Annotated in this window: 52 protein-coding genes and 1 rRNA gene (1 of these 53 running past the window's edge); 25 read left to right on the top strand and 28 right to left on the bottom strand. The window is 28.6% G+C overall.

Annotated elements, in window-relative coordinates; genetic code table 11:
• The 12 genes from GOY08_RS11820 to GOY08_RS11765 form a co-directional block, all read left to right on the top strand.
• Positions 1-470 carry the final stretch of a class I SAM-dependent methyltransferase gene (locus GOY08_RS11820; protein ID WP_158999126.1) on the top strand. Its footprint begins 511 nt before the window's first position, so the window shows 470 of its 981 coding nt (coding positions 512-981); its start codon lies beyond the left edge, outside the window; its stop codon occupies positions 468-470.
• Positions 471-652: 182 nt separating this feature from the next.
• Entirely contained in the window at positions 653-1417 is a 765-nt protein-coding gene (gene kdsB / locus GOY08_RS11815) for a 3-deoxy-manno-octulosonate cytidylyltransferase (protein WP_158999125.1), read from the top strand.
• Positions 1414-2370: an NAD(P)-dependent oxidoreductase gene (locus tag GOY08_RS11810; protein WP_158999124.1), complete on the top strand. Its 957-nt coding sequence runs from the start codon at positions 1414-1416 to the stop codon at positions 2368-2370. Before kdsB ends, GOY08_RS11810 begins: the two co-directional genes overlap by 4 nt.
• Entirely contained in the window at positions 2360-3277 is a 918-nt protein-coding gene (locus tag GOY08_RS11805) for an NAD-dependent epimerase/dehydratase family protein (protein ID WP_158999123.1), read from the top strand. Before GOY08_RS11810 ends, GOY08_RS11805 begins: the two co-directional genes overlap by 11 nt.
• Positions 3264-3965, top strand: a complete 702-nt coding sequence (locus GOY08_RS11800) for a cyclase family protein (RefSeq protein WP_158999122.1) — start codon at positions 3264-3266, stop codon at positions 3963-3965. The genes GOY08_RS11805 and GOY08_RS11800 overlap by 14 nt, the downstream gene beginning before the upstream one ends.
• Positions 3966-4607, top strand: coding sequence for an HAD family hydrolase (locus GOY08_RS11795; protein WP_158999121.1), 642 nt, complete (start codon positions 3966-3968; stop codon positions 4605-4607).
• Positions 4608-4625: 18 nt separating this feature from the next.
• Entirely contained in the window at positions 4626-5453 is an 828-nt protein-coding gene (locus GOY08_RS11790; protein ID WP_158999120.1) for an FkbM family methyltransferase, read from the top strand.
• Positions 5454-5491: 38 nt separating this feature from the next.
• On the top strand, positions 5492-6436 hold the full coding sequence (locus GOY08_RS11785; RefSeq protein ID WP_158999119.1) for an NAD-dependent epimerase/dehydratase family protein: 945 nt from the start codon (positions 5492-5494) through the stop codon (positions 6434-6436).
• The gene (locus GOY08_RS15685) at positions 6436-7017 is read left to right on the top strand and encodes an acyltransferase (RefSeq protein WP_158999118.1); all 582 of its coding nucleotides are present in this window, start codon (positions 6436-6438) and stop codon (positions 7015-7017) included. Before GOY08_RS11785 ends, GOY08_RS15685 begins: the two co-directional genes overlap by 1 nt.
• Positions 7010-8389, top strand: a complete 1380-nt coding sequence (locus GOY08_RS11775) for a hypothetical protein (protein WP_158999117.1) — start codon at positions 7010-7012, stop codon at positions 8387-8389. Before GOY08_RS15685 ends, GOY08_RS11775 begins: the two co-directional genes overlap by 8 nt.
• The gene (locus tag GOY08_RS11770) at positions 8382-9776 is read left to right on the top strand and encodes a hypothetical protein (RefSeq protein ID WP_158999116.1); all 1395 of its coding nucleotides are present in this window, start codon (positions 8382-8384) and stop codon (positions 9774-9776) included. The genes GOY08_RS11775 and GOY08_RS11770 overlap by 8 nt, the downstream gene beginning before the upstream one ends.
• A gap of 12 nt (positions 9777-9788) precedes the next feature.
• The gene (locus GOY08_RS11765; protein ID WP_158999115.1) at positions 9789-10961 is read left to right on the top strand and encodes a hypothetical protein; all 1173 of its coding nucleotides are present in this window, start codon (positions 9789-9791) and stop codon (positions 10959-10961) included.
• Positions 10962-10965: 4 nt separating this feature from the next.
• Here GOY08_RS11765 and rfbF read toward each other — a convergent pair whose 3' ends face one another.
• Together rfbF and GOY08_RS11755 are read right to left on the bottom strand one after the other, a co-directional pair.
• Positions 10966-11757, bottom strand: coding sequence for a glucose-1-phosphate cytidylyltransferase (rfbF, locus tag GOY08_RS11760; protein ID WP_158999114.1), 792 nt, complete (start codon positions 11755-11757; stop codon positions 10966-10968).
• A gap of 23 nt (positions 11758-11780) precedes the next feature.
• Positions 11781-12536 carry a polysaccharide deacetylase family protein gene (locus GOY08_RS11755; RefSeq protein WP_158999113.1) on the bottom strand — a complete coding sequence of 252 codons (756 nt, stop codon included), beginning with the start codon at positions 12534-12536 and terminating at the stop codon, positions 11781-11783.
• A 267-nt stretch (positions 12537-12803) separates the two neighbouring features.
• On the opposite strand from GOY08_RS11755, the gene GOY08_RS11750 reads away from it, so the two are divergent.
• From GOY08_RS11750 to GOY08_RS11730, 5 genes are read left to right on the top strand one after another with little or no spacing between them, the layout of a single operon-like run.
• Positions 12804-14285 (top strand): MBOAT family O-acyltransferase, encoded by a 1482-nt coding sequence (locus GOY08_RS11750; RefSeq protein WP_158999112.1) that lies wholly within the window; start codon positions 12804-12806, stop codon positions 14283-14285.
• The gene (locus GOY08_RS11745) at positions 14254-15414 is read left to right on the top strand and encodes a hypothetical protein (RefSeq protein WP_158999111.1); all 1161 of its coding nucleotides are present in this window, start codon (positions 14254-14256) and stop codon (positions 15412-15414) included. The genes GOY08_RS11750 and GOY08_RS11745 overlap by 32 nt, the downstream gene beginning before the upstream one ends.
• A 36-nt stretch (positions 15415-15450) precedes the next feature.
• On the top strand, positions 15451-15897 hold the full coding sequence (locus GOY08_RS11740; protein WP_158999110.1) for a dTDP-4-dehydrorhamnose 3,5-epimerase family protein: 447 nt from the start codon (positions 15451-15453) through the stop codon (positions 15895-15897).
• 15 nt (positions 15898-15912) lie between these two features.
• A complete protein-coding gene (locus GOY08_RS11735; RefSeq protein ID WP_158999109.1) occupies positions 15913-16917 on the top strand; it encodes an NAD-dependent epimerase/dehydratase family protein in 1005 nt (334 codons plus the stop codon).
• Positions 16914-17864, top strand: a complete 951-nt coding sequence (locus GOY08_RS11730) for a glycosyltransferase family 2 protein (protein ID WP_158999108.1) — start codon at positions 16914-16916, stop codon at positions 17862-17864. The genes GOY08_RS11735 and GOY08_RS11730 overlap by 4 nt, the downstream gene beginning before the upstream one ends.
• A 7-nt stretch (positions 17865-17871) precedes the next feature.
• Here GOY08_RS11730 and GOY08_RS11725 read toward each other — a convergent pair whose 3' ends face one another.
• The 10 genes from GOY08_RS11725 to GOY08_RS11680 all read right to left on the bottom strand — a co-directional run bounded on the left by GOY08_RS11725 (position 17872) and on the right by GOY08_RS11680 (position 30252).
• Entirely contained in the window at positions 17872-19014 is a 1143-nt protein-coding gene (locus GOY08_RS11725; protein WP_158999107.1) for a glycosyltransferase, read from the bottom strand.
• A 15-nt stretch (positions 19015-19029) separates the two neighbouring features.
• Positions 19030-19911 (bottom strand): glycosyltransferase family 2 protein, encoded by an 882-nt coding sequence (locus GOY08_RS11720; protein ID WP_158999106.1) that lies wholly within the window; start codon positions 19909-19911, stop codon positions 19030-19032.
• On the bottom strand, positions 19904-20935 hold the full coding sequence (locus GOY08_RS11715) for a peptidoglycan bridge formation glycyltransferase FemA/FemB family protein (RefSeq protein ID WP_158999105.1): 1032 nt from the start codon (positions 20933-20935) through the stop codon (positions 19904-19906). Before GOY08_RS11715 ends, GOY08_RS11720 begins: the two co-directional genes overlap by 8 nt.
• Positions 20929-22005: a DegT/DnrJ/EryC1/StrS family aminotransferase gene (locus tag GOY08_RS11710; RefSeq protein ID WP_158999104.1), complete on the bottom strand. Its 1077-nt coding sequence runs from the start codon at positions 22003-22005 to the stop codon at positions 20929-20931. The genes GOY08_RS11715 and GOY08_RS11710 overlap by 7 nt, the downstream gene beginning before the upstream one ends.
• Positions 21993-23099 (bottom strand): CDP-glucose 4,6-dehydratase, encoded by a 1107-nt coding sequence (gene rfbG, locus GOY08_RS11705; RefSeq protein ID WP_158999103.1) that lies wholly within the window; start codon positions 23097-23099, stop codon positions 21993-21995. Before rfbG ends, GOY08_RS11710 begins: the two co-directional genes overlap by 13 nt.
• Before the next feature lies 1 nt (position 23100).
• Positions 23101-24042 carry an NAD-dependent epimerase/dehydratase family protein gene (locus GOY08_RS11700; protein WP_158999102.1) on the bottom strand — a complete coding sequence of 314 codons (942 nt, stop codon included), beginning with the start codon at positions 24040-24042 and terminating at the stop codon, positions 23101-23103.
• 14 nt (positions 24043-24056) lie between these two features.
• Positions 24057-25163 (bottom strand): MraY family glycosyltransferase, encoded by a 1107-nt coding sequence (locus GOY08_RS11695; RefSeq protein ID WP_158999101.1) that lies wholly within the window; start codon positions 25161-25163, stop codon positions 24057-24059.
• A 4-nt stretch (positions 25164-25167) separates the two neighbouring features.
• The gene (locus GOY08_RS11690; protein ID WP_158999100.1) at positions 25168-27132 is read right to left on the bottom strand and encodes a nucleoside-diphosphate sugar epimerase/dehydratase; all 1965 of its coding nucleotides are present in this window, start codon (positions 27130-27132) and stop codon (positions 25168-25170) included.
• Positions 27133-27673: 541 nt separating this feature from the next.
• Positions 27674-28963, bottom strand: a complete 1290-nt coding sequence (locus GOY08_RS11685) for a hypothetical protein (protein WP_158999099.1) — start codon at positions 28961-28963, stop codon at positions 27674-27676.
• Positions 28964-28965: 2 nt separating this feature from the next.
• On the bottom strand, positions 28966-30252 hold the full coding sequence (locus GOY08_RS11680; RefSeq protein WP_158999098.1) for a 50S ribosomal protein L11 methyltransferase: 1287 nt from the start codon (positions 30250-30252) through the stop codon (positions 28966-28968).
• Between the two features lie 72 nt (positions 30253-30324).
• Here GOY08_RS11680 and GOY08_RS11675 point away from each other — a divergent pair, with 72 nt between their 5' ends.
• From GOY08_RS11675 to GOY08_RS11665, 3 genes are all read left to right on the top strand, one after another.
• On the top strand, positions 30325-31308 hold the full coding sequence (locus tag GOY08_RS11675) for a PLP-dependent cysteine synthase family protein (RefSeq protein WP_158999097.1): 984 nt from the start codon (positions 30325-30327) through the stop codon (positions 31306-31308).
• A 14-nt stretch (positions 31309-31322) separates the two neighbouring features.
• Complete coding sequence (locus GOY08_RS11670; RefSeq protein ID WP_158999096.1) at positions 31323-31775, top strand: hypothetical protein; 453 nt, start codon at positions 31323-31325, stop codon at positions 31773-31775.
• 84 nt (positions 31776-31859) lie between these two features.
• The gene (locus GOY08_RS11665) at positions 31860-32312 is read left to right on the top strand and encodes a hypothetical protein (protein WP_158999095.1); all 453 of its coding nucleotides are present in this window, start codon (positions 31860-31862) and stop codon (positions 32310-32312) included.
• 40 nt (positions 32313-32352) lie between these two features.
• On the opposite strand, the gene GOY08_RS11660 is transcribed toward GOY08_RS11665, so the two are convergent.
• From GOY08_RS11660 to GOY08_RS11645, 4 genes are all read right to left on the bottom strand, one after another.
• Positions 32353-33618, bottom strand: a complete 1266-nt coding sequence (locus tag GOY08_RS11660; protein ID WP_158999094.1) for an MFS transporter — start codon at positions 33616-33618, stop codon at positions 32353-32355.
• Between the two features lie 28 nt (positions 33619-33646).
• Entirely contained in the window at positions 33647-34081 is a 435-nt protein-coding gene (locus GOY08_RS11655; RefSeq protein ID WP_158999093.1) for a GatB/YqeY domain-containing protein, read from the bottom strand.
• Positions 34082-34091: 10 nt separating this feature from the next.
• Complete coding sequence (locus GOY08_RS11650; RefSeq protein WP_158999092.1) at positions 34092-36467, bottom strand: adenylate/guanylate cyclase domain-containing protein; 2376 nt, start codon at positions 36465-36467, stop codon at positions 34092-34094.
• A gap of 71 nt (positions 36468-36538) precedes the next feature.
• Positions 36539-37744 (bottom strand): hypothetical protein, encoded by a 1206-nt coding sequence (locus GOY08_RS11645; RefSeq protein ID WP_158999091.1) that lies wholly within the window; start codon positions 37742-37744, stop codon positions 36539-36541.
• A gap of 343 nt (positions 37745-38087) precedes the next feature.
• Between GOY08_RS11645 and GOY08_RS11640 the strand changes: the two genes are divergently transcribed.
• Entirely contained in the window at positions 38088-41633 is a 3546-nt protein-coding gene (locus tag GOY08_RS11640; RefSeq protein ID WP_158999090.1) for a hypothetical protein, read from the top strand.
• Between the two features lie 6 nt (positions 41634-41639).
• Here the strand turns inward: GOY08_RS11640 and GOY08_RS11635 are convergent, their stop codons facing one another.
• Genes GOY08_RS11635 through flgG form a run of 5 tightly spaced genes read right to left on the bottom strand, consistent with a single transcriptional unit; the run spans position 41640 to position 46070 of the window.
• Positions 41640-42122, bottom strand: a complete 483-nt coding sequence (locus GOY08_RS11635) for a rod-binding protein (RefSeq protein WP_158999089.1) — start codon at positions 42120-42122, stop codon at positions 41640-41642.
• A gap of 11 nt (positions 42123-42133) precedes the next feature.
• Entirely contained in the window at positions 42134-43210 is a 1077-nt protein-coding gene (locus GOY08_RS11630; RefSeq protein WP_158999088.1) for a flagellar basal body P-ring protein FlgI, read from the bottom strand.
• A gap of 21 nt (positions 43211-43231) precedes the next feature.
• Entirely contained in the window at positions 43232-44494 is a 1263-nt protein-coding gene (locus GOY08_RS11625) for a hypothetical protein (RefSeq protein ID WP_158999087.1), read from the bottom strand.
• Positions 44478-45272 carry a flagella basal body P-ring formation protein FlgA gene (locus tag GOY08_RS11620; protein ID WP_158999086.1) on the bottom strand — a complete coding sequence of 265 codons (795 nt, stop codon included), beginning with the start codon at positions 45270-45272 and terminating at the stop codon, positions 44478-44480. The genes GOY08_RS11625 and GOY08_RS11620 overlap by 17 nt, the downstream gene beginning before the upstream one ends.
• Before the next feature lie 12 nt (positions 45273-45284).
• Complete coding sequence (flgG, locus tag GOY08_RS11615) at positions 45285-46070, bottom strand: flagellar basal-body rod protein FlgG (protein ID WP_158999085.1); 786 nt, start codon at positions 46068-46070, stop codon at positions 45285-45287.
• A 135-nt stretch (positions 46071-46205) separates the two neighbouring features.
• On the opposite strand from flgG, the gene GOY08_RS11610 reads away from it, so the two are divergent.
• Together GOY08_RS11610 and GOY08_RS11605 are read left to right on the top strand one after the other, a co-directional pair.
• The gene (locus GOY08_RS11610; RefSeq protein ID WP_158999084.1) at positions 46206-47102 is read left to right on the top strand and encodes an alpha/beta fold hydrolase; all 897 of its coding nucleotides are present in this window, start codon (positions 46206-46208) and stop codon (positions 47100-47102) included.
• A 4-nt stretch (positions 47103-47106) separates the two neighbouring features.
• The gene (locus GOY08_RS11605) at positions 47107-49047 is read left to right on the top strand and encodes an ABC-F family ATP-binding cassette domain-containing protein (protein WP_158999083.1); all 1941 of its coding nucleotides are present in this window, start codon (positions 47107-47109) and stop codon (positions 49045-49047) included.
• Between the two features lie 2 nt (positions 49048-49049).
• Here GOY08_RS11605 and GOY08_RS11600 read toward each other — a convergent pair whose 3' ends face one another.
• The 5 genes from GOY08_RS11600 to GOY08_RS11580 form a co-directional block, all read right to left on the bottom strand.
• Positions 49050-51047, bottom strand: a complete 1998-nt coding sequence (locus tag GOY08_RS11600) for a PP2C family protein-serine/threonine phosphatase (RefSeq protein WP_158999082.1) — start codon at positions 51045-51047, stop codon at positions 49050-49052.
• 34 nt (positions 51048-51081) lie between these two features.
• On the bottom strand, positions 51082-51417 hold the full coding sequence (locus GOY08_RS11595; protein WP_158999081.1) for a hypothetical protein: 336 nt from the start codon (positions 51415-51417) through the stop codon (positions 51082-51084).
• A gap of 194 nt (positions 51418-51611) precedes the next feature.
• Positions 51612-52385 (bottom strand): DUF6588 family protein, encoded by a 774-nt coding sequence (locus tag GOY08_RS11590; protein WP_158999080.1) that lies wholly within the window; start codon positions 52383-52385, stop codon positions 51612-51614.
• A gap of 32 nt (positions 52386-52417) precedes the next feature.
• Positions 52418-53965: a response regulator gene (locus GOY08_RS11585; protein WP_158999079.1), complete on the bottom strand. Its 1548-nt coding sequence runs from the start codon at positions 53963-53965 to the stop codon at positions 52418-52420.
• A gap of 54 nt (positions 53966-54019) precedes the next feature.
• The gene (locus GOY08_RS11580) at positions 54020-54811 is read right to left on the bottom strand and encodes a hypothetical protein (RefSeq protein WP_158999078.1); all 792 of its coding nucleotides are present in this window, start codon (positions 54809-54811) and stop codon (positions 54020-54022) included.
• A 153-nt stretch (positions 54812-54964) separates the two neighbouring features.
• Between GOY08_RS11580 and GOY08_RS11575 the strand changes: the two genes are divergently transcribed.
• A complete protein-coding gene (locus GOY08_RS11575) occupies positions 54965-55609 on the top strand; it encodes a hypothetical protein (RefSeq protein ID WP_158999077.1) in 645 nt (214 codons plus the stop codon).
• Here GOY08_RS11575 and GOY08_RS11570 read toward each other — a convergent pair.
• Both GOY08_RS11570 and GOY08_RS11565 read right to left on the bottom strand, forming a co-directional pair.
• Positions 55606-56211 (bottom strand): hypothetical protein, encoded by a 606-nt coding sequence (locus GOY08_RS11570; RefSeq protein WP_158999076.1) that lies wholly within the window; start codon positions 56209-56211, stop codon positions 55606-55608. The two genes, GOY08_RS11575 and GOY08_RS11570, sit on opposite strands and share 4 nt — an antisense overlap.
• 150 nt (positions 56212-56361) lie before the next feature.
• Positions 56362-57090, bottom strand: a complete 729-nt coding sequence (locus tag GOY08_RS11565) for a 4-hydroxy-tetrahydrodipicolinate reductase (RefSeq protein WP_158999075.1) — start codon at positions 57088-57090, stop codon at positions 56362-56364.
• Between the two features lie 384 nt (positions 57091-57474).
• Here GOY08_RS11565 and GOY08_RS15510 point away from each other — a divergent pair.
• A 16S ribosomal RNA gene (locus GOY08_RS15510) occupies positions 57475-57671 on the top strand; the annotation flags it as partial.

Raw genomic sequence — 57671 nt, 5'->3', positions numbered from 1 at the left:
ATTTAAATAAATTGAATATTTTATGTTATCCAAGTATTGACAAAATACCAATTAGTGAAAATAACTTTGATATTATTCGCATGAATTGGTCCTTAGAACATGTAGATAAACCAAGTCAATATTTTAAATTTATTAAGGAACATTTGGCAAAGGATGGGATGGCAGTTATCTGTATACCAAATAATGAAGGACATGTTTATCAAAACTATCCAGATTGTTTAGAACTTCCTATTCATTTCTATCATTTTAGTATAAGAGATATCTTTAAATATGCAGAGAAATATGGACTAAAAATTAAGAAAGTAAAAACTTTTTCTTATCCTGGATTATATTACTTTTCAAGCAAATTTTATCCAAGTTTAAGTCATTATAAAAATATGTCAATTTTTGATGCATGGAAAATGAACAGAACATTGAATAAGTCAAATAGTGAAAATGGTAATGACCTTCTAATTATCTTAGGTCTTTAAATTAAAAATGTTTTTAATATAGATTTACAATCTCTAATGATTGATATTTAGCTTGAATATCTTGAAGTAAGATCCAAAGTAAGCTATTATTAAATTCACAATAAAGTGGTTTTTAGTTTGAATTCTCTTTTGCTAAAAATACTTATTTATTAAAAATGATAAAAGTTAGGATTTTATTCAATATGCACATTTGTATTATACCTGCTAGGATGGGCAGTTCAAGATTTCCAAACAAACCATTAGCACCCATTTTAGGCATGCCTATGATTGGGCATGTTGCGATGAGATGCAAATTAGAACCAATCTTTGATCTTGTTGTTGTAGCTACTTGTGATCAAGAAATTTTTGAATATTGTTCAAGTATTGGTATCAAAGCTGTTATGACTTCTAGTAAGCACGAAAGAGCTTCTGATCGTATACAGGAAGCGCTTATTTTTTTAGAAAATGAAATAAATAAAAAAGTAATTTCTGTAACAATGGTTCAAGGTGACGAGCCTATGGTTACTCCAAATATGTTAAGAACAGCCCTCTTTGCATTACATTCTAGTAATGCAAAAGTCGTGAATTTATGTTCTGAAATTGAAAATTTAGAGGAGTTTAATTCGCCAAACTGTGTTAAAGTAGTTTTAGGAAAAAATAAAAACGCTCTTTATTTTAGCAGAGAGGCTATCCCTAGTTTATCTAAATTTAAAGGAAAAATAAAGCCTTTAAAGCAGGTGTGTATTATACCTTTTCAAAGAGATTTTTTAATTGAATATAGCAATCTCCCGCCAACGCCATTAGAAGAAATAGAATCTATTGATATGTTAAGAGTACTAGAACATGAAATACAGGTTTATTGTGAAATGATAAATGAAAAATCATGGCCTGTAGATGTCCCTGAGGATATAGCTCGAGTTGAAAATGCATTAACAACTTGTCCATTACTCTCTAGGTATATGAAATGAATAATAATATAGTTGCTGTAGCATCACCTTCTTTTTCACAATCGTCAATTCTTGTTAATGAATTATCATCATATGGATTTAAAGTAGTATTAAATTCTAAAAATATTCGTTTTAATGAAAAAAGTTTAATTGAATTTATAAATGAATGTGAGGCGAATGCTATAGTCATTGGTTTAGAAAAAGTAAGTGAAAAAGTTTTGACTTCTTGTAAAAGTTTGAACTTTATCAGTAAATTTGGCGTAGGGCTTGATAATTTGGATTTAAATGCCTGTGAAAAAAATGGAATAAAAATAGGTTGGACTCCAGGGTTAAATAATCGTTCTGTGACTGAACTAGTTCTTTCCTTTACTTTGGGACATTTAAGAAATTCTACTAAAGCAATTTATGAAATGTCTAAAGGAATTTGGAATAAAAATGGAGGCAAAGAACTATCAAAATGTATATTTGGAATAGTTGGACTTGGTAATATTGGAATGGATTTGGCTAGAGTTTTAAAAGGATTTGGTTGTAATATTTTGTATTATGATATTATAGATAAATCTATGAGTGAAGAAGTTATGAAATTGGGATTTCAGCAAGTGACTTATCAAGCTTTATTAAAGGAATCTGACGTTATTTCTTTTCATGTTCCTTTAACAGAACAAACTCAATATATGTTTTCTTCAGAGCAACTAAGCATTGTTAAACCTGATTGCTTTATAATAAATACTTCTAGAGGGGCAGTAGTAGATTTTGATAAAGTTTGTTCAGCTGTTTTAGAGAAAAGATTAGGAGGTTTTGCTTCAGATGTATTTCTTGAAGAACCATATGATGCTAGTCGTTGGTCTGAAGTTTCTAATTTGTATTTTACACCGCATATAGGTGGGAATTCTAAAGAAGCTGTTTTAAATATGGGGCGTTCTGCTATTAATCATATTGCAAATTATTTTGGTAAAATAAACAATGAAAAATGAAAATTCTGAAACTAAAGTTGTTGTATTTGGTGGATCTGGATTTTTGGGCAGTCATGTAACTGAAGAATTGATTTCTCAAGGTTATAAAGTGAAAATATTTGACTTAAATTGCTCAAAAATTTTCAATAAAGGTCAAGTCGAGTTTATTAAAGCAGATATACTTGATAAACAAGCGGTAATTGATGCTTGTGAGCAGCAAGATATTGTATACAATTTTGCAGGTCTTGCGGATATTAATGTTGCAAAAGATAATCCTGAACTTACTGCTCAATTAAATATTATGGGAAATTTAAATATATTGGAAGCATGTAGAGTTCATCAAGTAAAAAGATTTATTTTAGCAAGTAGTGTTTATGTCTATAGTGAGTCAGGATCTTTTTATAGAATAAGTAAACAAACAAGTGAAAAATTTACTGAATTATATTCTGAGAAATATGGAATTCCTTTTACTATTCTAAGATATGGTTCACTTTATGGTAGAAGAGCCGATTTTAGAAATGGTTTGTATCGTCTTATTTATCAGGCTATAACAACAGGAAAAATAACTTATTCAGGAACTGGTGAGGAATTAAGAGAGTATATACATGTGTCAGATGCATCCGTTGCTAGCGTTAATATCTTGACACAAGATTTTAAAAATCAACACGTTGTTATTACAGGACATCAATCTTATAAAGTTTCAGATATCATGAAAATGATTGCAGAGATTTTAAGGTATAAACTAAATATAACTCTAGATTTTGCGAATGAAGATATAGATTCTCACTATAATATAACGCCCTATGCATATAAACCTCGTATTGGAAAAAAATTAGTAGTAAATCCTTTTGTTGATATTGGGCAAGGAATTCTTGATTGTATAGATGAAATATCGACTGAAAAGGGTTTTTTAAATGAATCAAGTTAATGAAGAAAAATTTTTTTTTCCAACTTTAAATTGGAAATATCTTTCTTATACTTGGGGTACATCTTCTCCTGTATATGGAAATGGAAAAAAAATTGAAATAAAAAAAGAAAGAGATTTGTGTTGTGGAGATACTTGCAATACGTTGCTTTTTTCTGCTAGCAATCATGTAGGCACTCATTTTGATTTTCCATTGCATTTTGATAAAAATGGGAAAAATGTCCTTGACTATGAAGCTTCATATTTTATTCATGTAAAAATCTCCATAATTAAAATGAATTTAGATACAGGTCATTTAATTAGTATTTCAGATCTTAAAGAAAAAGAAAAAGAGATAGCAAATGATACAACTTTATTATTAATCGATACAGGTAGTTCAATATATAGAAACCAAGAAAAATATTGGAAAAATGGGATTGGTGTGAATACTGGAGTTGCTGATTACTTAAGAGAAAAATATCCTGAATTGACTACAATTGGATTAGATACTATATCTATTTCCTCTTTCCAAAATAGAGAAATAGGTCGATTAGTTCATAAAGAATTTTTATGTTCTCCAAAACCAATTTTAATAATAGAAGATCTTAATTTAAATGGTATAAATAATATAAAACCTAAAATAATTGTTTCTTTGCCTTTGCGAATAGAAAATGCAGATGGAGCTCCTGCAACTGTAATTGTGGGGTACTAAATGTATAAACATATTTTTTTAGATTTTGATGGTGTAATAGTTGATTCAACAGAATTAAAACATAATGCATTTACTTTTTTAGCAGAAGAAGAAAAAAAAGGAATGGGAATAGTTCTTGATGGTTTATTAAGAACAAAACTGATTGGCGCTGAAAGAAATGTGGTTTGTAAGTGGATTGCAGAAAATTGCAACTCAAATAAAACAATAGATGAATTAAGTTTTAAATTTGCAAATATGATAGATGGTAAAATTTTAAATTTAACCTTAGTAGAAGGTTTTAAAGAGTTTATTAACAATATAAAATATAAAAATGAGATCAATTTATCGATTGTATCTAATGCGCCGAAAAATGATATAGTATCATATTTGAATTTATATTCTATTTTGAATGAGTTCAGTGATATTATTGGATTTGAGGAAGGTGTTACAAAAGCAGATAGAATTTTTAGACTCATGCAAAAAATGAATTTATCTTCTTCCCAGTGTCTATTTATTGGAGATACTCCTTCTGATTATTTAGCTTCTAAAAAATGTAATATTTCCTTTATTAAAATAAAAAGTTTTTTAGGAAATATATGCTTATGGGAAGATAATATTGAAACTTTTAAAAATTTTTTAGAAATTAACAAACATTTCTTATAGAAAGAAGATTAATAGAATATGATGAAACAAATTTTAAAAAAATGTATTCAAGAAACTTCGAAGTCTTTTTTTGGAAAAGCTTCAACTGTAACAACAACTTTTTTAGAGTCTGCTTTATCGCGTTATGAAATTTCTTTAGAAGAAAAAAAATTAAGTTTTTACTGCCCTAATAGATTAACTCTTTGGAGGGCACAAACTCTTTTTTCAAAAGAACCGGATACTATAGAATGGATCAATTCCTTTGAACCAAATTCTGTATTTTATGACATTGGTGCAAATATGGGAGTTTTTTCATTGTACGCAGCGGCGAAAGGACATAGAGTATATTCCTTTGAACCAGAGTCGACGAATTACGCTTTATTAAATACCAATATTTATATCAATAATTATTCCGAAGTAATGAGAGCTTATAATATTGCTTTGTCTTCTAGCCAAGGATTTGGCGAATTTTTTCTTAGTAATTTTGAACAGGGAGCTGCTCTACATAACTTAGGGGAATCAGTTGATTTTGAAAAAAAGAAATTTATTCCTAAGCATACTCAGGGTATTTATTTTGATAGACTTGATAATTTTATAGAACATACACCAAATGAATGGTTGCCTGATTATTTAAAAATTGATGTTGATGGGAATGAATCTTTAGTTATTGAAGGGGCTGAAATTATATTAAGAAATAGTAAGCTTAAATCAATTCTGATAGAACTAAATATGAATTTAAACGAAGACAAATTAATTAAACAAAAACTTGAAAGTATAGGCTTTGCAGCTCAACCTTTACCAAGAAGAACCTCTTCAGTAGAAGATATGAGTTCAGTATATAATTTTATTTTCAAGAGAGTAAATTAAAATATATACTTAAAATGTTTTAAAAAGGAATAATCTACATGGAGATATTGTTAACAGGTGGTGCTGGTTTTATCGGATCAAAAGTTTGTGAAAAATTACTTACTATTGGGCATAGTGTAACTATTATTGATAATATGTCTACAGGATTAAAAAACAATATAAGTAATAAAGTTAACTTAATTGAGTGTGGAGCCGAATCTAGCTTAATTCATGAAAAATTAAGAAAATTTAAGTTTGACGCTATTTTGCACATAGGTGGCCAAAGTAGTGGAGAAATTGGGGAAAGAAATCCTTTAAATGATGTTCATTGGAATGTTGTTTCAACCCTCAATTTATTGGATTATGCTAGCAAAAATAATATTAAGAAATTTATTTATGCAAGTAGCGTTGGTGTCTATGGATCAGCGTTGAAATCACGCAATGAATTGTTAGTTGAAGATGATGCAGGTAATCCCATTTCAGTTTATGGTACAGGTAAAATTGTCGCAGAAAAGTATATTGATACTTATGTTAAAAGAGGACTCGTTGCATTTAGCTTACGTATGTTCAATGTTTACGGTCCAGGACAAAATATGCAAAATCCAGACCAAGGGATGATTAGTATTTATTTAGCGCAATTAATTAAAAACAAAAAACTGCAAGTAAAGGGATCTTTACAAAGAATTCGTGATTTTGTTTATATTGATGATGTTGTTAATGCTTGGATACATGCCTTAAATTTTTCAGATCAAACTCCTGAGCATTATAAATTAAATATTGGATCTGGTAAGGGGTATTCAGTAGAGCATGTTATAGAACTACTAAAACATTATTTTGGTGAATATCCTCTCGAAGTCTTGTCTTCTACTCCAGGGGATCAAACTTACACAATTGCAAATATCAGTAAGGCAAAAGAGATTCTTTCGTGGACTCCTGAAGTGGATCTTGAACAAGGTCTTGCACATTTTTATAATTGGGCAATCAATAATATGGAAAATAAGTAATGTATTTTTTATATTTGTTGAAAAGAGTAATAACAAAATTAATTTATATTTTAAGTCAAAAACACTATAAATCAATGTTGTTTTCTTTTGGGAATTCATCGCATATTGTATTTCCTGCTGAAATAACAGAAAATAAAGGACTAAGTATTGGTAATCATGTAATTATAAAAAGTAATTCATGGTTAAATTGTAGATATTTACCATTAACTAATACACCATCATTAGTTATTCAAGATGGATGTTATTTAGGTAGATTTATTCATATTAATGCATTTCAAGATGTTCTTATTGAAAAAAATGTATTGATTGCTGACAGGGTACATATAAGTGATGCAACTCATTACTATGATAAATTAGATATTCCAATTATCAAACAAGGTGCAGGTTTTGTGGCTCCTGTAAAATTATTAGAAGGCTGTTGGATTGGTGTGGGTGCTGTAATATTGCCGGGTGTTACCATTGGTAAACATGCTATAATTGGTGCTAATGCTGTTGTCACAAAAAGTATTCCCGATTATGCGGTAGCTGGTGGGGTACCTGCAAAGATAATTAAATTCCGTGAAAGTAAAAGTAATGATTGATACTGAAATTATAAATTCTATTGAAAAACTTTCTAGTTTTAGAAACAAATGTATCGATTTTATAAATGAAGAACTCATATTTTCTGATTCCCTCTGGTTTGCAACCTGGAGTAAAAATAGTTCTGGAGATATGGTTGCTCGGTATTTATTAAAAGAAATTTCTTTTCGTACATTTTTTTTATTTTTTCTTAAAAAAATAATCTTTAATTATTTACGTTGTTTCTTTTTTAGACGAGAACTTAGTTTTTCAAGAATTGGTAATAATGCAAAAAAAAAATATATTTATCAAACTTGGATAGATTTAAATCAAAATGAAAAAATAAACTTAGCTGGTAAAGATAAATATTTTTCAAACTTTTTTTCTGAACATTATGAAACAAATACTGCACTATCTATCATTATAGCTTCAACACCAAAACAAGTAAAACAGAATGAACTAAATCAAGATTCAATCATACTATCTGTTGGAAATTTAAGATGTGTTGGATTATCTGCTTTTTTTATTATTTTAAAGCAACTATTTTATACTCTTATAAATTTTTTAGTAAGGTTTAAAGCAAGTAATTTTAATGAATTTTTTTGTGGTTTATTTGTTGCACTAAATGTTATAGATATAAGACAAAATAATTCAGTTAAAATTTATAGACATATAAATAGTTTTCTTAAAAGTTATTTGAAAGAGCACAATATGGTACCAGATTTATTTCTACCATATGAAGCACAGCCTGAGCAAACAGCTTTAATTAAAGCTTGGCAAAAAAATGGTGGGAAAGTAACAGGCTATATCCATAGTACAATGCTTACTTTTCCTGGACATTACATAAAACCTCATAAATATTTTCCCGACCAATTATGGGTTCATGGTACATCTTATAAAAAAATTCTTACTATTTTTGGTTGGAAAGAAGCTGAAATAAAAGAGATTAAGTCTTTGCGTTATTCTTCCTTAGCACCTATAAATATTGAATTATCGACGATAGCGTTACCATATTCAACTGCTGATCTAAATTATAGTATTTATGTATTAAAAAAATTATCAAAAACTGGTATTAAATTAAGACACATCCGTCCGCATCCATTAACAGGTATTTCTAGAAGAGATTTTAAGCAATTTAATAATATCATAAAAGAAAATATTTCTACTAAAGAAGACTACAAAATACAAAATGCTATAGTTTGCATTGGCCCTGCATCTTTACCTCTTGAAGTTTTAGAACAAAAAGTTTACTGTACAGTAATTCATATCCCTATTTCAAGATCATTTATGGATAGATTTGATAACAGTCTTTGGGATGACTATATTGAATTTATAAAGTTAGATGAAGCAGTGCGCATGAGTCTAAAAGCAAATGGAGCATTTATTTGTGTCTGAAGTAGTACAGAGAAAAAAAATATATTTTGAATATTGTGATAGATTAGCGGAGTTTATTTCAAATAAATTTTCTTACGAAAAATCTATATTGAGTCTAAATTGGTTGTTATTTTATATTTTTCTTTCAATTATTCTGAACCCATTTTTTACTACATTTGAAGATATAAAAATTAATATTTTTTTAGATTTATTTGGTTTAATTATGCCTTTGTTTTTTATAAAAAGAATAAGTAAACTGAGTTTTTATTATTTTCTATCTTTTTTTTCTTTGATATTATTTCAGTTACTCTTTTTAGTTTATTCAACAAAAAATTTTAATGTAATATTTCAATCAAGAATGACAATGTATTTTATTTGTCAAATATTTTTATTTTATTCTATATTATCTCAGATTTCTCATAAGTATATTATTTCTACTATAAAAGTTGTAAATTATTTCGTTTTTTTTATTATAATTGTGCTATTTTTTGATTTTTTTATAGCTGATGTTTTTATTTCAAAATCATATATTAAAGAATACATAGTTGATTATAGAGGGGATTTATACACGTACTTTACAAAAATATTTAATGGTAGTTCTCCTAATGGTCTTATTTTAGGTCCACAACATTCTAGCATTATATCTTTAATAGCTTGCTTTTATTTAATTCCTATTTTTAAAGATGATTTTAAAGATAAAGTAAGGTTGTTTATATATTTTCCCTGCTGTTTTTTTATGTTTATTTTGACTATGACCACAACGTCTTTAATTTGTCTTGTTATGTTTTTGGGATTTTGTTCTTTTTCTGCTAAAGGCACTATATTTTTTAATAAGTATTTTCGAGCGTTTTCATTATTGAGTATTGGAATGTTAGCGTTATCATGGGAATTCTTAATTTATATAAAAGTAGGAAAAATTTATGATGCTTCTTTTATACAATATTATATTGATGTATTTACAAGTCCTATTTATAATATAATTAGACATAGCAGTATTTCTAATATACTTTTAGGATCAGGTTCCTATCCTGAAGTATGGTATAAATCAAAAGAATTGGTTGATATTAATGCAGATTTTGGTTATGGAATGTGGATTCTTTCAGATGGAATTATTGTTGTTTTCGTCTTAACAATATTCTTTTTTTACACATTATATACATATTTAAAAAATCCATTATTTTTTATTGAAAAGAATGAAAGTCGGAAGTATCTAGATATTATAATTTCACCAATTATTTTTTGTTTTTTTGTTTTTACTTCTATAATACATTATCAAACAATATTTCAAATAGGTATAAAGCAATTATTTTGCTTTTATTTTTCTGTTATTTTGTATTTTATGTTTCATAGGAAAAAATTAATTAATAATTCTGAATCAAATTTATTTAAAAATAAAAATTCTGTATAAGGAGGTTGCTAATTGCTTAGAGTATTAAGATTTTTAATTGTTGGCAATAAAAATTTAGCAATTAAAACAGAAGATAATTATGATTTAAAAGATTTTTTATATTTTCTTTTTAGATATAGTAAAGTTTTTATTTTGGCTATTGTTTTAGGGCTTATAATAGGATTTATATTTTCTCTTAATAAAACTAAGTTTTATAAGTCAGCAATGCCTGTAGAAATTAGTAAATTAAGTTATGATCAAAGCTATGAAATGAAAGAAAATGTAATTAAAAATACTAGGTATCATTTCTATTTCTTATTATACTCAGATTTATTTAATGCAGCTTTATTTGATAAATTGTTTCAGATAAGGCCAGAAGTTAAAACTATTTTAGAAAATTATGGTATAAATGTTTCAAAAATAAATAAATTGCCATTTCGCTTAATAGACATTGCTTCTGATGAATCCTTAACTTTTTTATATGTTAATACAGAATTTCCATTTATAATAAAAGATAACAATATTTATAATGATTTATTAGTAGCTATAAATCATGCTGTAAAACTTTTTAATGAAGCTCAATTAAATAATTATTTACAATTTTATGAAAAAAATAGGTTAGAAATTGAGAAATTGACAAAAAAAAATAAGTTAATATTTAATAATATATATGAGAAAAATATTATTTTATATGATATCTTTATGAAAACTAGTAAAAAAAATAGCATAAATTTTACTTTTGATTCAAACTATCCAATTTTAAAAGATGAAGTAATAAATAACAAAAAAGAATTTAGTAATAAAATAATGGATAACAATATCTCACAATTATTTGTTGGAATTTATTCAAACCTTGCTTTTTTAAAATCTACAAATGAAATAACTGATTCAGATTATTCTTATTATTTAGGAAAAATTGCAGAAATTAGTTCTGAATATGAGAGGTTAAATTTAGAGTTATCCTCTAATAATAGCTCAATAAAAAATTTATATACAGAAATAAATAGTTATTTTCAAAATCCAAAGAATTTTTATTTGCCAAATTTAGCTATGAAAAAAAATTCTGAATTAATTGGAATTTCATCTACATTGATTCCAATAAATCATTTTGTCTATGTTGGTTCAGGAGCAATAACAGGGTTACTCTTTGCAATTATCATTTGTTTTATACATTCTATCTTTTTTAATAAAAGTAAGGAGGAATAATATTTTACTTATTCCAAATCATCCAAGGGGCATTTCCTTTTTCATACATTTCGTTTAGAAGTAGATATTCTCTATGGGTATCCATTGGTTGCCAAAAATGTTCGTGTTTATAGATAGACATTTGTTGATCTTTGACAAGTGCTTTAATGGGCTCATTTTCAAACACAAGATTATCATTTTCATTTAAATAATTAAATATTTTATAGTTACAAGCAAAAAAACCACCAGAGATAACGCCAGCTGTTGCTTGGGGTTTTTCATTGAATTCAGTAACTGTACCGAATTCATCAGAGTTTAATTCCCCAAACCTTCCAGGTGGTCTAACACCTGTAACCGTAAGAATTTTATTGCTCATAGTATGAAAACGCACCAGATTATCTAGATTAATATCACCAAGCCCATCTCCATAGGTCAATAAAAAGGGCTCATCTTGCGCAATATATTTTTGTACTTTTTTTAGTCGTCCACCAGTCATTGTATTTAAACCAGTTTCAACTAAAGTAACTGACCAATCATGGGTTTCATGATTGCTATGAAAGATAATATCTTTATTATCTTTGTTAAAATTTAAGGTAAAATCGCTAGTGTAAGCTCTATAATTTAAAAAGAATTCTCTTATTTTATCTCCTTTATATCCAAGGCATAAAATAAACTCTTTATGTCCCCAATGCGCATAATAGCGCATAATATGCCATAAGATGGGATAATTACCTATATTTATCATGGGTTTTGGGAGAGATTCAGATGTATCACGTATTCTTGTACCTAGACCACCACAAAATATAACAACTTTCATTTTAACCTCATTTTAAATTAATATTATTTTAATATATAATCCTTGAACTTCAAATAATCATAACCAGCTTCTATTTTCTTCTGAAATATATTAAGTCCATCATGGCCTAAAATTTCTGTACGTCTTAACTTATATTTATCAAAGTTATTTTTTGTATTTAACCCATGAAGGCTAGATGCTGCAAGATTAAATCCAATATTGTTGATAATTTCAATTGTATTTTGATTAAATGAACCATGCGGAAAAGATAATTGGTCTATTTCTTTTGATGTAATATCTTCAATTAACTTTTTGCATGTTTCCAGCTCTACTTTTTGTTCAATATAACTCAAGGTTCCAAGCTTACTGTGAGTTTTGCCATGAGCACCGAGTGTACAAAATTTTAAATTGCTTAATTCTTTTATTTCGGCAGTAGAAAGATAAATTTGTTGATCGATAAAGTCTGAAATTATGAATATTGTAAATGGAATTTCAAGATTATTTAAAAATCTTGCTGCAAGCATATTATCTTTATATCCGTCATCAAATGAAATACTAACATGTTTATCTCTGTCTAAGTTACTCCTCACTTCCGATAGAGGTACAAATATATAATTATTCTGTTTTAAAAGAAAAATTTGCTGACAAAATAAATCAAAGTCTATACTTATCCCATAAGAGTCATGTGGAAGTTTTGTATTCAAAGCATGATACATGAGTACTCTTACACCTTTTGTAGGAAAAAATTTGATTAAATAGGAGTACAATAGCGCTAAATTATTTTTGGCTATATTTTTCATTTTTTGCCCTTCTTTAAGAACTCTTCTAATAGTCAATAGTTCTTATTGGATGCATTCTATTACTAATTTTTTTTATAGGAAAGGAAATTTGTGGTAATATAATAGGCCACTGCTAAAATTTGAGGAATTTAAATTCTCGATTATATTGTCTTTTTATTTTGAAGATAAAAAATAAATTTATACAATACAAATATTGTATAAATTTAAATGGTTATGTAAAGCTTGTTCTATTAATGGAATATACCCGTTTTTTGGGAGTTTTAGTGAATGCTGTTCAATTCTTTATCATTTCTAGTTTTTTTTCCAGTACTGACCTTTTTATATTTTATTGTAAAACATGAATACCGAAGTTTTTTATTACTGATGGGCAGCTGTATTTTCTATATGTGGTTTGTTCCAGAATACATACTAATATTAGCTGTTGTAATCATTATTGACTATACTATGGGAATTTTAATAGAAAAATCTAGTTATTCAAGAAAGAAATGGTATCTTGTATTGAGTATATTATCAACGTGCTCAGTTCTTTTTGCTTTCAAATATTTTAATTTTTTTAATGCAAATTTTGGAAAGATAGCGAACTTTTTTGATCTAAATTATCCTATCCAAGTTGTAAATATTTTATTACCTATTGGTCTTTCTTTTCATACATTTCAAAGTTTAGCTTATATAATTGAAGTTTATAGAGGAAACCAAAAAGCAGAGAAAAATTTCTGTATTTATTCATTATATGTAATGTTTTATCCTCAATTAGTTGCAGGACCTATTGAAAGACCACAAAACTTACTTCCTCAATTTTACGAAAAAAAATATTTCGATTATTATAGGGTAGTAGATGGTCTCAAAATCATGGGCTGGGGATTTTTTAAAAAAGTTGTTATTGCAGATAGATTAGCGATAATTGTAAATCAAGTATATGATAATCCAACAAATCATTCAGGACCAGTGTTGTTAATTGCCACAATATTTTTTGCATTTCAGATATATTGTGATTTTTCAGGATATTCTAGTATTGCTATTGGTGCAGCTAAAGTAATGGGTTTTAATTTAATGGAAAATTTTAATCGACCTTACTTTTCAAAGTCTATTTCAGAATTTTGGAGAAGATGGCATATTTCTCTTTCAACATGGTTTAAAGATTACTTGTATATTCCACTTGGTGGAAATAAATGTTCTAAATTGCGAATGTATTTTAATTTAATGCTTACATTTTTAATTAGCGGTCTTTGGCACGGTGCTAATTGGACTTATGTTGTATGGGGTGGTCTGAATGGTTTTTATCTTGTATTTTCATTAATTTCTTCTGAATTTAGAAATTATATTATACAAATTCTAAATCTTAATACTAATAGATTTTATTTTAAATTCCTTCAAATTATAACAACATTTAGTTTGATTTGTTTTGCATGGATTTTTTTCAGAGCAAGAAATATTCACGAAGGATTGTATATAGCGGAAAATATTTTTTCTGATTGGCCTGTATTTTTTCGATCTATTAAAGAAATAAAATTTGAATCAAATATTTTTGAAATTAATTTTCTAGGTTTAAATTACTTATCTTTATTAACTTCCTGTTTTTTAATTGTATTTTTAATTATTATTAGCTATATTCAAAGAACATATCGCATTCGTGAATTAATATCGCAAAAGTCTTTCTTTATCAGGTGGTTTTTATACTATGCTTTTATCATAAGTTTAATTTTGTTTGGAGTGTACGGTGAAAATCAATTTATTTATTTCCAATTTTAAATATAAAAAAGAATATTTACTATTAATTAAGCGAGGGTTGATGTTTCTTCCTTTACTGCTATTAGTAATTTTAATAAATATTATTTCAGATCCTGCTGGTATTTATAAAAATAGATCTTATGAGGATGGTGCAGCTAAAATATTATCATTAGGTTCTAATCTGGGCAATCCTCAAAATGTTGATGATAGATTGCTACAAAAATATCTTATAGAGAAAATTAGTAATCCTATTAATATTATGATTCTAGGATCGTCTCGAACAATGCAAATTGGAAATAATTTATTTCAAAAAAAATACGTCCTTAATAACTCTGTTTCTGGAGCAGTTTTAGAAGATTTCTTAGGAATATTTCAGTGCTACTATGAAACTAATAAGTTTCCTAAATTACTTATTATAGGATTAGATCCTTGGTTGCTAAATGCAAATAGTTCAGATACAAATACAAGATGGTTTTCAATTAAGAATGAATCAATTTTATTTGCAAAAAATCAATTGCATTACAATTCACTATATAATAGCTTTTATATATCAGATAAAATAAAAAATGTTATTTCATTTAAATATTTTCAAGCTTCAATAAAAAAAATAGTCAAATTATTTTATCATGATAAATCTAGCAATAATTATTTTGCAACAAAATTTAATGTTGCCGATTATCCAATTTTACTTTCTGACGGGAGATTATCCTATGGTAAGAATTACAGAGAAAGAAGTGATGATATTATATTGCAATCTGCTTTAGATTTTGCAAATCAAAAGAATGTTTATAATTTAGGTTCATTTTCGGAATTTGGTAAAGATCGTGTTTATTTATTTGAAAAATTAATTTCATTTTTAAAATCTAAAAAAGTAGAAATTATTTTTTATATTCCTCCATATCATCCTGAAACATATAAAATTTTAGTTTCAAGACCTGATACAAAGATTATATTAGCGACACAAAATTATTACAGTAAAATAGGCAAAGAATATTCTATTCCTGTAGTTGGAAGTAATAACCCCAATGAGTTCAATTTAACAAATAGTGATTTTTATGATGGCATGCATGCTAATGAAAATGGAATATTTAAGGTATTCAAAAAAGACTGGGCTAAAATATTACCTATATTGAATAAATTTGACTTTTAAAAGATTAATTTTATTTTAACTATTAAAGGATTAACAATGAGTAATATTTCTGGAGTTTTAATCCAAGAGTTAAAACAATTTACAAATGAAAAAGGAAAAGTATTCCATATGCTTCGTGCTGATAGTCCTAGCTTTATAGCATTTGGTGAAGTTTATTTTTCACAAATAAATCCTGGTAAAATAAAAGGTTGGCATAAGCAGTTAATAAAAACAATTAATTATGCTGTACCTGTGGGAAAAGTAAAATTAGTATTATATGATGCTAGAGAAAACAATTCAACCTATAAAAATATATTAGAAATCACTCTTTCTCAGGATGAATATTATCTTGTGACAATTCCTCCTGGAATATGGGTGAGTTTCAAAGCAATCTCTGATACTATTGCTTTATTAGTTAATTGTGCAACTCACCCTCATTCCGAGAAAGAGTGCGAGTATGTTGCAATAGAAGATAATTTAATTCCATATAATTGGGATAAATAAGGAATTATAGCTGAAATGGATAATAAAAAAATAAAAGTTCTTATTACAGGAGCTGGTGGCTATTTAGGAACACAGCTAGTTTCACATTTAGATAGATCTAATTTATATTCATTGCGTCTTTTAACAAGTAAATTAAATATCATTGAAGAATTAAAGCTAAAAAATTCAGAAGTAGTATCTATTCCATTTACAGAAATATTAGATTTTGGAAATATTTGTACTGGAATTGAAATGGTTTTGCACTTATCCGCCTTAGATAACAAAAGTTGTCATGAAGATCCTGCTTCTGCAATTTTTTTTAATGTAACACAATCGATGCGACTTGTAACTGCAGCATGTAAAATGAATGTAAGGCGTTTTATATATATGTCTACAGTTCATGTTTATGGTAATGCATTAAAAAATAAATCTGTTTCTGATAATATTGAAATAAGTGAAAATACTTTAGCAGAACCTTTAAGTACTTATGCCATTACTCACAAATCAGCAGAAGATTTTATTCTTTCAATTTGTAGTCAAAATGGTAAGGAAGGTTGTATATTAAGATTATCTAATAGTTTTGGATTTCCCTATAATGTTTATAAAGGATCAGGAAATAAGCTTCTTGCTAATGAGCTTTGCAGCCAAGCTGTTGTAGATAAAAAATTGGTATTAAAATCTGATGGAAGGGCTATTTTAAATTTTATGCCAGTTAGTGGAATTTGTGATTTGATTTCTAATCTTTTCAAAGCAGACTTTAATACCCATGGAATATTTAATTTAGGATCAAATACTTCTTTATCTGTTTATGAAATGGCAAAACTTGTAGCAAAAAGATGTCTTTTGAATTTAAATTATGAGCCCGAAATAGTAATACCAAGTATTTTTAATAATGAAATTTATATAAGAAAAGAAGAAAAATTTTGTTACTCTAATGATAAAATTAGAAAAATAGGGTTGTTAAAAAATTGTGATGTAATAAGCGAAATTGATTTAAGTATTTTAAAATACGTTGAATATTATCAGATGAGGAATGAATGAATTCAATTAAGAACGAAAATGAAATGGCTCTTGTAACTATAGTCATACCAACTTATAATCATGCAGAAAAATTAAATGTTGCATTGCAATCAATTCTTAGACAAACTTTTACAGCTTGGAAAGTTATTGTAGTAAATAATTTTTCTACCGATAATACTATAGATATTGTTAATTCATTTGCAGACCCAAGAATTCATTTATTTAATTTTAAAAATAATGGCGTAATTGCAGCTTCAAGAAATTATGCTATGAAATTGGCAGACACAAAGTTTATTGCTTTTTTAGATTCAGATGATATTTGGTATGAAAAAAAATTAGAGATTTGTATTGAAGCATTGAATAAAGGATTTGATTTAGTATGTCATGGTGAAGCTATTATTAAAGATGGAATAAAAATTAGAAATAGATTGTATGGACCATTGCATAGCGCTTCATTTGAAAATTTATTATTTAAAGGAAGTGTCCTGAGTCCATCTGCTGTAGTAATGAAATTAAGTTTTGCTCAAGATATTGGATTTATGAGTGAAGATAACTCAATTATCACGGCTGAAGATTATGATTTTTGGATAAAACTAGCTAGTAAGAGAAATATGAAAATGAAATTTATAAATGAAATATTAGGTGAATATCATTTATATGAAAACAATGCAAGTAATGCTATTGAAAAACATAATAATGCAGTAATAAATGTAGTTAATAATCATTTTTATTCTGAAGTAGAAAAGAGTATTTATAATTATTGTCGTTATAAAAAAAGAATTTCAATTGTTTATTATCTTAAATCAAGACAATATTTTGAAAAAAATGATTTTAAAAATGGATTTAAAAATTTATTTAAATTATTATTAACATTTCCAGATATTATTAGAATTATTATTTTATTTCTTTTAATAATGAAAATTCTTTTGCTTAAACAAAAAGCAAAGGGTCAGAAAATGTATATTTAAAAATTAATTATAACTGATTATAAACATTAAGAACAAGGTTTGAAATTTTTTCAGAAGTGTAGTTATTAATTACGTTTTTGTATGCTTTTTCTCTAAGTTTATTAGCTTTTTCTGGATAACTGATGAGTGTTTCAATTGCTTCAGCTAATTCATGAATAGATTGGAGAGGTACAGTAATACCTGTTACATTATTTATAACAAAATCTCTACAACCAGGAGAATCATAAGTAATGCAAGGTCTCCCACATGCGGAGGCCTCGACAAGAACCCTTGGCACCCCTTCACGATAAGAAGGAAGACAAACAATGTATGACTTTTTATATAATTCAGTCATATCTTTTTGTTGACCGATAAAAACTACATTAGGAGAGTTTTTACTAATATTTTCAATGTCTGATTGATTTAAACTTAGTGGATTTTGAGGGTGTATTTCACCTGCAAACCACATTTTATGTTTAATTCCTTTTTGAGTGAGAATGTTAGATGCAGCAGCTGCTTCTATTATTCCTTTTTCTTTAATTAGTCGTGCAGGGACTAAAATGATTGGCTCATCTGATATATTCAAATTCTCAGAATAAATGTACTTATATATATCAACTCCAATACCAATTAAAAATATATTTTCTGATTTAATTTTTAATGTATTTTTAAAAATGTTATAATCGTCTTTATTTTGAACAATAACTCGTGAGTTTGTACCTGAAAAAATGTATTTGTAAAATAACATGATTATGGGACGAATAATTTTATGTTTCAATTTTGATGAGCTGAAGACACTTCCTAAACCAGTAACATCATAAATACATTTACGGTTTAAAAACCTTAATGGTATTCCGAATGAAAGAATAGGAATTATTGTAATAATATGAAAAATATTATTTTTATTGCTTCTAATAGAAAAATTTATAGCAAATAAAATGGTTTTTAAAATTGAAGATAATGCTGAGTAATTTGAATTATTTAAAATTCTTAGAATAGAATGAAATCCTATTTTTTTTAAATATTCGGTATCATTTTCTATTGTATATTGTGTAATTAAATTGATATTTACTTTTTGTTCTATCAGTTTTTCAACAAATTTAATACGATAAGAAATGAAAAAATTTCCTAAATTTGTGATGAAATATATTTTTGACTTGTCTATTCTCAAATTCCAGTCTCCAAATTATTTAAAATTTTTATTTAGAATAAGCTGTCTAGTTCTTAAACTAAATTTTTTTAAAAATCTAATTAAAAATTTAAAATACTCAAATAATAAAGCAGCGACAATTAAAATTTTAAGAATAAAAGAATATTTTGGTTCTTTTATTAAATTAATACGCACAAGAGTCACAGATTTTTGCATTAAAAATAAATTAGAACTTAAAGAATTAGAGTCTGAAAGAAAGTCATGTTTAAAAGTAAATGTTAAGTCCTCTAATATTTTTATTGTCTTAAATTCGTAGGAACTTCTTAGCCAAAAATCATAGTCTTCTGCAAACCGAAGTTTGTCATTAAATAAATATTTTTCTATCACGCTTCTATGGATAATAACACTTGGAGTACAAAAGGGCGATTTGAACAAAATATTAGGCCATTTTACTTCAGTAAAATGAATTTCCTTTGTTTTAAAATCAATATTCATTTCTTTTTTTAATTGATTTGGCGATATAATTTTATGCTTAGTTCCTGATATATATGAATTTGTTTCTTGCATTAAATTTATTTGAATATTTAATTTGTCTTTATGCCATGCATCATCACTATCTAAAAAAGCTAGATAATCTCCCTTTGCATTTTTACAACCAATATTTCTAGTTGCAGAAGCACCTAAATTTTGTGAGTTTAGAATTATTTTAAAATTATTAAAATTATTTTTTCTTAATAATGTATTTAACATTCCAACACTATTATCAGTACTTTTGTCATCAATAAATATAATTTCAAATAGATTTATATCATTAAAATGGATTAATACTTCATCAACTAATCTAGGTATGATTTCTTCATCATTATAAATTGGTATGATTATTGATATAAAATAATTATTAATCGATTTACTATACACTTTTTTTGTTGTTCCTTGCAATTTTCCAATTAATAAGAAGTTTTAGAATAATTGATGTAGATGATTCCCATTCACCCATATATTCTAATTCCGAAGCTCCACTTCCTCTTTTAAAATTATATACGCCTTTTCCATTAATAGGATCAATTCCACACATATCATAGTGTGCAACATTTTTTTGTTTGCAGTATTTTAAAATTTCCCAGAGTAGAACATGAGACGCATATATTTTTCTTGCCTCTTCGTTGGCGGCAGCAAAAAAGTCAAAACCATTATTTCCCCAGATAATGCAACCGCGAAAAGCTATGGTCTCATTTTTTTCATTTAAAGATCTAAATATTACAAGGTTATCTTTGAAATAATACAATAATTTTTCAATTTCATTTGCTGAAAATTGTTCTTCTAAGTCCTTTAAATTTTCCATATTCTTATAAATTGACATCATTTCTGCGACATTAGGATTTTCCCATTTTTGAATTGATATGTTTTTATTTAATCCTCTTTTTAAATTGTGTCGCCAATTTGAACTCATATTTTTTTCTAAAATAGCTAAATCATTTTTCAAATTATGCTCCATACTCATTCCTGAAATGATTGGAGCGATTGCGCGTTGCCAATTTAAACTTCTTAAAAGAACACTACAAAGATTTGAATATGCAGAAAAAATGGAAGTTCTCAAATAAATTTTTTTAATATTTAATTTTAGTTTTAGATAATTGATAAATTCTGAATCAAGATGTTTTGAAATTTCATTTGTTATTCCTGGTATCCAAATAACAGCGCATTTAAAAGTCCATAATAAAGGAATTTTAATAGAGTATATTTTGACCAAAATTTGGATTTGAGCAACTGTTTCTTTAGTTGTTGGATCTTGTTTTAAAAAGCGATATGGTTTCCAACCAAATTGGCTTTTATAATCCCCCCATAAATAGTTTTGGAAAATAACTTTATGTGTCTGAAGATTAAAAAAGTTTTCCCAAGATTGCAGGTCGGTTGATATATTTAACTCTTGCCAATTTACCATAAAAATCTTACCCCCCACACATTTTTATAATATTCAGGGCACTTATTTTCAATTTCAAAAGGAAGATCTGGCCAAGGAAAACACTCTAAATTATAAGCGGCAAGAATTTTTCTTATAATTTTAATGTCTTTTTTTTGAGCATAAAATGGATACAAATAAGGAGATGTATTTTCTGGCAAATATGAAAATACGGGTTTACATGGACTTCCTGCCAGAATTTTTTCAACAAAGAAATACAAGTTTCTTCTTCTTTTTATTTCTTCATCAGGGACAAGGTGCTTTAAATAATAAAATAATAAAGGATTTGCTTTTGTTTCAGTTGGTAAAAGAAATTCATCTTCGGAGTTTGATTTTGGATATATATCACCAGTTTTATATTTTCTTATTGCTCTGATTATTGTTAATAAAAATATGATATGCCAAACTCCAAAATAGTGGACAAGTTTTCTTAGTAAACTTTTAAATTTAAAATTTTTATCTTGTTGATTGTCTGCAACTTCACTTATTATACTTTGATTGATTTTAATATTTGCTGTGTTTATTAATAATGCAGCTCCATTAGGAATAGCTAGACTCTTGCGTATGCTGTAAATCCCTAAATCTCCTCTTTGTCCTAAAAACGTATTTTCAGAATCTTTGCTTAAAAAACCATGGGCATTATCTTCGATTAAATAAGCACCTGTTAATTGGCAATATTTTTTAAATTTATCTAAGTTTTGTGGAAAACCGAAGAAATTTACTGCTATAATTGCTTTTGCTGCTGGAAGATTCTCTGGTTCTTCAATTATTTCTAAAGATTCATTCACGGTATAAAATTTTGGAATTGCTGCCACACTATGAATTGATGATAAAAGATCTTTGCAAATAAAAGAAGGCAATAAAATATTATCACCGGCTTTTATATTTAAAATTAGCAATGCATTTTTTAAAGCGTGTCGGCAATATGCATAATAAAAAGTACTTTCAGATTGGAACAAATTAAAATTATTTTTAATTTTGTTTGTGACACTTGGATTATAAACGGATCTAATAATTTTTTTCTCAAACTCTGATGTACTTAAATTGCCCAAGTTAAATTCCTTTGTAATGCAAGTCTTGTATATTCTTCTATCTGTTTTATAGTTTGTTTAGTATAATCTGTTTCTTGATTATTATAATAATTTAAATACCAATCATTTGTAAACACAAGAGTTTCTTCAAATGATAGATTTGGCTTCCATTTTAATCTATTTAGTGCTTTGTCACAACAAAGTTTTAGCAATGATGCTTCCCCTAAAGTGTTATTTTTATTTTCTATCTTAGTAGGCAGGGATTTCCATTTTTCTTCTAAAATATTAAGTAGATATTCAACTGAGTGATTTGCCTCTTGTGGAGGTCCAAAATTAAATGATTCACCATGTAAGTGAGATGTTTTAGTAAGTAATTTTGCACCAAGCATTAAGTATCCGCTTAAAGGTTCTAAAACATGCTGCCAAGGTCTTGTTGCATGGGGATTTCTTATTTTTAAACTTAGTCCTTTGCTCCAAGCTCGCATAGCATCTGGAATAATTCTATCGGCAGCCCAGTCTCCTCCACCAATCACGTTTCCTGCTCTCGCTGTGGCAAGATAGGTTTCATGGTCTTGAAAAAAAGATCGAGCATAAGAGCTAAAAACAATTTCAGCACAAGCCTTTGAAGCGCTGTATGGGTCTTTTCCGCCTAGGCGATCTGTCTCTCTGTAGCCATATTCCCATTCAACATTTTCATAACATTTGTCGCTAGTTATTAATACGGCGGCTTGAATAGATTTACATACCCGAATGGCTTCAAGAATATTCACCATACCCATTACATTCACATCAAAGTTATTTTTAGGATCTAAGTAAGATTGCATAACAATTGGTTGTGCAGCTAGATGAAAAATAATATCGGGATTAAATTCTTTGATGGTATGCAAAAGAGAATCAAAATTTCTTATATCATCTTTGTAATTTTTTATTTTTGAATTCAAATCTAATATTTCATAAAGACTTGGTTCAGATGGAATATAAAGAGAATAGCCAGCCACCTCTGCACCTAAATTGAGCAGCCACTGAGTCAGCCATGATCCTTTAAAACCAGTATGCCCTGTGATGAAAACTTTTTTATTTTTATAGATATTTTGAAAAGGCGCTTCTAGCTGCAAGTTATTCTCCTTTACTAATTTTCTGGAAAGAATCTGATTCAGTCCAAAAATTACTTGAAATTTTTGTCAACACGGCTGTATTCCAAGGAACTCTAATTCTAAACAATTGTATAATATCGCCTAAAATGGCTAATATATATTGCATAAAAAATGGAACCCAAACAAGCTTAGGTTTTTTATTTATCAATTTTCCAAAGAATAAGACAAATTGTTCTGTAGAGATGGGCTCAGGATCAGATACGTTAAAAATTTTATTTTTTGCATTTTCATTTAAAATTGAAAAATGTATAAACTCAGCCATTCTATTAACTGAAAGAAAACTCCTTTTGTTTTTTAAATTTTTTATTGGTAGAGGAATGCCCTTCTTAATATAATTAACAATGCTAGCTATGTTTCCTGTATTCTCTGAATCAGATTCATTATACATGACAGCAGGTCTTAATATAGTCCAACTAATTGGGGAATTTTTAAATCTCTTTTGTATAATATTTTCCGCGGCTAGTTTAGATTTTCCATATATTGTATCTGGATTACATTCTTTATTTTTGTTTAAAGGCATTGTTTGATATCTGCCATAAACTAAAAGTGTACTGATAAAAATAAACTGTTTTATACTACTATTATTTTGTAATATTTCACATATTAATGCATCTGTACCATTTGTATTATCATTGAAAAATAAATTATCGCTATTTTTATTAGAATTCATTTGATGAACTCTGCCAGCTGTATGAATAACTATATCACAGTTTTTTAGAGCTTCAATCCAAACTTCTTTTGGTTGTAAGTCTTGAATTTTAATCCAATGAATTAATTTAAATTCATCATTTTGTGGATGAGAAGATCTATAAGTTCCAATGACTTCATATCCTTTAGAAATTAAAAGTTTACACACTTTTTTACCAAGAAAACCATTTGCGCCTGTAACAAGTACTTTTGTCATAATTTTATTTCCAATTAAGAAATATATTCTGTTTTAAAATTTAATGATTTTAAGTGATATTTTATTAAAAATATAGTTAATAATAATAAATATAAAAATATAAAACCAAAAAAATCAAAAGTACTTATATGCTTTTTTAAATAAGTAAAAAGAATATTAAGTACTATTTGAATTACAAAAAATAAAGCCGTAGTTTTTAAATGTGTAAATCCTTTTTTTCTAGATACTATTTGATAAATGTGTAATTTGTGTGGTATATGAAGAGGTACTTTTGCTATTAATTTTGCTATTATCATTGTAGCGCAGTCAAGAAATATGATATGTGAAAAAAATATCCAAGTAAGTAAAATATATAAAGGAGATAAATAATTAGTTTGTTTCTCATCTTTAAATAAATAATATGAACATAATAAAAATATAATAGCCAAGAAAAATCCTAAAAAAGTGCTACCAGTATCGCCTAAAAATATAGTTTTTTTAAAAACATTTCTTCTAAGGAATAAAATAAGTCCCCCCAAAAATGGTATTATTATCAATGAAAAAATAATTACAAAATTACTTGTATTTATAATTGATAAGTATGTATAAATGATTATTGATATAGATGAAGCAATAAATTGAAGAGAAATATATCCATTTATCCCATCTGCAAAATTATAAAAATTTATTAAACTTAATGAAAAAATAAACCAAAAAACTAAAATGCTTAATATTAATAATTCGGCAAGGGTATTTGAAAAATATAAGTAAAAAAATAATGAATTTAATACTATGCAAAACATTTGGCAAAAAAATCTTTTTTTAGCAGTTAAACCTTTTAAATCATCTACAAAACCTATAAATGAAATGAAAAGTGACGAAATGGTAAATATAGTGGTTAAGTACCAGGGAAGTAATTTTTGTGAAGAAAGAATTAAAAATGAAAGCGAAGCAAATAAAAAAAATATAGCTCCACCGCCTCTTACTGTAGGAATTAAATGACTGGAACGTTTATTAGGTAAGTCAAGTATAAAACTTTTTAATTTTGTTTCACAAAGAAGATAATTCCAAAATTCTTGAAGTAGAGCACATATAAAAAAAAGCGATATTATTAAGTAAATAAAATTTTCTGGAGTCTGCATTTCTCTAACCCGAAATTTCTGTCTGCGCAACTGGATAGGAATGATCAATTTCTTTTTGCCTGGTTATTTCTATTTGTTCGCTATTATTTAAGTCAGAATCAAAATAATTTATTTTTTTATTTTCTTTTTCATATTTATTAATTAAAGAAAAGATTAAAGATTTTACAATTTCATCTTGATCCTCTTGAGCAAAATTTAAAATATTTTGAACTAAATTTATGAAATTTTTATCAATTTTAATTACATCTGATATTCTTGAATAATCTGTAGTCACTTCTTCCATAGTTTCAAATTCAAAATTTAGTTCTTCAAAAAGTTTTTCTCCTGATCTTAAACCTGTATATTTTATTTTTATATCAATATCAGGTGTTTTGCCCATTAACTGGATTAAATCTTTTGCCATATCAACTATTTTTATAGGATTACCCATATTTAAAATAAATATTTCGCCTGATTTTTTTGCTGTTGCAGCTTGCAATACAAGCGCTACTGCTTCTGGTATTAGCATAAAATATCTTGTAATATCGGGATGTGTAATTGTTATTGGTCCTCCTGTTTTAATTTGCTCTATAAATTTAGGTACCACACTTCCATTACTACCAAGTACGTTACCAAACCTAACGCTTGAGTAATTGGTTCTACAATTCGTATTTTGTGCGTGCCAAAGTAATAGTAGTTCACAAATTCGTTTAGTAGCTCCCATCACATTTGTAGGTCGTATTGCTTTATCTGATGAAATAAGTACAACTTTTTCAATATTGTATTTGGATGCTAAAGAGAAAATGTTAAAAGCGCTTTTAATATTATTTATTGCAGCAGAAGAAATATTATCTTCTACTAAAGGAACATGTTTATATGCACAAGCATGAAAAATAATATCTATATTAAACCTATTAAAAATATTTCTACAAGAAAAATCATCAGCTATATTTGCAAGAACTGGATAAATTTTGGTAGAAGGATATTTAGATTCTACTTCTTCATTAATTTTGTATAATGCAAATTCTGATGAGTCATTCATAATAACAATTGTAGGTTTTAAGGCAAGAATTTGCCTTACGAGTTCTGAACCTATCGAACCTCCGGCTCCAGTAATTAAGACCACTTTATTTTCTATTGTTTCTTTAATTAGTTCTTTATCAATACTTCTAGGTGTTCTTTTTAAAAGATCTTCAATTTTTATGTCCCGCAATTGTAATTCTTTTTCATCAGGATCTTGAAGAGATAATTCAGGGCTTGGTAATATTTTTACTTTAAGCTTAAGGCTTACCATTTGTTTTACTAAATATCTAACTCTTTCACCAGAAGCGCTAGGCATAGAAATAATGATTTGTTCTATTCTGTATTTTTTAATTAAATGTGGTAAGTCTTTTTCATTACCTAGGACTTTAATGCCATGAATTTCTACACCTTTTTTGAAAATAGAGTCATCAAGAATTCCAAAAATTTTAAATTCAGAACGAGCATTTAATAAGGAAGGTAACTGACGATTTGTATTTATTCCTGCACCATATACTAATGTAGGAATTCCGTGTTTGAAAAGTCTATGGGAAAAGCTATCTATAATTCTAGAATAAAATCTAAAAATACCGCTTGCTGGAACAAAAAGTAAAAATTGAATGATAAATACTGATCTTGGAATTGTTTCTAATTTAAAAACATATGTGGAAAGAATATAAAAAAGTAAGGATCCTAAGAAAGCTCCAAATGCTACTCTTATTGCTGTATAAATACTTGCTATTTTAAAAATAACTCGATGAGTTTTTAATAGAAAAAAAGCAAAAATGTAGGATATAGAAGCTGTAATGTAGTAATATGGAAACAGTTTGTCAAAATAATATTGAAAATCTATATTTTCAACCCTCAAGTATAGAGCAATCGGCAATAATATTAATACTAAAATTGTATCAATTGATAAAATAAATATCTTTTTTAGATAAACATATAAGAGTTCTCGATTTATTTTCATGCCTTCTCTCTAAAAGTGCTATTGAGAATACTTCGCCTTATAATAACGCTTAAGCTTTGTACAATCAATAAAATAGGTTTATATATATTATAAGTAATCAAAAATATTTAGAATTGAAATAGTTAAAGTTATTAATTCTCAATATATAAAAAAGATAACAAAAACTTAAGTTCAAGATTTTTAGTTTTTTGTAAAACATTATATGTTTTCTCCATAATTAAAAAAACTGCAGTTATAGAATACATTATTCTTTTCACTATGAAAATATTTCCTTATCAAAAACAAGATATTTTTGCTGAATGAGCCACACTAATTAAAAATTTTAAAATGGTCATTTTAAATAGATTGATGTATTTATTTTGATAAATTATAGAATTCTTTGATGCATACTAAATATGCATATTTTTTAAGCAAATTTTTAGAACATTGATACTAATAACCTAATCATCTCAAAAATGAGAAAATTTTGTATTTTGGACTAAGATAAATTTATCATTATCTTTAGATAAAATCTAAACTAATTATAATTATTAACTTAGTATCATGTATAAAACTGACAGACTCTTATATCAAGTCCACCTTGGGTAAAATGATATGTCTCTTTTATATTAAATTTTAAAGTTTTGAAAAAAAATGACCATGCTTCTTCAGTTGGACAAAGAATAAATCCACCTATATGCTTTTGCTGACTTTTCACTTTTTCACTTAATTGGTTTAGGGTTTGCGCGATTTTTTGATAAAAATGCGCTGAACTTAGTTTGTTTTGAATTCTCAAGCCATATGGAGGGTTTAAGGGAATAAATAGAAAGTCAAAATTATTTAAAGTGATTAATGAATTACTCTGAAAAAAGTCGTTCTTTTGGACATCAAATTTAAATTCTGTTTTAGAATATTCCTTACTTAAGCCTAAATAATTTTCTAAGTTATCTTGGCAATTTTTTACAGCTGATTCAGTATTATCAATGCAAAGTATTTCTATATTTTTAGAATTAATAAAATCTTCCGAAGACTTTTTTATGAGAAAATTATAATTTTCTTTTTTAAAGAATGGGAGTTTAGAAAATATAAACTCACGTTGGAAAAAATGATTGAAAATATTTTGAAAATAAAAATAAGTTTCAAATCCTAGTGTTCCGCTTCCGGCAAATGGAACATATACTTTAGCTTGAGAAATTGTGATTTCTTTTTGCTTTAAGAAATGAAAAAACTTTTGAATACAACAAGCTGCAAGATCTTCACGCAAAGGCGCCAACGTTTTTAAGTCTTTTTTGTATCCTCTTTTGTATAAAGGCTCTCCCACAAGAGAAATGCTGATAGTTAACTTATCTTTATATAATTCGAAGCTGAGAATAGTGTCTTCATTAGATTTTTCTCCAGAATAGATATTATTTACCAATGGAGTTAATATTTCACACGCTATTTCTTTTAAACTAGATTCGTGAAATGCCTTACTAGCTGTTGAGTTAACTTTAATTTTTATATTTAGTTTTTTTTCTAGATAATAATTCCATTTGATATTAGAACAAATTTTTCGAAAATCATCTTTACTATGACATTTTTCATGCATTAAAACTAAATGAACATCTGATAAACATTTTGTACGTAATATTATTTCCATTAAAACTGAAATATGAGTATCTTTTAATTCAATATATTTAGGATTTAATTCATAAGTATTTTTTGTGTTTTGTGGATACCAAAGATTTGTCAAGATTGTGTTGATTTCATTTTTAGCTGTTTCTCCAAATCCAGGTGGATAGAATAATTTAGCTAATTGTGGTTTTCCATAAATATTCTTTTTTATCTGTCTTTCTAAATTTATTGTATCCATATTTACCTAGATCCTATTAGTTCTTTATTCTTATAAATTTTACAATTTAAGAAATTTTCTAAATCATTTAGTTCATATTCAATTTTAATTTTATCATTTTTATGCAAACTTTTTTTCAAAGGAATTACAATTGGGCTCCAATGATCACAAGCATCTGCTTCAGAGATAAGAGAAGATATTGTGATATCTTTTAACAAATGAACTCTAAACCACAAAATGCAAATGCTAATAGAAGACTCTTTTTCAACAAGAATTTCTTTTCTTCCATGAAAAGGATTGAATTTTTTTGAATAAACCGGTGGGGGATTTAGATACGAGGATCCTAACTCAACGGCAGAAGAAGTAATATTATAATCATTTTTTGTTAAAGGTAGTGAAAAAGAAATTTCATCAAGATCTAAAACATTTAATGCTGATTGAAAAAAATGCGATAAAAAATTATTCTCTTCTTTTTTTAAAGATTGAAAACTTTGAATTCTGTTTTTTGCAGCATGCTGTTTTAAATCTATAATTTGCGCAAATACAGTCAATTTTTCCGGAATATAATTAATGTTTTGATTTGAAAATTTTTGTGCTATTTCTCTTAATGTCGGTATAACTCCTTCCTGAAAAGGATCATTTCCAAAAAGTTCACTTACTATTAAAGAAATATCTTCTGATAAAGTGACATCAAAACTATTCTTATTGTATAAAATAAATCTATTTTTGCTGATATCTAAATGAAGATTTTGCAAAATTGGTTGAATGTATTTTGCAGCATTTGTTTCTTCAATAGCTATAACTTTTTTAGCTTTTAAATGAAGAGAAATTGCTGAAAGTAATCCAGATCCTGATCCAACATCTAAAACAATTGTTTTCTCAGTCACTTTTTCACAAAGTGCTTTATAATAGGCATCACAACGCGGAGTATCCGCTAGCATTGTCCATTGCGCCCAAGGATCACCAAATCCATCGTTTTGCATATGCTTTACTGATTGCACTTCATCACTGACAAGCACACCCGCGCCTAGTAGGTCACTTAGTAGTTGTTCGCATTCTTCATTGGTAGGAAGATTAGCTTGCAATCCTTGATAGTTTTGTTTTAAAAGTTTAGGAAGATCATTAACTAAAAGTGAATTTTTGCAATTAGCAAGAAAGGTAAGAAGGGTTAGTACTTCTGGGGCAATAAAAAATTCTCCAGAAGAGCTAGAAATAGATCCATAAATGTTTCCATCTTCTGCAATTCGAAGACGAAGTCCTTTGGCAACTTTTAAATTTATTCTTTTCTGTTTTGCTGATTGCTTGGACATATTTACCCTTTTTGAGTTAATAGCATTTTGAATAAAAGCCGACTCCAACTAGTCGCATAGGAAGGTATTAAAATGCAAACAAAAAATATTTTAGAAACCATCGGGAAAACTCCACTTGTAAAGATAAATCGCTTATTTCATAAACAAGGAGTCGATATCTATGCAAAATGTGAATTTATGAATCCGGGAGGGTCTGTAAAGGATAGAATTGGTTACCAAATGGTTTTAGATGCTCAAAAATCAGGACGTATAAAACCAGGAGATATTTTAATTGAACCAACAAGCGGCAATACAGGTATTGGAATTGCTTTAGCTGGTGCTGTTTTGGGTTACAGAGTTATTATTACTTTGCCCGAAAAAATGAGTAAGGAAAAGCAAGTTGTACTTGCTGCTTTGGGTGCTGAAATTATTCGTACTCCTACTGAGGCCGCTTTTGATGCACCTGAAAGTCATATCTCTGTTGCTAATCGACTTGCGAAAGAATTGCCAAATGCCCATGTTTTGGATCAATATGCAAATCCATCCAATGCTGATGCACATTATCATTATACTGCTCAAGAAATAATAGATGATTTGGGTTGCATTCCTGATTATCTTGTTGCTGGAGCTGGCACTGGAGGCACAATCTCTGGGATTGCCAGAAAATTTAAAGAACTTAAACCGAGTTGTAAAATTATTGGTTGTGATCCTGTTGGGAGTATTTTAGGTGGCGGAACAGAGGTTTCAACTTATCAAGTTGAAGGTATTGGATATGACTTCTTTCCGAAGGCTTTGGATGTAAGCCTAATAGATAAATGGGTTAAAACAACTGATGAACCTAGTTTTCACTGGGCTCGCAAGGCCATACGTGAGGAAGGTTTTTTGTGTGGTGGTAGTTCAGGTACCGCCTTGTTTGGAGTCAATGAAATTTTACCTGAAATTCCTACAGGATCAAAAGTAGTTGTAATTTTACCAGATGGAATTCGTAATTACATGACAAAAATGATGGATAATGATTGGTTACAAAAAAACTCATTTAAGCAAGCAGTATTGCCAAATAATGTTTTTTCAAAATAAGGATTTATATGAATATGGGTTTGAAAATTTTATTTTACTCCGTTTATTCCAAACAGGACTCATATTCCAAAATATTATTTGCTATTGCAATAAATAAAGGAATTCCAACTTTTGTAGTTGAAAGAAATGAATTGCAAAAATTTATTGAAACAAATTCACTAAAAAGAAAAAGTGATTTTGATTTCTATATAAATAAGAATGAAACAAAATTATACTTAGTAGAATGGTCAAAGATTGAAGATATTTCTCAGTTACCTAAAACAATTCAAATAGCAAATGAATTACATGAAGTCAGTTGGATGCTGTTTCCTCAAGCAGTAAAAAGTATTGCAAATGGAAGTGAGAAAAACTTTTTGCAGTTAGCTGTCCAGTACATTTCCAACGGCGGGATTGATGAAAGTGTTATAGCAGCTGATTTTGATCAAGCTTTTCTCCAAAAATTAAAAGATCACACTAAGGAAAGCTGATTTGCAAATATTTTTATTTTTGTTTATTCTCTTATTTCAAACAAAAAGTTTGATTTTTTCTATTAGTACGCAAATGGTGTTTTTATGAAAAATAAATTAATAAAGAAACTTAAACTTGCTACAGTAACTTGCTTGGCAATATTTCCTATAATGCAAGAAGCTAATGCCGCTTGTGATGTAGGGCCTGTTTTATTTCGGGACACACTTTTTGGTGCGGGAATTGGCCTGGGAGTAGGAGCTCTTGTTTTAGTAGCAAATCAAAACTCAAATAATGTACCAGCAAATCTTGCTACTGCTACTTTAATTGGTGCTGGTGTGGGGGCCGTTATTGGTATTGTTGAACTCTCTTTATCTGATTGTAGCCAAAAGCACACTCTTAAAAAAGAAAAACCAGGTTTCCAAGCATCTCCAATGCTGACTATTTTGCCTGAAAATAAGCCAGAATTAGAGTTAAAAAATGAGTCTACATCTGAACTCTTTCAGTTTGAAAATATGAATCAATTGGCTATGGGTGTGAGTTTAAGTTACTCATTTTAAATTACGTATTTAAAATGAGAATTACAAAATTTTTACTATATTATTGAAATTTTCTTTTACTGATGATTCTGATACTTATTAATCCTATAAAACATAAAAAGCATATATAATAGTTTGGGAAGAGTTTAAAGCTCGTTTTTGTTAGTATTTCAGTAAATACTATAGGGGTTAGACCAATAAAAAGACCATTTGTAGTATTCATACATAAGGCAATACCAGAAGTTCTTGTATGGGTAGAAAATAAATTTGCTAAAAGATGAAAAACTGTACCAACACAACTTCCTAATACAATAGCTAAAATAAAAATATAAATACTTAAATATAAAAAGTTTTGTGTGCTAAAAATAAAAGATGAAATAATAGTTAAAATAAATAAACAAAATATTCCAGTTATATATATTTTTTTGGGATTTATTTTATCAGCTAAATATCCAATTAAAACGCAAGATATTGCATTTACTAATAAGCCTAAAGAAACTATTTCTTGGACATCTTGTTTAATAAAATTATAATTTTTTTGAAGATTTGCAGATGATAATATTAAAAAATATAAAAACGCCGTTGCTGAAGGTAATAAAATAGCAATGCCAAGGAAAACATTTTTATAATTGCTTTTTAAAAGAGAAAAGAAAGGAACTTTTGATAATTTATTTTCATTTTTGCACTTAATAAAATCTTTACTTTCTTGTAAATTTTTCCTTAAATATAAACCAATTAATCCTAAAAAGCCACCTAAAGCAAATGGAACTCTCCAACCCCAATTTTCGTAGTCATTTTTGGAAAAAACAGAAGTTAAAGATGAATTGACTAAAGAAGCAAAAAATGAGCCTAGTAATATTCCACCAAATAAAATACTCATCGAAAAACTTTTCTTTTTTGGAGACGCGTATTCATGAATATAAGTCATAGCACAAGGTGCTTCTCCTCCTAAAGCAAATCCTTGGATAATTCTAAAAAGGATTAGAAAAAGAGGAGCCATTATTCCTATTTGCTGGTAGGTTGGCAAAAAAGCAATACTTAATGTAGGAATTGCCATTAAAAATAAAGTCCACATAAATGGCTTTTTTCTCCCGGCGGTATCCCCAAGATGACTGAAATAAAAACCACCTAGAAAACGTGCAAAGTAACCTGTTGCTAGAACTCCATATGATTTGATTAGAGCTAAAGTTGGATCAGAACTGTCGAAAAAATGTTGGCTAATAATTGGTGACATAATAGCAAAGAGGGAAAAATCATAAAATTCAAAAGCACCACCTAATGAACAAAGAAACAAAGTCTTTTTTTCAGATTGTTGATGTGTAAACATTTTAATCCCGTAAAAACATATTTAATTATTATTTTTTTTCTGAAATAGCCTTTTGGATAAGAGCCATTGCTGCTTTAGCGTCACAAGTTGGGAATTTATTTTTAATTTCTTTAATTATTATTCCAATATTTGGCTTTTCTTGAGGTTGAATTTTTGCTAAATTGATAGAAATAATATCATTCAATTCAGCGTCAGTTGGAGGTTTTGGAAGATATCTGTCAACTATTTCTAATTCTTTCTGAACTTGGATATATTTTTCACCATTTTTTGGGAACATTTCGAGTGAATCAGCAAGTTGTTTTCTATATCCTAAAACAGAATCAAATTCTGGGACAGGTTTTGCAGCTGTTTGTCCATATTGGATAGCACTTATAAGCATTCTTATTGCTGCGGTAAGTTCTTTATCCTGACTTTTTAAAGCAGTTTTTAAATCGTTTGTTAACGTTTCTTTTAATGTAGACATATTAGCATACCTATTTAGTTTTAAAGACCCAAACTCCATTCCAATCTTTTTCTAGACCTTTTTGCTTTAAATAATTGCAGCGTTCAATAAATTCTTTACTGGGTGGATCGCTACCATTATTAAGCTGAATGGCTGAGTTAAATTTCTGAATTGCAAAATCCCATTGTTGTTGTCTGTATAGGGCTAAACCTTCTTCGAACAACTTAATGAGTTCAACAACTTTTTCTCTATCACTTTCTGCAAAGCGCATCACCTCAAAAATTCGTACAGGCTCATTTTTTCCTTTAACTTGAATGTTGTCTAATTCTCTAAGTAAGAATTTTTGGGGGTTTTTTAATGATTTAACAGTAAATTCAGAACATATTATTCTTGTACCATAGTTCTTGTTAATTCCTTCTAATCTTGCACCTAAATTAACTGAGTCACCTAGTACGGTATAGTCAAAACGTTGATCACTACCCATATTTCCAACAACCATGTCACCAGTATTTAAACCAATTCCAATATCTAAAAAAGGTAAACCCTCAGCAGCCCATTTTTTTTGTAATTTATCAAGTTCATCAAGCATTTTTAGACTTGAGATTAAGGCTCTATCAGCGTGATCTTCTAAAGGAATAGGAGCTCCCCAAACTGCCATAATGGCATCTCCAATATATTTATCTAACAATCCATTGGAATCTAAAATTATTTTTGTCATTGGGGTAAAATATTCATTTAATACTGAAGTTAGTTTTTCTGGTGTAAGACTTTCACTAATTGTTGTAAAACCACGTACATCAGAGAAAAAAACAGTCATAAATTTTTTATCACCACCTAATTTTAACCGCTCAGGATGTTCCAAAAGTTGATTAATAACAGCTGGATTTAAGTAATGTTGGAATGCTCCACGTACTTTTTTCTTTTCTTTTTCTTCTGTAAAATATTTAAAAACAGTAATTCCAAAATAAATAGTTATACTTTGTAAATAAAACATGCCAGCATAGTACCAATTTCCTTTGCCAAACAAATAATGTTCATCAATATAGAAAAATGAAAGTAATACTGAAATGATAAAAATTGAGGATTTTAAAGCATTTAAATATTTTAAAGCATAAGAAAAAATAATTCCGGATATTAGTAGTAAGGAAACTTCAATAATTGGTGCTGATAATGGCCTTTGCATAAAATTTTGAGTCAAAATATTCTCTATAATAGCAACGTGGTGACCTACACCATCAAAGTTTTCATCAAAAGGTGAAGGTCTTTTATCATTTGTTCCTGTTGCAGTTCCTCCATAAACTAATATTTTAGGGATATTTTTTGGTAATTTATTTTCATAAGCATCAACTAGAGAAATTTGCGGTATTTTAGAAAATTCAGCATAATGATTGATTAGAAGTTTTCCTAAGCCATCAAAGTAAACAGGAACTTTAATTTGTTTTTTCTTATTATCACTGGGATATAATTCAATTGAATCTACTCCTGCTGAATCAAAGTGGACAATAATGGCACTTTCTAGATAATTAGCTGCAAGTGATAAAGCCAAACTTGGCACAAGAATGGGAGGAGCTAATTTTTCACCAAATTTATTTATTGGCTCAATAGCTCGGATAAGTGTAGATTTTCGAATCATCCCATCACTATCAGATTGGTTATTTGCAAAACCCATATATTTGGCTTTACCAGCTATGACCGAGGTATTTGTAACAACTCCTGGGGAAATAATATCTCGATAGTTTGTTAATTTATAACCGGAAGGGAAATCTAGAAAATCTATGGCAGAGTTTTTTAGTCGTAAAAAGCTGGTATACCAATCATAGTTAGAATCTTTAATTTGATTAGGATGTTCAATATAAAAAAATCCTTGTGTAATATTGCCAAATGAATCTATACTTTTTCCTAAAGAAACATCACCAGGACTAAACTCTTCTAAGTCTAAAAATAACTTGTCATATTTTTCTGATGAATAGGAGTTGTTTTTAATGATATCTTTTAATTCTGGTATTGATTCTTTCAAAAGACGGTGAGATTGTTCAGAAAAGAAAACATCAAAACCAATCCATTTCACTCCTGCAATTTTCAAATTTTCAAAAGCTTGTGCATATATACCACGCGGGAATGGCCAGCGACCAAATTTTTCTAAGCTTTTATCATCCGCAGAAAGAGTGCCTACAATTCCGCTAAATTCTCTTTGTCCTCTTAATTTGAAACGGATATCATACAATTCTCTTTCTAATTGACCAACAATATCAATCGAATTTTTAGGTAATGTGTAGTGTCTTACTAAGAAAAATAAGGATAAAGCTGTGAGAATTATTCCTACTTTGAAAGAAGAAGGTTTGAGAAAAATATGAAAAAGTTTGTTTTTCTTTTGTGAATTTTCTTTTGTTGAGTGCTTTGTTGTCATTGCTATTCCTTGTGGTATTTTCTTTCTTCCATTATGAATACTTCAATGTTTTACATATAGGAAAAAATGTCTTACTTTGCCAAAAGAAATATCTCATCAAAGTAACTTTTATTTTCGTTTTTTTGTGGCTGTTTTTTTATTCTTTTAGTTGAAATATTAACTACTTTATTGTTAGTGTTTTTTTTGTTTTTTTCAAGATAATATTTAGTAATTAAATTAATTGTCTCTCTGATGTTTTTTGAGTGAACTTTAGATAATATTTCAATAACATTTTCAAAGCACTCAACAAATAATATCTCAGAATTGTTTTGGATAAATTCCAAATTTTTAAAAATTAAATCAACTAGGTTTTTAATAAGGTCTGCTTTGCTTAAATCACAGCTTCTTCTTAATAAAAATGAAAGATGTATTGATAGTGACTTTAAAACATCGATATTATCTTTATGAATAATGATATATTCATCTAAGAAATTTAAAAAAACTTTCTCATGTTTTAACATTTGACTTTGCATAACAGAATTTGTCATTTCCGCTAAATAAGGAGAGCTAGAGATAAATATTTCAAAATGTGTATTAAAAAAATTGAAAGCAATATCTCTTGTATCAGGAGTGATAAATAATTTTTGAAAAACATGTTCTAACAAGCTTTGACCAAATCTTGAAAGAATTTTTTGTAAGTTATAATTTCCTTTTCCTGAAATTTTATTTAAAAGAATAACTGCAGCAATTCTTATTTCGATATTATTAACATTACACATTGCGATAATATTAGATGAAATATAATCAATAATCCCTTCAATTTGAGTTCTATCATATTTCTTATTTTCTAGTAAATTATAGTTTTTTATCGCAATATCGACTAGTAAGGTGAGATAATGTGCTAGCAATGTTTCATTAAAGGATTCTTTTTCAAACTCATGGCTTACTAGCTCAATGAGAGATTCGCTAATTTTTTTTGTAAAAATATAAGATTTTTCTTCAGTTAACAGTAAATCATATAACTTTAAAGTATAGTCCCAATTTTTTCCTTGTGAAGATAGAAGCAAGTATGAATGGAGATACTCTGTAAATTTATCATTATTTTTAAATTTAGAAATAAGCAAATCTGCCGCAAATTTGCTGCAATAATCTTTTTCTAATTCAGAAAGATTTTTGTATGCTTGTAAAACATTATTTCTGACCTCTTTTCCATCATTTATTCTATTGTTTTCAACAAGAAACATTCTTATAGATGCCATTGAGTCAGTAGATTTTTGAGCCACTTTTTTGATTCCCAAAGTGAAATCCTCCCTTTGTGCGAAGTAGCATGTTTGATTATCGGTTTGATTTATCTTTTCTTAATATTTAATTTTAAATCGAGTAATATCAGTATTTTACATAAATATAGCAGTGGTTTTTCCAAATTAAAACTGAAAAAAATTCTAGCAGGTTATGGATAATTGTTTTTATTTAATACTAACACTATTTTTATAATATTTATATGTTTTGTTGAAAATATAAAAAAAATTTGATTGAAAGAATTTGATATTTGTATTAGGCAGTTATGAAAATTTATCTTAACAAAAAAGATAAGTAATTTTTCACCAATTCAATTAATGAAAATTAAAAATGGAGACAATTGTGAAAGTATTTTGTTCCTTTATTGGATTAATCTTTATCATTTTTATTGTCACGAGCTGTGGAAATTATTCTAAATCGCAGAATAATACGTTTTTACAAGAAGGATTTTATCCAAAGATTGATTTAAATAATAATTTTAGTTCAATTTCTTTTAGCGATATTTCTGAAGTTTTTTTAAAAGGCAAATATTTTAAATGCTTTGGTCGAGTAAATGGTGAAGTTTGGCAGGTAAAAAACAATCATGGGAATATTGCGAATCAATTATTTTTGAAAAAAGATGATAATAATTGCGAATTAAGATTAACCTATTTTGAAATTAACCTTAAAAGCAAAGGGAAATATTTTTATTCTAATAATTCTGGAAGTGAAAAAATATTAGATTATTATGGTAACTCATTAAAGTTAAATAATAGAAATAGTCTAAATAAAACAAAGTATTATTTTAAAATTAAAATTAAAAATGAAAATGAAAAACAAAATTTAAAAAATATTGAAATAATAATTAGTAATATAGAAGAAAATATAACTAATAAAAGCTTTTATAGCAGTGTTTATTCTATAAATTTACTTACAAATATTCCTAATAATATTAACCAATTTTACTCAGACACAATAGAATTAAAGAATAATGGAACTGCACCAGTAATGATAGAAAATTTTCAGAATGAATTTATTTTCGATGAAAATTGCTTAAATAGAATATTACAGGTAAATGAAACGTGTAAAGCAAAATTATTTTTACCTCAAACAAGTATTTCAAATAGGAATTTTTCTTTTGCAGTAGATTTTAAATATCCGCATGTAGAAGCAGAAACAAAAGAATTTAATAAAGATTTCAAATTATCTTTGGAGTATAATTTAAATAATGTATCTAAGTCAGAGTTTTTTAATGACTTATCAATTTTTAGGATTTTTAAACATGAAAATTTAATTTTTGTAGCTGTAAATAGTGAAAATGAAGAATCTTTATATGTATCAAAAGAAGGAGTGAATGGAATTTTTAGAGCAGTCATAGGTATTCCGAGAGGAATAGAAATTAGAGATCTTATAGTTCATAAAGATAAAATTTATGTAATTGCATTTACTGATAGCCAAGAAAGAAAAAAAGGTGGATTGTACGTTGCTGATTTAAATAACTCATCTTTGATATTTAGAAAAAATGAAAAACAACTTAATATTAATAATTCATTAGTAAGTGTGGATGATTTTGTTGGTTTGGCTAGTAATGGTAGTAGTGTTTATTTAGCAACAAAACAAAATGGGATTTTTACTATTAAGAGAGACAACAATAATATTGATTTTTTAGAGAGAATTCCTGTTAAAATAAATGGAAGTAATCACTTAATTTTTCAAGATATATTTGTGGATAAAAATAATATATTCGCCGTGCGAGGAAAAAATATATATTATTCTAAGGATAGCGGTCAAAATTTTATTCAAATAGCAACGGATATTCCGATAGTTGGAAGGAATATTCCGCAAAACGAAATAAAAAGTTTGTACACATATGCAGGAAGAGTAGTGTTAGGAACAAATTCGGGTTTGTTTTTCTCAAAATCGACGGCTATTGAAGATGATTATGAAAAAGCTCTTTTGGATGGATTTGTTGAGGATATTTCTTTTAAGAATAATGATATTTATGATATGAAACTATTTGATGACTCTTTGTATATTGCTGCAATGTGTTTTGTTGATAATTATAAAAAAGAAAATAGGATAAATTGTACAAAAGAAAATGGGATATATACAAAAAAATTCAGTTTAAATAGTGAAGTAACACCTCTTTTCAAAAAGGATCCTACGGGGGCATCAAGTTTTTTAGGAGTTTTAGTTACTCAAGATGACATTATTGCAGCCACAAACAAAGGTTTTCAGTATTTAAATACATTTTATCCGAAAAAGTTTGAAATGAATTCTGTACTTAAAGTATTTAAGGCAAAAGATGAAATTTATGTATTGAAATCAGGCCAAGAAAAAGGGCTATTTGTTGCTAAGAATTTTGGAAAAGATGAATTTAAAAAAAGGCCTATCTCTATTTTTGCTGAAAATAATAATGAAATTAGTTTTGATGAAAATAATGTTATAGCATTAACTGAAGTAAATAATAATATTTGTCTGCTAATTAGAAGTAATGTTATTTCAAGAGGATTATATTGTTCTAAAATTGGGGAGAAACTAAATTTTTATTTACAAAATAAATTTTCAAACTATTCAATGGTTGGTTTAGAAAATGTGAATAGAAAATTGTTTATTTATGGTGATGAAAATATTTTTATAGGTACTTTTAATCCAGATAATTCTTTATCATTAGGAGTTATAAATTATTTAAATCAGTTAGATATGAAAATTCCTTCTACAGAGAAAATAAAATCTGTTAAAAATCTTGGAAATAAAATATTTTTATTGACTGATAAATCTCTTTATTACGCTGATGAAATTCAAGATATTCAAAAAAATGGTATAAATTTTGGTATTAAGTTTAAAAAAATTTCATTAAATATCCCAGTAAATATTAATTTAAAAAATATATATTACTACAATAATTATGTGTTGTTTAGTACAGATAATGGTTTATATGCTTCTGCAAAAAATTTTAATGGTTTATTCAAAAAAATTAATTTTTTTAGAGATAATACTATAGATAATTTAGAAGGTTTTTTTCAATTTTCCTATCTTACACAAAATGGAGAGCTTTTTTTATCATCTTTAAATGAAGATTTGAATTTTAATAGATTTATTAAAAATAATAAAAAATTAATTAAACTAATTGAAGGAAATGACACTTATTATATTTTATCGGATAATGAAATTAGAAAGAAAAAGTGTTTAAGTCTTTCGAATTCTAATCTTCTCCATGTTTTTAATTCATCTGATCAAAATAAATTTATTGATGGTATTTTTTATGAAGGGAATATGTATTTTCTATCTAGTAATTATATTTACAGAGAAAATCTATCAAATTCGCAGTTAGAAAAAATAAGTTACAATAATTATTCATTAGAGAAATTTTTTATCTTTGATAATGAATTATATGGAAAAAGTAGAAGTAGCATTTTTAAATTTGTAAATGGAAATTTTGTAAAAAATTATGATTTTTCTTTTGAAATTTTTTCTGCAAATTTAAATAAAGTTTATTTTACAATAAATAATGAAGTTTATTTTACAAAAGATTTAATTAAATTTAACAATTTATCTTTAAATTTAAATGGATTGAAAATTTCAGCATTGGATTTTACTGAAAAAAAATTATTCATTGGCACAAATAGAGGGTTACATATCCACAATTTTTCTAATAAAAAAATAATTACAAAATTTTCAGAATACTCAATAAAATCTACCAAAATTGTAGGAAATTCATTATTTGTAGTCACTACTCAAAAAGTATTTGTTTCCAAAGATTTTGGCAATTCTTTTACAGAGATAGCAATAAAATTAGACGAAACATCTAATACAGAACTTGAAAATATTGATTTTTTATTGAAAACTGAAAATTTAAACTTATCTGGATTTATTACATCTTCCAATGGATACTATATTGCCAATTAAGAAATATTATTTATTTAATTCAATTTTGTATTGATCTAAAGCAAATTTATTTAAATAGTTGTTATTTTTTATTTCATTCATTGTATTGCGAGTAGTTTTCATTTCATTTTCTAAAGATTTTGAATTCAGTGTTTTTAAATTTGGGTTTAGCATAGGGTCATTTTCTTTCATCCAATTTAAAACGAGATCGCGAATCCCAAAGTTTTGTGAATCAGCCATAAGTTTAGAATATTCTCCATCTAACATGCTTTGAAAGATATCATGAGCGTTACTTTCATCTTCAGGTTTTGCTGTTTGGCGCATGCTTTTAATCATCATATCTAAATAAATGCCTTCAAACTCCTTTGCGACATTTTCTGCTTCTTTTAATTTTTCAATTCTTTTTTTTTCAAATTCTGAAAGTGGTTTTTCAATATTTTTATTGAATTCACTGGCAGGTAACTCATTTGCATTATATTTTGTTGCAGAATCCATTAGATTAATCCGCATAACTCATTCCTTTATAAGATCTTAATTTTAGCTCTTAATGACTTGGCACTTTCTAAAGTCTGAAGAATAGAAACAACATCTTTGGGGCCCGCACCTAAGGTGTTTAAGGCTCTCACTAATTCAGCAACAGTTGTACTTAAAGGCAGATCAGCAACTTTGCTTGATTTTTTTCCTACAATAATTTCTAGCCTTCCATGACTAATTGCAACAGGTTCTAAAATAACATTATTTCCAGCTATAATTGTTCCGGTTCTTTCATTAATTACAATTTGTGCGATAGAATCAGGAACAACTTTCAATTGTTCAAGAACAGCGACAAAAGTGACAGGATTAAAGCTGGGATTATTTCTCGCAACGGTTCTAGGTAACTTAACAGAAATTAATCCGCTATTCACTGGGTCTGCTATAAAATCATTAAAATAATCATTTAAAACTTTTGCTATTCTACTAGCAGTTGTAAAATCAGCATTAATTAAACTTAATTCTATTTTATTGTTATTAATAAAAGTTGCAGGAAATTCTTTTTCAACTATTCCATTCAAAGCAAGAGAAACTGTTTTAGGAGCTGAGCTTTTTGCAGGTTGTCCTGCACCACCTTCGTTTCCTGCCATTGCTGTGCCCTGAGTGATGCTACCTTGTGCTGTAGCGTAAATTTGTCCATCAGCTGCGGTTAGCGTTGTTAATAATAAGGTCCCACCTTCTAAACTGCTACTGTCTCCAATACTAGAAATTCGAACATCAATTTTATCACCAATTCTTGCAAAAGGTGGGAGTGTTGCAGTAACAGCAACAACTGCAGTGTTTTTTGTAATGACCTCATTTGCCGTTACACTCATACCTAGCCTATTTAATACAGAAGCAGCTGCTTTATTAGTAGCAACGCTAGCTTTACTGTCACCTGTTCCTTGTAGGCCAACAACTAGTCCTAAACCTGTAAGAGAATTCCCACGAACTCCCCGAATTTCAACTAAATCTTTGATTCTAATCCCTGCTTCTTTTTCTTGAGCAATGCAGAAAAAACTTTTGAAAGATAATGTTACAAAAAGAAGTGTGCTGATAAAAATTTTTATTTTTAATATTTTTAACAAGTAAACCTCCAATTTTATCCATTATTTTTTAGCATTTCCTTGTGCTGAAGCATTTTTATTATTTCCTGAATTTCCACTATTTGCATTTTGCTTATTATTCCCGCCATTACCTTTCTTATCTTTTCCATTTCCATCTTCTTCAGGTGGGTCCATGATTGTCGCTGAATCTAGTAATTGTCTAGCTTGAGCTGTTTCAGCATTTAATCTATTGCGATCTTTCTTTAATCTATCAGCTTCTTCTGTTAATGATTTTTGTTGATCTTTTAATGCTTTTTGCTGAACTTCCAATTCCTTTTTTTGTCCATCTAGAGCTGCAATGCCCGCATTTAAGTCAGGAGCATACCCAGATAATTGTCGAGAAGCTGTTAAATCCCAGCCTGCCGCAGCATATTCAGATACCATTCCGTTATTATTGCTAGTGACTGCTACTTGGGTAAGATCCTTGGCATCAATTTCAAATTTATTTAAATTTCTTTGGGGTATTTTTGCCATAATCATTATATTTTTTTGTTCACCAGATTCGCTGACATAATTTTTTGTTCCACGCAGAAAGACATCTCCTCCTGGTTCAAATCCCACTATTTCAAATTTTAAAGCTTTTATAGGATCATATTTTTGATTAGAACTACTGTTTCCCATTTGTTCTTGTGGTTTAAATTGTAAATCTTCAGGAATATTAACTGTAACCACTTCTCCAGTGCGAGTTGGTTGATATTCAGTTGCAAGAGATTTCGGTTGGCTAGAATCTGCCCATATACTTCCAGTTGTTGATCCTGGCTCTTTCATGTTTATTTGTAACTTTTCTCGTTTTATAAAGAAACGCTCTTGTTCCTTTTCTTGGGGTAACTGATTTTTCTGATTATTAAGTTCAACAGCTTTGGAAAGAGGCAATGGCAAGTCTTGGGTTGATGGAATAATTTGTGCTGATGCCTTTGTGCAGCTCGCAAAAAAAATAATCAAAGCAAGTACTACAAAAAGTATTGTAAATCTGACAACAAATTTTTTAGATGTAGGTTCAGGAATATTATCGAGTGCATGCGACATTTTTTTTGTTGTGCTGTTACCCTTATCAATTGCATACTCTATTGAATTTAAGTATTTATCTACTGTTGTAAACCATATATCTTTTTTTTGTTGTTTTGTTTTAGCGGCATATTTATGCGGCTTAGTTTGTAACTCATTAAAAATTTTGTTTAAATTGGACTCAACATAACCATCTTCATCTCGTAAATTAATTTCATCAAAAATATGTTGGTATTTATTATATTTATTGTTTGACTGCATATTTAACCTCACCCGGAGCGACTACTGTTCCTTCAATAATTCCAGTGGGATGTAAAACTGAACTATTGTCAAACCAGTTATTTATTTGAACACGAATAGTCTCGCCAAGTCCACCATTAGTTAAAGATTTTCCATAGGTCTGAATAGTTAGGTTATCTGTTGGAGAATATATAATTTTTATTTTTTCTCCTGAATGAACCAGAATTTCCTGGGATAAAGTTAGTATATCTATTTCTTTTCCTTGTCTAATTGTATTATTTGTTCTTTTGTTTGTTACTTTATTGAGATTTGATTGTGCATCCAATTTATTTGAGAAATAATTTTTTGGACTGCACTTTAATTCATCAGTATAACAAGAAGAAATTTCAATATCTTTTTCTGTAAGAATATAATTTGGCAATAAATTATTTTTTGCGGAAATATAATATATAAGTTTTTTTTCAGCTAATTCAAGTTGCCAAGATGTTTTTTGATTTTTTTCGTTTCGAATATCAAAAACGTATTGATTAATAAAGGTATTTTTCGTTTTATGAATTGATGAAGCATTTATTTCATATTCATGCCCAATTTCTATGTTACATTGGATACACCGCGCAATATAATTTATATCTTTTTCATTACCTAACTTTTGACGAGTTGAGTTTTCAATTATTATATTGTCATCTTTTTTTAATATTTTTATAAATTGCACAATGAGATCTTTTTGTATTTCAGCAATATTGTCTGTTTTGGCAAGGTTTTTATATTCTAAATATATTGTAGGAGGTACAGACAACATATTAACTATCCATTACTTCATTTGATTTGTAGAAGAGAGCATTTCATCGCCAGTCTTAATAACTTTACTATTTAATTCATATGCTCTTTGTCCAACAATAAGTTGAACCATTTCTTCAACTATATTTACGTTGCTTGTTTCAAGTTCGCCTTGATCAATATTTCCAATTCCATTTTCACCAGGAATTGCCACTATTGGTTCCCCTGAAGATGGAGTTACTGTATACAAGTTTCTCCCCATAGAATTTAAACCGGCTGGATTAATAAAATTTGCTAATAAAATTTGTCCTAAATTTCTTGGCTCTTGTTCTCCACTTACTTTTGCAGAAACTAAACCATCTAATCCAATAGTTAAATGCAAAGTATTTGGTGGAATCACAATTTCTGGAATGAGTGGTAGTCCTTCTGAAGTCACAATTCTTCCATCTGCACTGCGTCTAAAAGTTCCGTCCCGAGTATATCCAATTGTGCCATCAGGCAATTGGATGCGAAAAAAACCTTTTCCCATGATGGCCATATCTGTGTCTTTGTTTGTGATTTTTATAGCACCCTCATCAAAAGACTTTTCTACAGAAACAATTTTAGAACCATTCCCAATTTGGATACCACTCGGTGCAATAACTCCTGTTGTCGTTTGTAGGCCAGGTGCTCTGATATTTTGATAAAGTAAATCATGAAAATAGGCCTTACTTGCTTTAAAACCTATTGTGTTCACGTTAGCCATATTGTTCGAGAGAGTATCGATGAGACGTTGCTGGGAATCCATACCAGTTGCAGCTGTATTTAAACTCCGAAGCATATGACCTCCTTTTGAGCATCCAAAGAAGAATTAAATTCTTTTTGTAGGATAAATTGTTTTGGAAGAAAAGTTGTGTGAAAACATTGCAGCTATCTAAAAATCTATAGGAAATTTTGAAGCAAGGGGTAATTACAAATGTTTCAAGAACGTGCTGAAAACATAAAAAGTTTCGATGGAAATGAGTTATTTTTTAGAGTTTATACTCCGTCAAAAAACACTTTTTCTGAGTCAAAATTGGCTGGTGTTGTTCTTGCCGTGCATGGATTTGGAGAGCACAGCGGCAGATATGAACATGTTGCAAAAGCTATTTGTTCACAAAATCTTGCCTTTGCAATCTTTGACATAAGAGGGCACGGAAAGTCAGGTCCCAAACGGGGTGACGCTGAAAATTTACACGCTATGGTTCTTGATGTTATTTTTATGACCAATCATGTGAAACAATTACTTGGATTAACAAAACAAAAAGATTCTTTTTTTGGATTAATGGGGCATAGTTTTGGCTCACTTCTTGTTACTTATGCTGCTGCCCATCTTGCAGATTCTTGTCCACCTGTATTTTTAAGTTCACCTTGTTATGGAATAAAAAAATCAATTCCAGGATGGAAAAAATTTCTTGCTAACAGTGTGGCGAAATATTTACCGCAATTAACAGCTCCTATAGGTATTCCTTCAGAAGACCTATCGAATAATCCTGAAAATAATATTGCAGCAGAAGAGGATACTCTGCGACTAACTACAATAACAGCACGAATGGGGAATACATTTTTATGTGCTGTGGAAGAAAAAAAAATAATTCAAGCAATTCGATTAATTAGTGCTCCTGTTACAATAGTTGCAGCAGAGGATGACAAATTAGTAAAAGTTGATGTAACTAAAAAATGCGTGCCTTATTTTTCGCATAATGATAGTTCTTTAAGAGTGTTGCAAGGAGCTGGGCATGAAATTTTTAATGAAATTGATCCAATACGGAACGAAGCATTAGCAGATTTACTTCATTGGACCCAAAGAAAGTATGAACTAAAATTGGAATAATAAAATGATTCGAATAGAAAACTTAAGTAAAGCTTATGGCAGTAAAATATTATTTAGTCAGTCTTCATATCACTTTCCTGAAGGGGAGCGAATTGCTTTAGTTGGACCAAATGGGGCTGGAAAATCAACATTGCTAAATATTCTATGTAGTATTGAAGAGCCAGACGATGGACAAATTCTAAAACCAGCAAAAATGAATTTAGGTTATTTACCACAAGAACCTAATCCAAATCCTAAAGAAACTGTTTTAGAAGAATGTATGGATGGAGCCCTAAAATTAAAGAAACTAAAGCAAGATTTAGACCTCATCTTGATAGAAATGGAAAATAATTATAACGAAGATGTGCATAAAAAATTTGAAAAAATAGAAGATTCATTTCGTGAAGCTGGTGGATATGCCCTTGAAGCACGAGCAAAAGGAATTTTAGTTGGTTTAGGATTTCTTGGAAATCAATTACATAAAAATCCTAAACAGCTTTCAGGTGGCTGGAGAATGCGTCTTGAGTTGGCAAAAGTGTTTTTAAACGATCCCGATTTTTTAGTTCTTGATGAACCTACAAACCATTTAGATTTACCAAGTCTTATTTGGGTGGAAAAGTTTTTGCAAAGTTTTGCTGGAACTCTTCTTTTTGTCTCCCATGATAGAGCTTTATTAAATAGGCTCTCAACTATAACATTACATTTATTCAATGGAAAATTTACTCCATATAAAGGAAACTTTGACTCATTTCTTGAACAAAGAGAACAACGACTTGAACTAGAAACTGCTGCTTATGAACGTCATAAAAAGCGAGCAGATGAAATTCAACGTTTTGTTGATAGATTTAAAGCAAAAGCTTCCAAGGCAAAACAAGCTCAAAGCCGGATGAAAATGCTTGAAAGAATGAAGGAAGTAGAAGGTAGCTTTGATATTGATAATTCTGTTGATGAAATTTCTTTTTCCTTGCCTAAGGTGACACAAAGTGGAAAAGAAGTCTTAAAAGTTGAAAAAATGAGTATAGGTTATCAATCAATTCTTTCAAAGCATATAGAATTAAATGTTTTACGTGGGCAAAAAATTGCAATTATTGGACCAAACGGAATTGGTAAATCAACCTTTCTTAAAACATTATCAAATGTAATAAATCCTTTAGAAGGAGAATTTACATTAGGTCATAATGTTTCTTTAGCTTTTTTTGCGCAAGACCAATTAGACACTTTAGATGAGAATAAAACTATTTTAGATAATGTTTTAAGTGTTTCTGATAATATTGGTGAGAAAAAAGCAAGAAGTGTTTTAGGAAGCTTTTTATTTCGTGGTGATGATGTTTTTAAATATGTGAAAGTTCTTTCTGGAGGAGAAAAAAGTAGAGTTGGATTAGCTTGTTTGTTATTAAAAAATGCAAATTTTTTATTGCTTGATGAGCCTACAAACCACTTAGACATGTCAAGTGCCGAAATACTAGCAGATGCAATTGATGAGTATGAGGGAACAGTATTATTTGTCAGTCATGATAGAAATTTTATTGATTCTATTTGTACACATGTTTTTGCCATGACCAATGATGGACGTTTTGCTTTATTTGAAGGAAAACTTGAAGACTACGAACGTCTTGCTCCGCTTTCAGGATTTCCTGATATTTTAAGTCCTGATAGAAGTATGGAAATGGCAAAATTAATTGATGAACCTATTGAAAACCCAAAAACTATTCATAATCCAAAAGATATTGAGACTGATAGTAAAAAAGATATTCAAAAGTTAGAAAAATTTAAAGAAAAAATTGAGCTAGAGATATATGAAATTTCTGAAAAAATAAAAGAAATTGATTTTCAAATGCATCAGCTTGATCCAAGTGATTATAAAAAAATGAGCGAGTTAGAAAAAACACTGCAAATAAATAAGAAAAAGCTTTTTGATAATGAAGAATTATGGCTAGAAATTGAAGCTAAAATTGTCCAAAAATAACATCAAGCAGCTTCTTTGTTGAATTTACAGACTAGGAAAGTAACGTCATCATCTAATTTTTTGTAGGAAGTAAACTCCCTAAAATCGTGCATAATATTTTCTTTTATTATTGAAGCTTCACTTTCTGAATAACGCTGCAAGGCATTTTTAAGTCGTTTTTCACTAAATTCTTCTCCTTCAGAGTTGACTGCTTCAATTAAACCATCTGAGAAAATAAATAAGATATCCCCTGACTCAAGCTGTATTCTTTTTAAAGCATAAGAATAAGGATTTTCTGTTTCTTTACTGTTAACTAATTCATAGCCTAATGGGCGTCCTTGGGCGACAAGTTTTTCTACAGATTTTTTCTCATTATTTCTTTTAATTAACATAGGGAAATTATGTGCAGCATTTGAAAATTCTATAACTCCATTATTTGGATCTAAAATTGCCGAAAACATTGTCATTACTTTGCTGCCGTCACCACTCGAACGAATTACGGAATCCAATTGTGCCAGAATTTCATTGGCTGTAATATTAGGTTGAATATGAATAGAGTCACAATATCCTTTGACCACTGCAGTTAAAATTGCACTCGCTGTTCCATGTCCTGTAACATCTCCAAGAAGTAACAAAAGTTTATTATTTGGTAGAATATAGTAATTCCACCAGTCTCCTGCACACTCTGTAGCTGCTTCAAAATGATTTGCAATTTCAAAAAACCCTACTCTCCTATATTCAAATTTTGGCATGAGATTGTTTTGAACCAAGCGGGCAGTTTCTTGCTCACTAACGAGTCTTTGTTGCTCTTTTTGCTCCGCAACAAATCGAATATTATCAAGAGCATTTGTAATACTTATTTGCAAAGCTAATATTGCATTATAAATTGACTGAGCTGCAGTGAAAGAGAATAAATGAACTGCTCTCAGATCATCAATTTGTAAAATAACACAATTACGTCCAGCGCTATCTTTTATCACAAAGCGTTTTTTATTTGGTGGTTCTTTCAGTTCTTCTGCAAAGCGAATAAAGTTTCTTTGCCCAGATTTAATCATCTCATGATATCCCTCTACTTGATCTGAAGCGAGCATAGAATGGATAACAAAGACTTCAATATGCAGATTAATTTTTGCAATTTTTTGTAAAGATTCTGCTATTTGAATTGCTACATCACTAATATCGAATTTACTAGAGATCTTGATTCCTTCTTCAGCAAGTAATTTTAAATTTTCTTGGTTAATTTCAATTTGACTAATCATTATGTTAAAGTTTTTTACTAAATCAACCATTTCATCTTTACTGCGTTTTGGCTCTTCAATCCGAGTAAAAGTTCCACGGGTAATATCCAAGCTTGCTTGACTTAACTTTAAAATGCTATTTATCAATGATTGTCTTAGCAAAAATCCTATTGATACAACTAACATTATTGTAACGCAAAGAGCTAGTATAATAACTCCTCTAATCATAGATTGAACTGCAACGGCAATATTATCTGTAGAATAATCTAACACAAAGTAACCAATAATAGATGAACTTGTACTGGTACCTTTTTTATGTAGCATTGCTCCTATAATTCTTGAAGTATCTTTCATTATGTTATCTTGGTAGATAAAAAATTCTTCATTTGATAAAGATTTTTTATCCAACTGCATTTTAAATTCAGGAGTAATAATATTACCAGATTCACTCATTTTTGTATCTTTAATATTAGATATTTTTCCCGTTTTTTTGTCTTTATATAAATAAGTAACTAGAACAGAATCGGCGTCATATATATATATTTTATTTGCATAGTTATTTTCTATTATATTTGTTAATGTTTCTTTAATTCCGGTGATATCGAATTCCCAAAGATAGCGAGTTATTGTTGGTAAAAATAATGAATAAATTAGTTTATGTGAGCGAAAAGCTTCTTCTTCAAGATTTTTTTGTAGCATATATATAGCTAAACTTGTAAACATGATCATCACTACGACAACCGAAGCGAGTAACCAAGAAAGAATTTTTGCCGTTAGCCTCATAAAAACTCCAAAGTATCTTTAGAAATCGAAAAAACTATGCTGCAATATCTGGAGGAGTTGGATCATCATCTGGAACATTGTCATCAAGTTTTGTTTTTTCATTATTATAACTTTCTACATTTCCAACTTGTTCCCACTTATATAAAACTCCAGGTTTCCCTTGGCACCAAAATTGCAAACCAACTGACGTAAAAGTATATTTTTCAAAAGCAATCACCTTAGTTGTTCCATTAGCTAAGTTTAATATAATTTTACTACCAGATAATTTAATTTTAAGAACTCTTTCATGTTGTGTTCCTTCTAGCCATAGCAGTGTGCATTTAGATGTTACAAGTTCTCTTAGTTTTTTTTGCAACGTAAAAAAAATCATAAAAAGCCTCCATGGCATATCAGGAATACTTCTTGAATTCCTTTAGTAAACCTGCTCTAGAAAAAACAGGTTGTACTTATAATAAGCTTCGGCTTGCTTTTTAAAGCTTTAATGCAGCAAATATTTCCTAATGTTAAAATATAATGAAATAAAAATTTTTGTGGGAAAAAAATTGAGAAAATAAAAAAAGAAAATTAAATTTCTAAAGATATTTTTGCATTATAAATAGTTTGATTTGATGAAATTTGTGCTTCTACATCTAAAGCTAATACAGTAACAATTTGAAATCCAATAATGCCATAAACTTCATTCCATGAAGAACTTTTTGTTAAAGTTGCATTTCCAATTTTGAAAGATGTTGAAGCATTTGACCAATTGCTACCACCACCAAGATATGGCTTTAAAACTGGTAAAGGAACACCCAAAAGCAATTCGGCGTTTGTACTATTAGCATCAAAAGGAGCAAATCCACTAATTTGAGTATACCCCCCACGCAGTGCTAATGAAATAGGGATTATTCTTGGGTTAGAAAGAATAAATTGTCCACCTATTCCATAAAATTCAATTGAACTTTGTGGTACTTTAGCATAGTTAATTGCAACATCTATTCCAAAAGGAATTCCTATTTTTCCAATAAATCTTGGCATTATTATACTACTTGGAAAATTATTTGCTGAATCTGTGTATTTATTTAAGGAGTCAATCATAGATTGTGGTGGATTAAAGTAAGATAAACCTCCACCTGCAGATATTCCTAAAGGTATAATTTTTCCACTAGATGGAATGGGAGCAGACATAAATTGAAATCTTGTAGGATTAATTAATGGTTTCACAATGTTTTGATAATCACTATCTGGAATTTGCGATGAAGTAAATTTAAAATCTATATTATTGTCTGCAAATGCTGTTAGATTAAAAAAAACAGAAAAAGCATAAATATTTTTTAAACTTATGCGAATTTTTTGCATACGAAATCCTTTCAATCTTCACATTTCTAATATTATTTTGGAATAAATTTATCAAGTGTTTCTTTTAGAAGTTGAGTTGGAATAGGTTTAGTTAAAAATGCTTTTGAATATTTAGCTAAAATATCTAGAATTGGTTTTGAGATATCATCTTCACTAGCTCCAGTTATAAAAATAAAAGGAATCTTTGAATCTGATACTTTTAATGTTTTCAATAAATCTAATCCACTTTCTTGTCCTATGAAAAGATCAGAAATAATTAAATCTATTTTTTTATTATCTAAAAAATTAATTGCTTCTGTAATATTTTCAGCAACAAAAACATTATATCCCATTTTATTGACTTTTAAACTTAAAATTGTTCTAAGATCTTTTTCATCATCAATAATTAATACAGTCTTTGAATTTTTTTCAGGTTCACTTAATTTACCAATATGGAGTGGTTGTGGCACTTGATATCCCGTTTCATTGACGGAAGTAACAACATCTGCACATGGCAATGTAATTGAAAAAACAGTTCCGCCAAAAGGAGCTTTAGAAGCACCAATAGTAGCATTTATTCTTCCAGCAATTTGTGAAGTAAAATGGTAAACGTATGCTAAGTCTGCTTGTGGAGTTTGTGGGTTATATGTTAATGATGTTGGATCAAATGCTTCTGACTTATATGGTTCATACCAAAAATATAGGGATATTTTATTTTTATATTTAAGATCACCAGTATTCTTATTTAACTCTATTTTTCCAAAACATTTAGGTTGCGCATTTGCTTTTGGTGGTAGCCATTCCCCTAAGAGTTTCCACAAATGTACCCATATTTGTTCAAAAATAATTTGATCGAAAGGTACCATCACGCTTGGTATATGTAGGGAAGACCAATTTAGAGTTTTAGGTGGTTGTTGAGTAAGATCTTGAATATTTTTTACCACATCACGAATATTGTATTCTTTAATAACAATTTTTGTTTTTCCTCTTAAAGAACGAATTCTATTTATTACACCGGTCATGTGAGATGTATTTGCAATTAATTTATTTTGAATTGTTTTTAAATTTTCGCGACTTTCTTTAGCTGCTTCTGGTAATTGCAAATAAATATCATCGAGCATTTCTGTAAATCCTTGAACTTTTGCTAATGTGTTCATGAGTTCGTGAAAACTCCAGACACTCAACTGTCCAATAGCTGAAAGTAACGAATATAAGTTTTGCTCTTCTTCTTTTGGAATATTTTCAGTAACTTGTTGAATAATAACTTCGTCTTTAGCAATATTTTGGATAAGTTCTTTGAGTTGTGACATATTGTCTTTTATGTTCTGTTTAAGCTCATCAGTTATTTTAACATTTTCAAGACGTATTGCTTCGAAGTGAGGATCAATTTTTCCTGCTACAAAATCTGCAACTTGATTTTGATGGCACGTTACCGCAAAGTTTTTTAATGCATTGGAAGCTCGAGAAAAAGCATCTGTGAGTTCAGGTTTAGCACCTTCACGTAACAAAACATTTGCAATACCATTCATTTCTTGAAGTTTTTGTAATGCGTTTTTAACAAATGCAGTTTGTATTTCTTTGTCTGTATTTGAAGTAGACATAAAAAGAGACTCCTTAACTATAGAATATCTAATTATAGCTACTTTTTAATTTATCTATGTGCCAATTTTACGTGTAGAGCAATTTGCTTTGTCCCCTGCTTCTAATCCTTCATTTTCTAATGAACCTGCTGCTAAGTGGCGTGATCGATAAGTTAGAAAGGGATAACTATCTTTTGCGGCTTTTGGTGAGTATCCAACTATCTTTTTGCAGAAAAAAGCAGATGCAAATTTATCAATTTTATTAAACTCATTTTTGGCATCTGCTGAAAAGGTTAAATTAAGACAGTTGATAATTATTGAATAAGGAGTATGCCAAAGCATTAAATTATTTTGTAGTTTAGATTTTAATATTGCAAGATCTTCTTTAGAATTTATTTCCGTATCAGATAAAAAACTTATTTCCATAACATGAGCATTAAAGTCATTATCAAATTGAATTTTACTTCGTAAATCAGTTATTTTTTTATCAGGTGAATTTGCCCTAGCAAGGCCTGTTTGGGAAGCAGCTTCCTCAAACCCTTCAATTTTTTCAAAACTTACATTCACTGTAGGAGAATTTTTATCATAAAAACCAATTATTTTACGCATAAAAAAATTTTTAAAAAACTTAATTAATTTTTCAAAATCAGCTTCCATTTGCGGTGCAATAGTAAAATTTCTTAAATCAAATAAACAAGTGTATGGAGAATGCCATGATTTTAAATTTTTTGACCAAGCATTTTTTAATTCATTTAAGTTTTCTTCATTACTTACAACGTAACCATTTGGAAAATAAATAACGACAACCTTTAGAGCAAAATGATTTTCAAATTCAATTTTCTGAATGTTGTCAGTATCATCAGACATTTTAGAGCTCCTAAGAAATATTTTTATTTAAATTATTATTTTGCAAAAAGACATCTTAACATTTTGCAAAGATTGTTTTCTAACATACTATAGTAATTTAAGTGAAGCGAGTATTGATTTTGCGCCCCACTAGCTTTTACAGAAAGGAGCATTATGAAAGCTTTATTTTTATTTTTCACCCAAGGAGAAGCTGGAGCTCCTGAATATTTAAGCAGGACAGGTGAGCAAGGAGCAGAAGCTTTTGCTGAAACAATTTCAGCATTCATATCAGAGAGTTTAAAAATACCTATCACAGCTAATTATTCTGCAAGAGCTAAGTCATTGAATGAAGACGCTATTTGGCGTTCTTTTAAACAGCAAACTGATTTTTCTAATGCTATGCGGGCTTCATTGCAATTTTATTCAGAAGTTTTAATAGTAGCTGGTAATGATCATCGAACATTAAAAACGGCAGAAACTTTAGCAAAAAGCTTAGCTCTTCCTATTTGCGTTGATAATAGACTTGATAAATATAAAGAATCCAAGCCTTATATAGGAAATTTAACTTCATCTTTAATTGATTTAATCGAAAATTTTGAAGAGAATTTTTGCCCTAAAATTGTGTTGGTAGGCACCGCTTTAAAGTCTTTATTAGAGTGGGTTGAGGCTCATAAAAGCTTAGAGGAAGTACAACAGTTTGCTGAAATTTTAACTATTTCTTCAGAGAATGACTGCATTCCAGCAGTATTTATTGCTGGAATGAATAAAGACGGGGGCAATATTTCTTGGGTTATGGATTTGCCAAAAATAATAAATTAATGTCTTGTAATTTTAAGAACACCTATATTGAAATCTTTCTTCTCAGATTTTCCCTTCGCTAAATTTAAAATATTTTGAGCCAGCATATTTATTTGATCCATTCCCATATTTTGTTGTTGGACTGAGAAGTTCATAGGCATATTTTTGGATTCTTTTTGCATTTTTTTAAGCATAAATTTTACAGCTATAATAGCATAAAATCTTGGTACAATGAAATGAGTATCCTTAGGCGTACTATTTAACATTTTATTCATTTCATCTAAAATATGTTTTGGAACATTTCTATTAAAACCACGTGGAGTCAGTTTTTTCCAATCTATTTCCATCCAGAATCCAGAACCGTTCAATTTTTCAGGCACTATCGCTTTGTTTGCTATAAATTTAATCAATAATAAAGGAATAAAAGAAGCCAAACCATAGTATGAATTTGTGCCAAAACCAAAGATCAAAGCAATTAGTGAATATACTAAATAATCAGCAGTGATTAATTTAAACGGAGCTTTTGGTACTTTTTGATAAAATTGAAAAAGTATATAAATAGTTGCAGTTAGCGAGCCAATAACAATAAAAAGTATCCGAAAAATTAAAATTAAAGTATCCATGTTCCAACCAAGAAATTTTTGTTAAGAAAAAAATTAAAATTTAAAATAAGGTATTAAATTTTAATCATACTTGCAATGTCTGGGATTCATCCCTGCAATGGTATAATTGAGGTATTTAAGCTTTGCAACAGATTGATTATATATTTAGAATTATTGAGTAAAAAATCCTTCTTTGGAAAGAAGTCCTGCAACAGGGCTTTTTGCATTCATGTTTTTACATATCTGTATTGCGCCTAAAGCAAATAACTTTCGACTGTGAGCTGAATGCTTTATTTCAAACATTTCCGAATCCTGACTGAAATAAAGGGTATGCTCACCTATCACGTCACCTACTCTTGTAGATGATACTTTTTCACTTGATAAATTTGCACAGCTTGCAAGAGTTACCGCAGTACCACTTGGTATGTCTTTCTTTTTTGTATGATGAATTTCGTTTAAAGCAAGATCAAAACCTAGAGAACGTGCTAAGTCACAAACTGACATTCCGTTTGATGTTTTGGCATTCAAAATTTGTTCAAAGAGAAAAACTCCTTTAGAGAAATTAGATACAAGACAAATTGGCAGTTTTTTTGAAATATTTTTTATTTTTTCAAGCTGGGTGATTGAGTGGCCTGTAGTTCCAATAACAATACCTCTTAATTTATTAATATTTTCAGAATCAAGTTGCTCCAATTGGATAATTAAATTTTCGGTTCCTGATGGAAGGCTCACATCTAGAATAATAATTTGCTCAGGAAGTTGAGTGAAAAAGTTTTGAAATTCTCTGCTAGACTCAAGAACCTTTTTTGTAACCAGATAAGTAGCAATACCTTCTTCATTTAACTCTTTGTGGACTAGACTACCCAGTCTGCCTGTGGAACCTAACAAAGCAATTTTCATAGTTTTTCCTTAGCTTTGAAACAATATAAAATAACGAATAGAACAATATAACGAACGTAAGAAAATTCAAAGGAATGCCTTATCGAGCTAACTGCATGTTAAAAAAGATAAAAAAAAAAATTAAAAATTTCTTTTTAAAAAATTTGACAAAATATTTTGGTTTCTGTAGCTACATCACTCACCAGACGGTTCTCCACGAAAGTGGAAGTCCTGAAACTGGTTAAGTTATTTGACAAGAGAAGAGAGCAGAAACAGAGTGCGGGAGCGTTGTGTTTCGTGTCGAAAGAGACGAAGTACAAGGTTCCTTCATAAAAGAAAGAACCGTCAAGGTAGAGAAAAACTACCATAAAAAGTAAAAGCGAGCTCCGTAAGGAGTAAGAAATAAGAGCTAAGAGTTTGATCCTGGCTCAGAACGAACGCTGGCGGCGTGCCTAACACATGCAAGTCGAACGGATGTAGCAATACATTAGTGGCGCACGGGTGAGTAATGCATGGGAATCTGCCTTGTGGAGGGGGATAACTACGGGAAACTGTAGCTAAGACCGCGTAAGCAGTAGCGATACTGGAAAGTGAGGGGATCG

The sequence above is a fragment of the Pigmentibacter ruber genome, from assembly GCF_009792895.1.
Taxonomy (GTDB): domain Bacteria; phylum Bdellovibrionota_B; class Oligoflexia; order Silvanigrellales; family Silvanigrellaceae; genus Silvanigrella; species Silvanigrella rubra.
Note: the sequence above shows the minus strand (reverse complement) of the source record. Positions and strands in the feature narration are given on the sequence as shown.

Bases quoted from the DNA above. Each gene is read 5' to 3' on its own strand.
- GOY08_RS15685 (WP_158999118.1), top strand. From the start codon at position 6,436: ATGTATTTTTTATATTTGTTGAAAAGAGTAATAACAAAATTAATTTAT.
- GOY08_RS11740 (WP_158999110.1), top strand. From the start codon at position 15,451: ATGAGTAATATTTCTGGAGTTTTAATCCAAGAGTTAAAACAATTTACA.
- GOY08_RS11575 (WP_158999077.1), top strand. From the start codon at position 54,965: ATGAAAGCTTTATTTTTATTTTTCACCCAAGGAGAAGCTGGAGCTCCT.
- GOY08_RS11695 (WP_158999101.1), bottom strand. From the start codon at position 25,163: ATGCAGACTCCAGAAAATTTTATTTACTTAATAATATCGCTTTTTTTT.
- GOY08_RS11565 (WP_158999075.1), bottom strand. From the start codon at position 57,090: ATGAAAATTGCTTTGTTAGGTTCCACAGGCAGACTGGGTAGTCTAGTC.
- GOY08_RS11660 (WP_158999094.1), bottom strand. From the start codon at position 33,618: ATGTTTACACATCAACAATCTGAAAAAAAGACTTTGTTTCTTTGTTCA.
- GOY08_RS11675 (WP_158999097.1), top strand. From the start codon at position 30,325: ATGCAAACAAAAAATATTTTAGAAACCATCGGGAAAACTCCACTTGTA.
- GOY08_RS11690 (WP_158999100.1), bottom strand. From the start codon at position 27,132: ATGAAAATAAATCGAGAACTCTTATATGTTTATCTAAAAAAGATATTT.
- GOY08_RS11700 (WP_158999102.1), bottom strand. From the start codon at position 24,042: ATGACAAAAGTACTTGTTACAGGCGCAAATGGTTTTCTTGGTAAAAAA.
- GOY08_RS11625 (WP_158999087.1), bottom strand. From the start codon at position 44,494: ATGCAGTCAAACAATAAATATAATAAATACCAACATATTTTTGATGAA.
- GOY08_RS11790 (WP_158999120.1), top strand. From the start codon at position 4,626: ATGATGAAACAAATTTTAAAAAAATGTATTCAAGAAACTTCGAAGTCT.
- GOY08_RS11610 (WP_158999084.1), top strand. From the start codon at position 46,206: ATGTTTCAAGAACGTGCTGAAAACATAAAAAGTTTCGATGGAAATGAG.
- GOY08_RS11590 (WP_158999080.1), bottom strand. From the start codon at position 52,385: ATGCAAAAAATTCGCATAAGTTTAAAAAATATTTATGCTTTTTCTGTT.
- kdsB (WP_158999125.1), top strand. From the start codon at position 653: ATGCACATTTGTATTATACCTGCTAGGATGGGCAGTTCAAGATTTCCA.
- GOY08_RS11775 (WP_158999117.1), top strand. From the start codon at position 7,010: ATGATTGATACTGAAATTATAAATTCTATTGAAAAACTTTCTAGTTTT.
- GOY08_RS11800 (WP_158999122.1), top strand. From the start codon at position 3,264: ATGAATCAAGTTAATGAAGAAAAATTTTTTTTTCCAACTTTAAATTGG.
- rfbF (WP_158999114.1), bottom strand. From the start codon at position 11,757: ATGAAAGTTGTTATATTTTGTGGTGGTCTAGGTACAAGAATACGTGAT.
- GOY08_RS11620 (WP_158999086.1), bottom strand. From the start codon at position 45,272: ATGTTGTCTGTACCTCCTACAATATATTTAGAATATAAAAACCTTGCC.
- GOY08_RS11785 (WP_158999119.1), top strand. From the start codon at position 5,492: ATGGAGATATTGTTAACAGGTGGTGCTGGTTTTATCGGATCAAAAGTT.
- GOY08_RS11685 (WP_158999099.1), bottom strand. From the start codon at position 28,963: ATGGATACAATAAATTTAGAAAGACAGATAAAAAAGAATATTTATGGA.
- GOY08_RS11635 (WP_158999089.1), bottom strand. From the start codon at position 42,122: ATGCGGATTAATCTAATGGATTCTGCAACAAAATATAATGCAAATGAG.
- GOY08_RS11795 (WP_158999121.1), top strand. From the start codon at position 3,966: ATGTATAAACATATTTTTTTAGATTTTGATGGTGTAATAGTTGATTCA.
- GOY08_RS11600 (WP_158999082.1), bottom strand. From the start codon at position 51,047: ATGAGGCTAACGGCAAAAATTCTTTCTTGGTTACTCGCTTCGGTTGTC.
- GOY08_RS11755 (WP_158999113.1), bottom strand. From the start codon at position 12,536: ATGAAAAATATAGCCAAAAATAATTTAGCGCTATTGTACTCCTATTTA.
- GOY08_RS11680 (WP_158999098.1), bottom strand. From the start codon at position 30,252: ATGTCCAAGCAATCAGCAAAACAGAAAAGAATAAATTTAAAAGTTGCC.
- GOY08_RS11585 (WP_158999079.1), bottom strand. From the start codon at position 53,965: ATGTCTACTTCAAATACAGACAAAGAAATACAAACTGCATTTGTTAAA.
- GOY08_RS11715 (WP_158999105.1), bottom strand. From the start codon at position 20,935: ATGGTAAATTGGCAAGAGTTAAATATATCAACCGACCTGCAATCTTGG.
- GOY08_RS11805 (WP_158999123.1), top strand. From the start codon at position 2,360: ATGAAAAATGAAAATTCTGAAACTAAAGTTGTTGTATTTGGTGGATCT.
- GOY08_RS11580 (WP_158999078.1), bottom strand. From the start codon at position 54,811: ATGTCTGATGATACTGACAACATTCAGAAAATTGAATTTGAAAATCAT.
- GOY08_RS11650 (WP_158999092.1), bottom strand. From the start codon at position 36,467: ATGACAACAAAGCACTCAACAAAAGAAAATTCACAAAAGAAAAACAAA.
- GOY08_RS11655 (WP_158999093.1), bottom strand. From the start codon at position 34,081: ATGTCTACATTAAAAGAAACGTTAACAAACGATTTAAAAACTGCTTTA.
- GOY08_RS11730 (WP_158999108.1), top strand. From the start codon at position 16,914: ATGAATTCAATTAAGAACGAAAATGAAATGGCTCTTGTAACTATAGTC.
- GOY08_RS11750 (WP_158999112.1), top strand. From the start codon at position 12,804: ATGCTGTTCAATTCTTTATCATTTCTAGTTTTTTTTCCAGTACTGACC.
- GOY08_RS11810 (WP_158999124.1), top strand. From the start codon at position 1,414: ATGAATAATAATATAGTTGCTGTAGCATCACCTTCTTTTTCACAATCG.
- flgG (WP_158999085.1), bottom strand. From the start codon at position 46,070: ATGCTTCGGAGTTTAAATACAGCTGCAACTGGTATGGATTCCCAGCAA.
- GOY08_RS11605 (WP_158999083.1), top strand. From the start codon at position 47,107: ATGATTCGAATAGAAAACTTAAGTAAAGCTTATGGCAGTAAAATATTA.
- GOY08_RS11665 (WP_158999095.1), top strand. From the start codon at position 31,860: ATGAAAAATAAATTAATAAAGAAACTTAAACTTGCTACAGTAACTTGC.
- GOY08_RS11670 (WP_158999096.1), top strand. From the start codon at position 31,323: ATGGGTTTGAAAATTTTATTTTACTCCGTTTATTCCAAACAGGACTCA.
- GOY08_RS11735 (WP_158999109.1), top strand. From the start codon at position 15,913: ATGGATAATAAAAAAATAAAAGTTCTTATTACAGGAGCTGGTGGCTAT.
- GOY08_RS11595 (WP_158999081.1), bottom strand. From the start codon at position 51,417: ATGATTTTTTTTACGTTGCAAAAAAAACTAAGAGAACTTGTAACATCT.
- GOY08_RS11570 (WP_158999076.1), bottom strand. From the start codon at position 56,211: ATGGATACTTTAATTTTAATTTTTCGGATACTTTTTATTGTTATTGGC.